Source organism: Bradyrhizobium sp. IC4060, assembly GCF_020193715.1.
Lineage (GTDB): Bacteria > Pseudomonadota > Alphaproteobacteria > Rhizobiales > Xanthobacteraceae > Bradyrhizobium > Bradyrhizobium yuanmingense.
Map to the genome: position 1 here is coordinate 113804 of NZ_JADYVJ010000004.1, position 57381 is coordinate 171184.

Below are 57381 nucleotides of genomic sequence, written 5' to 3' on the forward strand. Positions count from 1 at the left end.
TATGGCGCTCCACCATCCGCGCCCCGTCGGGGGCACGACCAGAGATATTCATGCGTTCTCGCTCGCTTTCGATCGCCGCCGCACTCGCCCTGCTCAATCTCGCAGGCTGCGGGACGGTCAACGAGAAGCTCTCCACCGGGATGGGCGACTACGTCCCGCAATGGGCCGGCGGCCTGCCCGCTGATGCGCCGCCGCGGCCCGGCACGCCGCAATACGATGCCTACATGAAGGAGCGCGAGCGCAAGCGGCTGATGCCGGCGACCGATCGCGAGAAGGAAGAACAGGCCCAGAAGGGCGCGACGGGGACGACGTCGGCCGGCGCGGGGCGCTGAGGAAGCGAATGGCGAACAGGGAGTAGCGTATAGGGCGCGCTCCCCCTCCACTCACCATTCGTCCCCCATTCGCTAATCCACGAACACAACGGTCTTGCGGCCGTTGAGGATGACGCGGTCGTCGAGATGGTAGCGGATGGCCCGGGCCAACACGCGGCGCTCGATGTCACGGCCTTTGCGGACCAGATCTTCCGGCGTGTCGCGATGGCTGATGCGCTCGACGTCCTGGTCGATGATCGGGCCCTCGTCGAGGTCGCGCGTGACGTAATGCGCGGTGGCGCCGATCAGTTTGACGCCGCGCTCATGGGCCTGGTGATAGGGCTTGGCACCCTTGAAGCCCGGCAGGAACGAGTGGTGGATGTTGATGCAGCGCCCCGACAGCTTTGCCGAGAGATCGTCGGACAGGATCTGCATGTAACGGGCGAGCACCACCAGATCGGTCTTCGTCTTGCCGACGAGGTCCATGATCTGTGTCTCCTGCTCGCGCTTGGTCTCCTTGGTGACGGGCAAATGGTGGAAGGGGATGCCGCCGAAATCGAGCCCGGCATAGACCTCGCGCGGGTGATTGGAGACGATCGCGGTCGGAATCATCGGCAATTCGCCGGTTCGCCAGCGATAGAGGATGTCGACCAGGCAGTGATCGGACTTCGAGACCAGCAGCATCACCTTGCGATGCGCAGCGCGGTCGCGCATCTGCCATTCCATGCCGAAACGCTCGGCGATCGCGGCGAAGCCGGTCTGCAGTGCCGCGAGTTCCACGGCAAGATCGGCCGCTGTGAACACCACCCGCATGAAGAACTTCTTGGTCTCGACGTCGTCGAACTGCTGGGCGTCGAGGATGTTCTGTCCGTTATGAGCGAGAAACGTCGAGACCGCCGAGACGATGCCTGGGCGATCCGGACAGGACAGGGTCAGGACGTATTGATGGTCGGGCAAGGCTCGGCTCTTGATGAAGGTTTGTGCAGCGGAACGATCCAGCGGATTGCGCCCTGCTCTAGCACCGACCCGCCCTTGCGCCAATCCCAACCGCGGAGTCAGGATGAACGGACAATTGCGAATTCTCAACGGAGCATACCCATGGCCGACCGCTTGAACGGCTACCGCATCCTGATCCTGGAAACGCGCGAGGAGGCGCAGTTTTCCAAGCTTCTGGCCGAGCAAGGCGCCGAGGTCGTGCAATGCCCGATGTTCACCATCCTTGATGCGCCGGATCCGGCTCCAGTCGAGGCCTGGATTCGCCGTGCCATCGACAAGCCTTTTGACGATCTCGTGCTGATGACCGGCGAAGGCCTGCGCCGCATCATGAAGCTCGCCCGCGCCCGCGGCCTCGACGCTGCCCTTGTCGCGGCGCTCGCCCAGGCGCGCAAGTTCACCCGAGGCCCGAAGCCGGGCAAGGCGCTGCGCGAGATCGGCCTCGAGACGCAGCAGACCACGGAGAAGCCGACCACCGAAGGCGTGATCGAGATGCTGGCCAGACTCGACCTGAAGGGGCGGCGCCTCGGTCTGCAGCTCTATCCCGACAAGGATCATAGCGCGCTGACCGGCGCGCTGGCCGCGCAAGGCGCCGACGTCGATACGGTGCTGCCCTACGTCTACGATTCCAAGGCTGCCGATGCCAACATCGTCGCCGCCATTGACGACATGGCAGAGGGACGCATCGACTCGATCGCCCTGACCAATCTCGGCCAGGTCCGCCGGCTGATCGAGGTTGCCAAGGCGCGCGGCAGCGAGACGAAGCTGCGCGCAGGTCTCGAACGCACGCTGATCGCATCGGTCGGCCCGGCCGTTTCCGGCGAGCTAGCAGCGCATGGCTTGCGCGCGGACGTCTCGCCCGCCGACGAAGCCTATTTCATGCGTCCTCTGATCTCGGCCATGGCAAGTGCGTTGGCCGACAGGAAAGCGGCCAGCGCGGCGAGGTAAGAGCCGAGCGCGGGGGCGGCCTGCGGCGATTGCGATTGACACCGGCATCGCCAGCGTTAGGTTGCGCCACAGCAAGAAGAAACAACAAGGTTAAGGAAATCGCCGTGACACGCGTCATCGCGTCGTGAGCGCCACTGCACGACCTTCGGCGCTCGCGCCATTCCGCATCCGCAACTACCGCTTCCAGTGGCCGTCCGATCTGCTCACCTCCTGGGCCTTCGAGGTCGAGACGCTGGTGCTCGGCTGGTACGTCATCGTCGAGACCGGCTCGGTGCTGCTGCTCACACTGCTGGCTTCACTCCAGTTCGTCGGAACATTGGTCGCGCCCGTGTTCGGCATGATCGGCGACCGGATCGGCCATCGCGATCTCCTGGTCGTCATGCGCCTTGCCTATACGGCGCTGTCGTCGACCATCATGGTCCTCGCGCTGAGCGGTCATCTGTCGCCGCTGAGCGTCATGATCATCGTCACGATCATGGGCTTGATCCGCCCCTCCGATCTCGGCGTTCGCGGCGCGCTGCTCGCCGATATCATGCCGGCCGAGCAGCTGGTGGGCGCCATCAGTGTTGCGCGCACGACCCAGGACAGCGCGCGCATTGCCGGAGCGTTGACGGGGGCCGGGCTGTTCGCCGTGCTCGGTATCGGCCTCGTTTATGTGGCGATCGCCTGCCTTTACTTCACGGCAGCGCTTCTCATGCTCTGCCTGACCCAGCCGAAAAGGACCGTCACCACGAGCGATCTTCCCGCAAGCAGCCACACCGTTTCGCGGCTGCTTGGCGACCTCAAAGAGGGGATCGTCTATGCCTGGAACGGGCCGGCAATGCGCGCGGCGCTGTGCGTCGCTTTTCTGGCGAATCTCACCGCATTTCCTTTCACGGGCGGATTGTTGCCCTACATCGCGCGGGAGATCTTTCACACTGATCAGACCGGCCTCGGATATCTCTCGGCGAGCTTCGCCGTCGGCTCGCTAATCGGCTCCATCACGCTCAGCCTGGTCAGTGGCGTACGCATTGCCCGGCTCCTGATCGGCGCAACGCTGGCCTGGTACGCAACGCTGCTGGTGTTCGTCGAGGTCAGGACGATGCCGGTGGCGATGGCCTGCCTCGTCCTCGCCGGTATCGCCCAGAGCATGTCGATGATCTCGGCTGCCGTCATCCTGATGCGCACCGCGAGCGCACATCTGCGCGGCCGTGTCATGGGCGTGCGCATGATGGTGATCTATGGATTGCCGATCGGACTGCTCGCGGCCGGCAGCCTGATCGACGTCATCGGCTATTCCGCGACGGGCTCGCTCTATGCCGGCGCAGGATTCGTCGCGATGCTGGCAATCGCGATCCGCTGGCGCGCCGATCTGTGGCCCGCGCACGCGCCGGCCAATGCGCGATGACGGCGTCGCCGTAACGACGTCAGACCTCCGCCGGTGGCGATCGCAGAGGAAGCAACGCCGCCACCCGCGAATCGCGCAAATAGAGACCGCCCCAGGCAAGACCAGCAAGATAGACGCCGAACAGCATATGGCTGAAGAGCGGGTTGCCGACCCGCAAGTGAACCGCCACCGTGCCGCCCATATAGGCGGTCAGCAGGATCGCACCGAGCACGGCTGTTCGCGGGAAGCCGTAGAGCGCGGTGCAGGCCAGCGCCACCACGCCCAGCGCGCGCGCCAGATCGGCCGAGGGGGGATAGCCGAGCTCGGCGGTCGCGTTGATCACGACGTCCAGCGGGACGAGCTTCATCCCGGCATCAAACAGCATGAAGGCAATCACGAGCCCGCTCATGACCCAGCCGGCCACATGTCTCGACTTGGAAATCGTCATCACCTACGACGCCTTCCCCTTGAGAAGGGCGACGATGGCCATCGCATGGCCGTGGCCAAGGCCGAACTCGTCCTTGAGCGCGGCCACGATGGCACCCGCTTTCACGCCGGCGGCCAATCCCGCCCCGGTCGAAAAACCCCGGTCCTTGCCCCATTTGCGAAACTGGTCCGGGCTCTTGCCGGTCTTGGCCTGGATATTGTCGAGATAGGCCTTAAAACTCACCGCAGCGCTCCTCCGATGTTTGCTCCACCAGCGCGGCCGGAGCGATCCAGGCATATTGCGATCAGGACGTAGTCGTCTTGTATGAAAACGACAATTGCGGCCGCTCGCGCGAGAGGCGCGCAGGCGTCATGCCGATCAGTTGCCTGACCGAGCGGGTAAGATGGGCCTGATCGAAATAGCCAGCGCCCGATGTCGCGTCCAGAACGGAGCTGCCGCTCACCAGCAAGGCCGCGGCGCGACGCGCCCGCTCGATCTGCTGATGGCTGCTGAACGTCATGCCCGTAACGCGGCGAAAGTGGCGCTGAACCGAACGCCGGCTCATCCAGTCGACGTCGCCGTCGATCGCAGCATCGGTCGCGTGGCTGCGTGCGATGACACCCGCGCGCGCCATGCGAGCGACGAGACTTTCCGCATCGTCATAGCCTGGAATGTCCCAGCTCAGACCCGAAAACAGAAAACGGCCGTTGGGCAGCACCGGCAACTGCATGTTTTGATGGTCGATCAGTGCGCTCGTCGGTATCTCCGGCAGGTAGGTTCCCGGCCGAAACCGGATCGCGAGCCATTCGCCGCTCGCGGGACATTCGACGAGTGTCCCGCGGGTGACCGGCCCTCGGAGCGTCACCGCCAGAAGCTCCGGGAGCCTGGTGACCACAAGCTCGATATTTCCCTCGGCCATCGACAGGAACGAGCCGCCACGCCGGCTCCGGCTGCGCCATACCCGCTCGACGTAAGGCGAGTCCGACGCGCGATGGTCGAACTCTATGAGCACGGAAGCACCGGGAATGCGCAGATCATCGCTCCTCCCCGTAGCTCCCGAGCCGCGCGATATCGAGGATCGTGACCCCGCCATATTCCAGCCGCAGCAGCCCCTCCTTCTCCAGCCGGTTCAGCGCGCGGTTGGCGTTCTGGCGGGACATGCCGGAGAGCGCGCCGATCTCCTCCTGGGTGATCTCCAGATGCGCGGTCGATTCCGGATAGAGGATCGGGTTGAACAGCGAGGCGATGCTGCGGGCGAGGCGCGCGGTGGCATCGAGCGTGCGGTTGACCTCGAGCATGCCGATGAACTGGCCCAGCCGCTCGTTGAGCTGGCGCACCAGGAAGCGGTTGAAGCCGACGCTGTTCTCGAACAGCCACATGAAGGCGCTGCGTTCCATCAGCGCGATGCGGCTGTCGCGCAGCGCGACCACGTCGTAGCGGCGCGGCTCGTTCTTGAGCACGCTGCCCTCGCCGAACCAGGCCCCTGCCGTCAGCCCGGCAAGGCTGGTCTCCTTGCCGTCGCGCGAGACCCCGCCCATACGGGCAAGGCCGCCCACCATGCCGGCCCAATAGGCAAAAATATCACCGCGCATGAACACGCTCTCGCCGGTGCCGTAGGACCGTTCCGTGATTCCGGCGCGCGCGACCTCGATCTCGGCTGGTGTGAGCTCACGCGACCAGGCGGCAATGCGCTTCAGATGATCCTCTGAAATCATGATCTCGAAGCCAGCCGCACCGTTCAGTCACCCCATGCTCCTGTTGCACTGCAACAGAATCGCTTCGGCCATCCATCCGACGAAAGATGAAGACCCGCTCGGCCCGACAACTTTGTCGCAGAATTGTCAGGCCGGAGACATTTCAAAATAGCGCTTTCCCCTATTGAGGACCACCTCGGGCGATGCGGCTTTTGATCCCTCACGGGAACGAAGGTGGCGCCGGTGCGGTCGAGACCAATAGCTGCATGGTCTGGCCGGCACGACCGTACTAGGATCGCCTGACAGGAACGGAAGAGCGCCAATCAAGCGCCATCACCGGGAGGGATTCGTTTGGTGGCTACCAGTCTCGAAGTGTGCGGCGTGTCCTTACGATTCGGCGGCGTCCGCGCGCTGACCGACGTCAGCTTCGCCATCAGGGAAGGCGAGCTGTTCTCGATCATCGGCCCCAACGGCGCCGGCAAGACCTCGATCGTGAACTGTATTTCCGGTCGCTACAAGCCGACCGAAGGCCAGCTGTTCTATCGGGACCGCGACATCACCGGCTTGACGCCGAATGCCCGCGCCTCACTCGGCATCGGCCGTACCTTCCAGAATCTCGCGCTATTCCACCACATGAGCGTGCTCGACAACATCATGGTCGGCCGCCATCACCTGCTGAGGAACAATTTCCTCACGGGCTCGCTGTACTGGCTCACCGGCGCGCGCAAGGAGGAGCTCGAGCACCGTCGCAAGGTGGAAGAGATCATCGACTTCCTCGATCTGCAGCCGGTGCGCAAGGCCACCGCCGGCACCCTCCCCTACGGCCTGCGCAAGCGCGTGGAGCTCGCCCGCGCCATGGCGCTGGAGCCGCGCCTGATCCTCCTCGACGAACCGATGGCCGGCATGAATTTCGAGGAGAAGGAAGACATGGCCCGCTACATCGTCGATCTCAACGAGGAGTTCGGGATGACGGTGGTGATGATCGAGCACGACATGGGCGTGGTGATGGATATCTCGCATCGCGTCATGGTGCTGGATTTCGGCAAGAAGATCGCCGAGGGCGATCCGGCGACAGTGCTCGCCGATCCGCACGTCAGGCGTGCCTATCTCGGCGAAGAGGACGAGGTGCTTGTCGATCCCGATGATGCCTCTCCGGCGCAGGAGAGCGCGGCATGATGGATTATGCGGGCCGCGTCGCGCAGGCCGACACCTATCCGAAGATGCTCCGGCTCAATGCCAGGGAGCACGGCAACGAGATCGCAATGCGCGAGAAGGATCTCGGGCTCTGGCGCATCTTCACCTGGAACGACTATCAGGCCCGCGTGCGCGATTTCGCGCTCGGCCTCATCGAGCTCGGCCTGGGCCGCGGTGATGTCATCGCCATCATCGGCGACAACCGGCCCGACTGGGTCGCGGCAGAAGTTGCGACCCATGCCATTGGCGGCCTCAGCCTCGGGCTCTATCGCGACGTCCTGGACGAGGAAGCTTCCTATCTCCTCAACTACGGCGAGGCGCAGCTGGTCTTTGCCGAGGACGAGGAGCAGGTCGACAAGCTGCTCATCCTTGCAGAGCGCGTGCCGAAGCTGAAGCACATCATCTATTCCGATCCGCGTGGGATGCGGAAATACGACGACCCGCGCCTGATGCCGGCGGAGAAGTTCGCCGAGCTCGGCCGCGCGCGGGCAGCACGCGAGCCGGAACTCTACGACAGATTGGTCGATGCCACCGAGGGCGAGGACGTCGCGATTCTCTGCACGACGTCGGGCACCACCTCGCATCCGAAGCTCGCGATGCTCGCCGCCGGACGCGTGCTCGGCCATTGCGCCACCTATCTCGCCTTCGACCCCAAGGGTCCCGATGACGAATACGTGTCGGTGCTGCCGCTGCCCTGGATCATGGAACAGGTCTACGTGCTCGGCAAAGGTCTGCTCTGCCGGATGAAGATCAACTTCGTCGAAGAGCCGGACACGATGATGAACGATCTGCGCGAGATCGCACCGACCTTCGTTCTGTTCGCGCCCCGCGTCTGGGAATCGATTGCCGCTGACGTCCGTGCCAAGGTGATGGACGCAACGCCCTTCAAGCAGCGCCTGTTCGACATCGGCATGAAGTCGGGCCTTGCCGCGCTCGAACAGGGCAAGCGCTCGGGCTTTGCCGACACGATCCTGTTCCGCGCACTGCGCGATCGCCTCGGCTTCACCCGGTTGCGCTCGGCCGCGACCGGCGGTGCGGCGCTCGGGCCTGACACCTTCAAGTTCTTCCAGGCCATGGGCGTGCCGCTGCGCACGCTCTACGGTCAGACCGAGCTGCTCGGGGCCTACACGCTGCATCCCGAGGGCAAGGTCGATCCTGATACCACCGGCGTACCGATGGCCGATAATGTCGAGATCCGTATCGACAATGCCGACGTCCACGGCGTCGGCGAGATCGTGGTGCGGCACCCCAACATGTTCCTCGGCTACTACAAGAACCCCGAGGCCAGCGTCGCCGATATCAAGGACGGCTGGATGTGCTCGGGCGACGCCGGCTATTTCAACGCCAACCACCAGCTCGTCGTGATCGACCGCATCAAGGATCTCGCCGAGACCTCCCGCGGCGAGCGCTTCTCGCCGCAATTCATCGAGAACAAGCTGAAATTCTCGCCCTATATCGCCGAAGCCGTGGTGCTTGGGGCCGGCCGTGACGCGCTCGCGGCAATGATCTGCATCCGCTACTCCATCATCTCGAAATGGGCGGAAAAGAACCGCCTCTCCTTCACGACCTACAGCGACCTCGCCTCACGGCCGGAGGTCTACGCGCTGCTGCAGAAGGAGGTCGAGACCGTCAACGCCACGCTGCCGCCGGCCCAGCGCATCTCGCGCTTCCTGCTGCTCTACAAGGAGCTCGACGCCGACGACGGCGAGCTCACCCGGACGCGAAAGGTGCGCCGCGGCGTCATCAACGAGAAATACGCCGGCATCATCGACGCCATCTACCGCGGCGATTCCGACATCCCCGTCGACACCGTGATCCGCTTCCAGGACGGCACCACGCAGCGGGTGCGAACGACGCTGCGCGTGGTGGACCTCGGCGGGCACGGGCACATGGCGGAGGCTGCGGAGTGATACAGATCCTCGTCATGCGCGGGCTTGACCCGCACATCCATCCTCTTCCGAACAGTCTTCCTTCCTCATCGATGGATTGCCGGGTCAAGCCCGGCAATGACGGGCTGAGTCACTCAACATGAACACCGCCTTCCTCATCCAGCTCCTGGTCAACGGCCTCGTGGTCGGCACGCTCTATGGCGTAGTCGCGATGTCGTTCGTGCTGATCTACAAGGCGACGCAGGTCGTCAACTTCGCGCAAGGTGAATTGCTGCTGGTCGGCGCCTGGGTGTGCTGGGCCTTGCTGGCGAAATACCAGGTGCCGTTCTGGATCGGCATGCCGATCACGCTGGTGTTCATGTTCGTGTTCGGCATCGCGGTGCAGGTGCTGATCCTGCGGCCGATGATCGGCGAGCCCATCATCTCGGTGATCATGGTGACGATCGGCCTCTCCACCGTGCTGCAGGCGACGCTGAAATGGATGTTCGGCGTCAATCCGCAGCCGTTCCCGCGCGTGTTCGAGAGCCAGTCGGTCGACCTGTTCGGACTGCAGATCCAGACCGTCTACGTCATGAGCCTCGTGGTGTCGGTCGCGATGATGATCGGCATGGCCTGGTTCTTCCGCGCGTCGAAGTACGGCCTTGCGATGCGCGCCACCGCGTTCAACCAGCAGGTGGCGCAGTCGCTCGGCATTTCCGTCAAGAGCGTGTTCGCGATGGCCTGGGCGATCTCGGCGACCGTCTCGGCGGTCGCCGGCGTCGTCGTCGCCGTCGTCAATGGCGTGTCCTCGGGCCTTGCTGCCTACGGCATCAAGGTGTTTCCGGCGGCGATCCTCGGCGGGCTCGATTCCGTCGGCGGCGCGGTGCTCGGCGGCATCATCATCGGGCTTTTGGAGAACGTCGCCCAATATGTCGACAGCGAGTATCTGCACTGGGGCAATCTCTACGAGATCGCGCCGTTCTACGTTCTCATCATCGTGCTGATGATCAAGCCCTACGGCCTGTTCGGCACCCACGACATCGAGCGGATCTGATCCATGGCCGGCCCTGCCCTCATTCCCGCTGGTGATTTCCGCACCACTTACGCCGCGGACACCACGATCTTCCCGACCACCACCAGCCGCAACTTCGCGATTCTGGGCGTCGCGCTGCTCTGCCTCGCGCCGCAACTCTTCAGCGGCTACTGGCTCAGCATCTTGATCCAGATCGGCATCTTCTCGATCGCGGCGCTCGGCCTCAACATCCTGGTCGGCTTCACCGGCCAGATCTCGATCGGACACGCGGCCTTCTTCCTGCTCGGCGCCTTCACCTCGGCCTACATCTCCAACAATGCGCCGATCCCGGTGTTCTTCGCGATCCCGCTCGCGGGGCTCGTGACGGCGCTGGTCGGACTGGTCTTCGGCATTCCCGCGGCGCGGCTGAAAGGACTCTACCTCGTCATCGCAACGCTGGCCGCTCAATACATCCTGCTCGACTTCTTCTCGCGCGCCGAGTGGTTCTCCGGCGGCTCGGTGCCGGCGAGCGCCGAGCCGTTCTCGATCTTCGGCTACACGCTGCGGGGCGACCGGCAATATTTCTACGTCGTGCTGGCCTATGTGCTCTTGAGCTACATCCTCGTCACCAACCTGATGCGCACGCGCGATGGCCGTGCGCTGGTGGCGATCCGCGACCATTATCTCTCCGCCGAGATCATGGGCATCAACCTCACCAGGTACCGCACGCTGTCGTTCGGTCTCGCCGCCTTCTTCGCCGGCATCGCGGGCGCGCTCTACGCGCACTATCAGCTCGTGGTCTCCCAGGAAGGCTTCGGCATCGAGCGCTCAATACTGTTCCTGGCCATGATCATCATCGGCGGCACCGGCTCGATCATGGGCACGCTGATGGGCACCGCCTTCGTGGTGCTGCTGCCCGAGGCGATGGAGTTCATCAGCCATCATTTGAAGGGCGGCGCGATCGACAAGGCGCTCTCGCTCAACACCAACATCACCTTTCTGCGCGAGATCGCGATCGGGGTGATCATCATCGCATTCCTGATGTTCGAGCCCGATGGGCTCGCGCATCGCTGGCGACAGATCAAGGCGTATTGGAAACTCTACCCGTTCTCGCATTGAGCACGGCTACTTCACTTAAACGATAACAGGAGGAACCAACCCATGAAGACCAAATCGCTTTTAAGCACCGCGTCGCTCGCGTTTGCGATCGCTGGTTTTGCGGCCAGTGCGCAGGCCCAGATCGCCGTCGGCCATCTCGCCGACTACTCCGGTGCGACGTCGGACGTTGGCACGCCCTACGGCCAGGCCGTCGCCGACACCTTTGCCTGGATCAACAAGAACGGCGGTATCGGCGGCAAGCAGGTCAACCTCGATACCAACGACTACGGCTATCAGGTGCCGCGCGCGATCGCGCTCTACAAGAAGTGGTCGGCGCCGGATGGCAAGGTTGCAACGATCATGGGCTGGGGTACCGCAGATACCGAAGCGCTGACCGGCTTTGTTGCGCAGGACAAGATTCCCTATATCTCAGCCTCCTACGCGGCGGCGCTGACCGATCCGGAAGGCGTGAGCGGCAAGGCCAAACCCGCGCCCTACAACTTCTTCTACGGCCCGAGCTATTCGGACGCGATGCGGGCATTGGTGACCTGGGCGGCGGAAGACTGGAAGGCCAAGGGCAAGAGCGGTAAGCCGAAATTCGTCCATATGGGCGGCAATCATCCGTACCCGAACGCGCCGAAGGCCGCCGGCGAGGCGATCGCCAATGAACTCGGCTTCGAAGTGCTGCCGCCGATCGTGTTCGCGCTGACGCCCGGCGATTACTCCGCGCAATGCCTCAGCCTGAAGAGCTCCGGCGCCAACTACGCCTATCTCGGCAACACCGCAGCCTCGAACATCTCCGTGCTCAAGGCCTGCAAGACCGCCGGCGTGGACGTGCAGTTCCTCGGCAATGTCTGGGGCATGGACGAGAACGCCGCCAAGACCGCGGCTGACGCCGCCGACGGCGTCGTCTTCCCGCTACGCACGGCCGTAACCTGGGGCGGCAACGCGCCAGGCATGAAGACGGTGATGGAAATCTCGAAAATATCGGATGCAAGCGGCAAGGCCTATCGACCGGTGCACTATATCGCAGGCGTCTGTAGCGCTCTCTACGCCAGGGAAGCGCTCGACTGGGCCGCCAAGAACGGAGGTGCCACCGGTGAGAACGTCGCCAAGGGCTTCTACCAGAAGAAGGACTGGGTGCCGGCCGGCATGGACGGCGTCTGCAATCCCTCGACCTGGACCAACAAGGACCATCGCGGCACCCTCAAGGTCGATCTCTATCGCACCAAGGTCTCCGGTTCGACCAATGCCGACCTGAACGACCTGATGGCCAACGGCACGATCAAGCTCGAGAAGGTCAAGACCGTCGAGCTGCCGCGCAAGCCGGAATGGCTGGGGTGGTGAGCCCGGCTTTCACCACGCGAACACTGTCATCCCTCGCGTTGTGCGCAATTGCGCACCCGAGCGGGGGATCCAGTACGCTGCGGCTTCTCGGTGAAACTCAGGCGCCTCTGGACTACTGGTCGCCCGGTCAAGCCGGGCGATGACAGCGGAGTTTTGAAGCATGACCGACACCCTCGAAGCATCCCGCGCCAAGCCAACCGCCGTGGAGTCCGCTCCCCTCCTCGCCGTGCGCAACATCGAGGTCGTCTATGACGATGTGATCCTGGTGCTGCGCGGCCTCAGCCTCGACGTGCCCAAGGGCGCGATCGTGGCGCTGCTCGGGGCCAACGGCGCCGGCAAGTCCACGACGCTCAAGGCGATCTCGGGGCTGCTCAAGACCGAGGACGGCGAGGTGACGCGCGGCGAGATCCTGTTCGAGGGCGAGCGGATCAACGGCATCGATCCCGACAAGATCGTCCGCCGCGGCATCTTCCAGGTGATGGAGGGCCGGCGCATCGTCGCCGACATGACCTCGCTCGAGAATCTCAAGCTCGGCGCCTTCACGCGCCGGGACCGCGAGGTCGACGCCGACCTCGACATGGTCTTCAGCTATTTCCCGCGCTTGAAGGAACGCACCGGCCTTGCCGGTTATCTCTCCGGCGGAGAGCAGCAGATGCTCGCAATCGGCCGCGCGCTGATGGCGCGCCCGAAAATGATCCTGATGGACGAGCCTTCGATGGGCCTCTCGCCGCTGCTGGTGAAAGAGGTGTTCTCGATCATCCAGAAGATCAACCGCGATCTCGGCGTCACCATCCTCCTGGTCGAGCAGAATGCGCGCGCGGCGCTCTCCGTGGCGAGCCACGGCTACATCATGGAGCAGGGCAAGGTCGTGCTCGACGGCAGCGCCGACGCATTGCGCGACAACGAGGACGTCAAGGAATTCTACCTCGGCGGCGCCGGCGACCAGCGCAAGAGCTTCAAGAACCTCAAGAGCTTCAAGCGGCGCAAGCGCTGGCTGTGATCCACAAGGAGCCTAGCCGAGCACCTGCTCGGCTTCCGTGACCGCGCAGAGAACATGATAGAACGACGACGCAGGAATGGTGTCGATCAGCGATTTGCCGTCGCGATCGAACTGGTCGTACCAGCCGCCCTTGACGGGATGGCTGAGATAATGCCGTTCGAGCCGCACCAGCGCCGCGCGCGCCTCGTCCGCCGCACCCGCCTCGCCGGATTCGGCCTGCGCGATCCACGCCTTCGCGATCTCGGTTTGCGGCCACAGCCGGCGCGTGCTGCGGCGGATGCTGCCGCTTGCATCGCCCTCGTCGACGAGGCAGCCCGTCGCCTCGTCACGATAGCGCAGCGAGGTCTCCAGCAATTCCGCACGCCGCTGGCTGGTCGGGCATCCCGTGATGCGTTCAAAATTCTTCAGCAGCCAGACCCATTCCGCCTGGTGACCCGGCTCGACGCTGACCGGCTCGATCTTCGACCAGTCCTCCTCGAAATATTCCGACAATACGTGCCTCTGCTTGTCATAGAGGTTGGCGAGGAACAATGCGAAGAATTCTCCGGCACGGTTCTGGAACGACAGATCGTGGGTCGCCTCGAAGCACGCGATCATCGCCTCGAACAGATGCATATGCGGGTTCTGCCGGCGCGGCAGCGAGACCGGAAGGCCTTCGTGAACGCCGCCATGCGGCGAGCGCAGGTGGCCGTCGAGGAAGGCGAGCAGCGCATCGATCTCGGCGCGGACCTGCGCATCCTGGTCGAGCGCATAGACGCTGGCGAGCGCAAACAGGATGAAGGCGTGGTCATAAGCATCACGCCGGGCATCCAGCACCGATCCGTCCGGCGTCAGCCGGTGCACATAGCCAGGCCGGCCATCGGGCGCCTTCGCTTTGGCCAGCAGGTGCTCCAGCCCCTTCAGCGCAATCGCGCGCCCCTCGGGATACCAGCCCATCTGTGCCGCCTTGGCGTAGCACCAGATCTGGCGGGCCTGCACGAACACGCGCCGGGGCGCGGCGGCATCCGCCGCACCGTCGCGGTGCAGCCGGTCGATGAAGCCGCCTGCGGCGTGATCCCAGCCGACCGTCGACCACAGCGGCAGCGCCTCGTCGATCATACGGCGCTTCAGGCGCGCAACGACGTTCGACGCCTTGTCCGCCGCAATGATTCCTTCGTCCGCCATCGGGTCCCTTTCAAGCCTCGCCACTGGCGGTCTGATAGCCATGCCAGTGGCGGCGCGCAACGGATGCCAACACGGAAAGAACAGCCATGACCGCCCATTACGACGCCCGCGAGACGCGTGAGCAAGCCGCGCGCGAGGCCGACCTGTTCGCCCGCCTCCCGGAGGTGCTGCGAGCCGCGATGGCCGCCCCGGCCTATGCCGAGCGGCTGAAAGGCTTCGATCCCGCCGCCGTGACCTCCAGGGCGGCTCTGGCGGATTTGCCGGTGTTGCGTAAGTCGGAACTGCCCGCCCTGCACAAGGCCTCCGCGCCCTTCGGAGGCTTCGTGGCGGCGGCGCCTGGCTCGTTCGCCCGCCTGTTCACCTCCCCCGGTCCAATCTTCGAGCCGGAAGGGCGACAAGCCGATCCCTGGCGCGGCGCAAGGGCGCTGTTCGCAGCCGGGTTCCGCCCCGACGACATCGTCCTCAATACCTTCAGCTACCATCTCACCCCCGGGGGATTCATCTTCGATGCGTCGGCGCGGGCGCTAGGGTGCGCGGTGATCCCCGCCGGCCCCGGCAACACAGAGCAGCAGTTCGAGCTGATCGAGGCCTACCGGCCGGTCGGCTACAGCGGCACGCCGGACTTCTTGAAGATCCTGCTCGATGCCGCCGCAAGCTCGGGGCGTGACATTTCCTCGATCAAGCGCGCGCTGGTCTCGGGCGCAGCGTTTCCGCCCTCGCTCCAGGCCGAGATCAAGGGGCGCGGCATCGATGCCTACCAGGCCTTCGGTACCGCCGATCTCGGCCTCATCGCCTTCGAGACCGAGGCCCGCGAAGGCATGGTCGTGAACGAGGACCTGATCCTGGAGATCGTCAAGCCCGGCACTGGCGATCCGGTCGCACCAGGTGACGTCGGCGAGATTGTCGTGACTTCGCTCGACCCGCACCATCCCTGGATCCGGCTCGCGCTCGGCGACCTCACCGCGGCCCTGCCCGGCACGAGCCCGTGCGGGCGCACCAACATGCGCATCAAGGGCTGGATGGGCCGCGCCGACCAGACCACCAAGATCAAGGGCATGTTCGTCCGTCCCGAGCAGATCGCCGAGATCGGCAAGCGCCACGCGGGGCTCGGAAGACTTCGCCTCATCGTCACGCGCCAAGGCGAGACCGACGCCATGACGTTGAGAGCGGAAGCTGCGCCCGCTAGCGACTCGCTACGCGACGACATCGCGGCCAGCTTGCGCGCGATAACGAAGCTCGGAGGAGCCGTCGAGCTGGTCGGTCCCGGCACGCTGCCGAATGACGGCAAGATCATCGTGGACGAGCGCTAACCTCAGCTCGATTTCGACAGCAGGTCATTGCCGGGGCTGAACATATCCCTCCGCGAATGCGGGAGCGCGGAACGAGCTTGCGGCGCGACGAAGATGACGAGCGTAGAGCCCGACCTTCGGGCCATGGCTGCGATGCCGCCGGGCGCAGGAACCTTGCATCGTCCGGGCTGCTCCCGTATTACCAGACCACGCTGCGATATGGCCGGAATCGGCCCTTTCTGGACCCCAAAACGTGCTTGACCGAACCCTCGTCACGATCGCCGAGACGGAGACCATTGAGGAAGCCTTCCGGCGCCTGAACGCGAACATGCTCGGCATCCTGTTCGCGCAAGACGCGAGCGGGCGAATCGTCGGCGCCGTAACGGACGGCGACATCCGCAGGCGCATGCTCACCGGTATCACGATCCAGGACCGGGTTGTGTCGTGCATCAACCGCAAATTCGTCTGGGCACCGACCGGCGGGCCACGCGAGCAGATCCTCAAGCTGCTCGACCAGCGCGTCCACGTCGTGCCGATCCTCGATGGCGAGGGACGGCTGGTCGACGTGTTCAGCCGCGAACTGTTCAACCTGTCGGAAGAGAGCGAGGTGTTCGCGCGCGCCCGCTCGCCGGTGCGGATCAGCTTCTCCGGCGGCGGCACCGACCTGACGCACTACTTCGTGGCGAATGACGGCGGCGCGGTCATCAGCGCCACGATCAAGATGTACGCTCACGCGACGCTGCGGCGCCGGAGCGATCCCGGCATCCGGATCTACTCGCACGACTTCCGCCGCACGGTCGAGGCCGACAATCTCACCGAGCTCGGAACGGGCGGAGATCTCGCACTGATCAAGTCGGTCGTGCGCCTGATCAAGCCGACTTACGGCTTCGAGCTCGAAGTGTCCGCCGACTTCCCGGTCGGTTCCGGCCTCGGCGGCTCCGCGGTGGTTTCGTCGGCGATCATCGGCTGCTTCAACGAATTTCGCAGCGACCAGTGGGACCGCCACGAGATCGCGGAGATGGCCTTCCAGGCCGAGCGGCTGATGCTCAACATCCCCGGCGGCTGGCAGGATCAGTACGCCACCGTGTTCGGCGGATTCAATCACATGGAATTCTTCTCCGACCAGAACACCATCGTGCCGCTTCGCCTCGATCCCAACATCATCGCCGAGCTCGAGGAGAGCCTGGTGCTCTGCTACGTCGGCTCGGGGCGCGATTCCGGCGCCATTCATCGCGACCAGAAGGCTCAGCACGAGACCAGCGACGCGGTGGCCGCAGCTGCCAAGCAGAAGGAAGTGACGCGCGACATCAGGCGGCATCTGCTGCGCGGTCAACTGCTGGAATGCGGCCGGCTGATCGACGAGGCCTGGCACGCCAAGCGGAAGCTGAGCTCCAAGATCTCGTCGGACGCGATCGACGCGATCTATGATTTTGCCAAGCAGCATGGCGCGGTCGGCGGCAAGTTGCTTGGCGCGGGCGGCGGCGGTTACTTCATGTTCTTCGTCCGCCCGTTCGAGCGCTATCAGCTGATCGCGGCGCTGGAACAGCAGGGGCACAGCTGTTCGCGCATCATGTTCGAGGAGAACGGGCTGCGGACGTGGAAGTCCCGTGTTCCCGCCCAGCTAGCATGACGCATATGAGACGAGAATGTTGATGACATCGCCCAAACAGCCTGCTCCGGTCCGCATCGGCAACCGTCTTCTGGGCGATGGCGAACCCTGCTACGTCATCGCCGAGATCGGCAACAACCATAATGGCGACTTCGACCGCGCCATTGCGCTGGTCGATGCCGCGGTCGCCGCCGGAGCTGATTGCGCCAAATTCCAGATGCGCAAGCTCGACGAGGTCTATCGCGCCTCGAGCCTGTCCGGGAAAGACGACGACCTCGCCGTCGAATATACGCTCGATCTTCTGCGCCGCTTCGAGCTGCCGACCGCACAGCAGAAGAAGATCGCCGAATATTGCGCAGCCAAGGGCATCGAGTACCTCTGCACGCCCTGGGACGCCAAGAGCGTCGCCGTGCTCGAAGGCTTCGGCGTGGAGGCCTACAAGGTCGCGTCCGCCGACCTCACCAATCTGCCGCTGCTCGCCCGCCTCACCGCCACCGGCAAGACGTTGATCGTCTCGACCGGCATGAGCACGACGGACGAGATCAAGGCCGCGGCGAAGTTCCTCGACGACCGGAATGCCAGCTACGTGCTGCTGCATTGCCAGAGCACCTACCCGGCCGCGCTCCACAACATTCATTTGCGTTTCATGGAAACGCTGCGCGAGATCCATCCGGTCGTCGGCTATTCCGGCCACGAGCGCGGCATTGCCGTTTCGACGGCCGCCGTCGCGCTCGGCGCCGTCGTCATCGAACGCCACATCACGCTCGATCGCGAGATGGAAGGTCCGGACCATGCCGCAAGTCTTGAGCCGGAGGAATTCAAGGCACTCGTCTCCGGCATTCGCGAGGTGGAAGCGGCCCGCGGCGAGAAGCTCGCCGAGCGCGCGCTGAGCCAGGGTGAGCTGATCAACCGCGAAAACCTCGCCAAGAGCCTGGTGGCCGCGCGCGACCTGTCGGCCGGCACCGTGATCTCCGAAAGCGACATCGCCGTGAAGAGCCCGGGACAGGGCCTGTCGCCGCTGAAGATGCCGGCGCTGCTCGGCCGCAAGCTGACGCGAACGATGGCGGCCGACGACTATTTCTTCCAGAGCGACCTCAATGAAGGCGCCGCGAAGGCGCGGCGCTACCGCTTCGACCGCCCCTGGGGCGTGCCGGTACGCTATCACGATACCGAACGCTTCTTGGAAATCTGCGAGCCCGACATCATCGAATTCCATCTCAGCTACAGCGACATGGAGCGCGATCCGGCGGCCTATCTGTCGGGCACCTATGATCTCGGTTTCGTGGTGCATGCGCCGGAGCTGTTTGCCGGCTCCAAGCTGATGGACCTCGCAACGCCCGACGAGGCGCTGCGGCGCTACTCGCTGGAGCAGACCCAGGCGGTGATCGACATCACCCGCGGCCTGAAGAAATTCTTCCCCAAGACCAAGCGTCCGCCCATCGTCGCCAATATCGGCGGCTTCACCATGGACGAGCCGCTGCCGCCGGAGGAGAAAGCCGAGCGCTACCGCATCTTTGCGCAGAGCTTGACCGAGCTCGACATGGAGGGTGTCGAGCTGACGCCGCAGACCATGGCGCCGTTTCCCTGGCATTTCGGCGGCCAGCGCCACCAGAACATCTTCATCTTCCCGGAGGAATCGGCCGCGTTCTGCGCCAAGCATGATTTGCGCATGTGCGTCGATATCTCCCACACCAAGCTCGCCGCCAATCATTTCGGCTTCGACTTCGCGCAGGGCCTCGCCCAGCTCGGGCCGCACACCGCGCATCTGCATTTCGGCGACGCCAAGGGCCTCGACGGCGAAGGTCTTCAGATCGGCGAAGGCGAGATCGATTTCGACGAGATCGGACAGGTGTTGCGCAAGCATGCACCGACGGCATCGTTCATTCCCGAAATATGGCAGGGTCACAAGAACATGGGCGAAGGCTTCTGGACCGCGCTCGAGCGTCTGGAGGGACACATCTGATGGCGCGCAAGACGCTGGCCGTGATCGCCGCGCGCGGCGGCTCCAAGGGCATCCCGCACAAGAACCTGCTCGATCTCTGCGGCAAGCCCCTGATCGCCTGGACGGTCGAACAGGCCCGCGCGGCGCGCGGCGTCGACGTGGTAGCCGTCTCGTCGGACAGCGAGGCGATCCTCGCCGCGGGCGAGACCGCCGGCGCGGTCGGCGTGCGGCGCCCGGACGACATTTCGGGCGACCTCGCCTCCTCCGAATCCGCCTGGCTGCATGCCCTCGATGCGACCGAGGCGCGACTGGGCCGGTTCGAGCGCGTGGTCGCGCTTCAGGCCACATCGCCGATCCGCGAGCCCGGCGACATCGAGAACGCACTTGAGACCTTCGATCGCGACCATCTCGACAGCCTGCTGTCGGTCTGCGAGGTCGAGGACTACTTCAACTGGCGGATCGGCGCGAACGGCCCGGAGCCGATCAATTACGACTATCGCAACCGCCGCATGCGCCAGCAGATCGAGAAGCGCTACCTCGAGAACGGCTCGTTCTACGTCCTGATCCCATCCCTCCTGCGCGAGCAGAACAATCGTCTCGGCGGCAAGATCGGCTTCCACGTCATGGATCGTCACAAGATGTTCCAGATCGACCGCCCCGAGGACGTCAAGCTTTGCGCCGCCATCATGCGCAGTTACGGCTATGCCTGATCTCAGCGCCTTCTCGCTCGCAGGCAAGATCGCGGTTGTCACCGGCGCCTCGCGCGGCATTGGCGCGGCGATCGCGAGCGGCCTCAAGGATGCCGGAGCCACCGTGTTCGGCCTCAGCCGGTCCGGAACCGCGCCGCAGGGCGTCACCGCCATGGCCTGCGACCTCTCCGATGACGGCGCGATCGAAGGCGCATTCCGCGCCATTGCGGCAAAAGGCAATCGCATCGACGCACTCGTGAACGCCGCAGGCATCAGTCTTCCGGCCGAAGGCGGCGAAAGCGAGCTCGCGCGCTTCCGCGCCACGGTCGCAACCGATCTCACCGGCGTCTACGCCACCATCCTCGCCGCCTATCCGCTCCTGAAGAACGCGGGCTCGGCGGCGATCGTCAACGTCACCAGCATCAATTCTGTGCGCGGCTTCCCCGGCAATCCCGGCTACGTCGCGGCAAAGGCGGGGCTTGCCGGGCTGACGCGCGCACTCGCCGCCGACTACGCACCGGACGGCATCCGCGTCAACGCACTTGCGCCGGGCTACGTCGCGACCGAGATGACCGCGAAGAGCTATGCCGACCCCGTCATGCACGAGGATCGGCGCCGCCACACCATGCTCGGCCGCTGGGGGCACCCCGCCGACATGGTGGGTGCCGCCGTCTTTCTCGCGTCGGAAGCCTCCGCCTATGTGACCGGCCAGGAGATCTTTGTCGACGGCGGCTGGATCGCCAAGGGCCTCGCCATCAGTTCGGATAGCACATCGTGACCGCAACGCTCGAACGCATCGGCTTCATGCAGGGACGCCTGTCGGCCCTGGTCGACGGCAAGATCCAGGCGTTCCCGTGGAACGAATGGCGCGAGGAATTTCCCCGCGCCAAGGCGCTCGGCCTGACGCGGATGGAATGGACCATCGACCAGGAGCGGCTGCGCGAGAACCCGCTGATGACCGAGTTGGGACAACAGGAGATTCTGACGCTGGCACGCGAAAATGGCGTGCGCATCCCGAGCCTGACCGGCGATTGCTTCATGCAAGCGCCGTTCTGGAAGGTCGATGCGGTCGTGCGCGATGCCCTCGTCAACGATCTCGATCTCCTGATTGCCGCCTGCAGCCGCATCGGCATCGCGTTCATCGTGGTCCCGCTGGTCGACAACGGCAAGATCGAGCGCGAGAGCGAGAGCGACACGCTCAAGCGGGTTCTGATCGCCCGCCGCGAGCAGCTCATAAGACAGAACGTCAAGATCGTCTTCGAGTCCGATCTGCCGCCGCGCGACCTCGCCCGCTTCATGGGGGCGTTTCCGGCGGAGGTCTTCGGCATCAACTACGACAGCGGCAACAGCGCCTCGCTGGGCTACGACAGCGCCGAGGAGATCGAGGCCTACGCGCCCCGCATTCTCAACGTCCATGTCAAGGACCGCGTGCGCGGCGGCACCACCGTGCCGCTCGGCACCGGCAACGCTGATCTCGCGAAGACGATCCGGCTGATCGAGCGCTCCGGCTATAGGGGACAATACATCCTGCAAACCGCGCGGGCCGGCGACGGCGATCACGCCGGCGCGCTGGCGACATATCGCGACATGACGGTTCGCTGGATCGAGGATGCCGCGCGATGAGGCTCGAGCTGGATGATCGCGTCGCGCTCGTCACCGGCGCCAGCCGCGGCATCGGGCTCGCGATCGCGACGACGCTCGCCGCAGAAGGCGCCAGAGTCGCGCTCGCGGCGCGCGGCGCAGATGCGCTCGATGCCGCGCGGGCTACGGTCGGCGGCAGCACGTCGGTTCACGTGGCCGATGTCACCGATCCGGCTGCCGCAGCGGGGCTGCTGAACGAGGTCGAACGGCAGTGGGGACGCCTCGACATTCTCGTTTGCAACGTCGGCAGCGGCGCTTCCGTGCCGCCGGGGCAGGAAAATGCGGCGGAATGGTCGCGGGTGATGGATCTCAATTTCTTCGCCACGACCAACATGATCGAGGCCGCACGGCCGCTGATGGCGCGCGGCAGCGGCGACCGGTCGATCGTCTGTATCTCCTCGATCGCCGGCATGGCGGCGCTGGGCGCACCCGTCACCTACTATGCCGCGAAGGCGGCGCTGAACGCCACCGTGCGCGGGCTGGCACGCCCGCTGGCGCTCGAGGGCATCCGCATCAATGCGGTCGCGCCCGGCAACATCCTCGCCGCCGACGGCACCTGGGCACGCAAGCTCGCCGAGAACAGGGCCGCGGTCGAGGACATGCTTGTGCGCGAGGTGGCGCTGCGCCGGCTCGGCAAGCCGGAAGAGGTCGCCGACCTCGTCGCATTCCTCGCCTCGCCGCGCGCGGCGTTCATTACCGGCAGCGTGATGGTCGCCGACGGCGGCCAATTGCGCGGCTGAACAGGAGCTCCCGATGGCAAGCCCGTCCTCACGCTATGACCTGACCGGCCGTACCGCTCTCGTGACCGGTGCAGGCGGCCTGCTCGGCCGGCAGCATGTCGCCGCGCTCTCCGAGGCGGGGGCGCGCGTCGTCGTGACCGACGTCGGGCTTGCGCAGGCCGAAGCCGCCGTTGCCGCGCTCAAGCAGAATGCGCCGTCCTCCGACCTGATCGCGCTTGCGATCGACGTCACCACACTCGATTCGGTGCGCGCTGCGCACGAGCAGCTTTCCGGCCGCGGCGTCTCCGTCGACATCCTCGTCAACAATGCGGCCATCGATCCTAAGGTGACCTCCGCACCCGGCGTGATGCATTCCTCCCGCTTCGAGGCGTTTCCGGTGCCGCAATGGCAGACCGAGATCGCCGTGGGCCTCACCGGCGCGATGCTGTGCGCGCAGGTGTTCGGCGGCGCGATGGCATCGCGGGGCCGCGGTGTGATCCTCAACATCGCCTCCGATCTCGGCGTGATCGCGCCGGACCAGCGGCTCTATCGCCAACCGCAGGTGACGCGCGAGGAGGAGCAGCCGGTGAAGCCGGTGACCTACTCCGTGATCAAGCACGGCTTGATCGGGCTGACGAAATATCTGGCGACGTACTGGGCCGATCACGGCGTCCGCGTCAACGCGATCTCGCCGGGCGGGGTCTTCAACAACCAGGATCCGGCCTTCGTCGAGCGACTGACGCGCCTGATCCCGATGGGCCGCATGGCCGAGGTCGACGAGTACCGCGCCGCGGTGCAGTTCCTGTGCTCGGATGCCTCGAGCTACATGACCGGGCAGAACCTGGTGATGGATGGCGGTCGAAGCGTGTGGTAGCCGCGGCGCGCCGCTCACGACGAGAGCGACACCGCTCTGCGCTGCTCGCCGGACGTAGCTCCTAAACTTTGGAAACCGCAGAGCGGCGAAACAAGCGAGTTTTGTCGGCGAGCACCCACGGGAGAACGGGACGGCCCAACATCTGCCAACGCTCCTCCAGAATGATCGCGGCGAACAGCGCGGCAATTTTGATCCAATATGTCGGCGTCGCCGCAAAGTTCAGCATGCCCCCGATGTACATGACGTAGAAGCCATACAGCACATAGAACGACAGCATTGCCGTCAGATATCGCCCGGCAACGATTGAGCGGATCATGATCGCGGAAATGAGCGCCGTGAGCCAGCCGGCTCCCAGCAGAAAGAACCAGCTCAAATAGGGACCAAACAGCTCGAAAAAGATTTCAGGAAATCCACCTGCGAATTGAAACCCGCCCGTGATGTGCTCCGTCGTCCGTGGCTCACCGATCGTTTCGGACATCAGGAACTGCGGTGTCGTGTTTCGTCCCGCAACGATGGGACGCCCGAACAGGGCATCGAAGGCACGGCGTGCATCCCAATCTCCGTTGACCAGAACACGCTGATAGGACGCCCATCCTATCTCTGACGGCTGCACGAGAGCGCGCTCCACGAAAGCGCCCCGCGCGGCCTCTCCTTCGTATCCTCTGACCCTGGTCAGATTCCAGTAGAGCGCGAATGCAATCATCGCGACCGTCGCCGCTATGATGCCGGTGCCCGCCAGCACGATGCGGCGATCGGCGATCCGAGGCAGCAAGCTTAACGAACGTCCGCCTGCAAAGCCTCGCGCCTGAACGAGCAAAGCCGCCGAGAACGGTATGATAAAGAATCCACAATATCGGTAGAAGGGCGAGAAGCGCCCACCTACGAGAAACATGTAGAAGATCATTGCAGCCAGCAAAACCAGAAAGCGATAATCGTATCGCCGCCGTCGCAACCACTCAGCGACGAACATGGTCCCCCACCAGAAGCAGACCATGTCGCCTCGCTCGATCACAAAGCGATGAAAAAAATTGGCCTGCTCGTTGAAGGTCCAACGCTCGATCTTGGCGAACAGTGGAATGACGCCCCCCTGGATCAGAGCGCCGAAAAGCAGGATCAAGAAAAGGACCGACACGTAGAATGTGACGTCCGACAGAGTCAGTTGAGATTGGCTCGGATGCGGCTCGGGAACTGGAGCCGACCGAGCCCAATCATCCAGCGCCTGCGCATTGAAGACCCAGAGGAAAGGAAGAAGCGTCAGAAAATAGGCGATCGACTGGAACACAGTCATGACGCCGGGACCAATGAACATCTGAAGCTGGGACGAAAGGATTGGCCCCGAGAGATCGATGTAGAACGAGGAGATCGTCCGCCACACGAAGGTAAACAAAAGAAAGGCGAGGCACAGGAAAATTGTCGATCTGAAGCGCAACAACCAAACGATGAAGAGCAGTATCGAGACACCAGCCAAAAGGGTCATGGCCAGCTCTACCCGACGCGGACCGATCGCTTCAGAAGGAAAGTCAAAAGGCCAATGAAAAGGACGATGCCCAAGCCCGCCAGAATGGCTCTTTGCACGAGATTGACCTCCCTGGGGCCTTCCATCACAGGAGATGATCCATCCTGCAGGCCTGTCATCCTCACGGTGCGCTCGCTATAGGTCAGTAACGCAATGCGCGTTTCGACGTTGAGAATTCCATCAACTGAGCCCCCGGGGCTCGACATCAAGGCCGTGCCATCCGGCCGAGCCGGCGTAACGTATATGTCGCCCTTCTTGAGCGAATCGCTCAGGCGCACCTTTGCATCTTGAAGGCTGTCGCGCACGGAACGCAACAATTCCATTCTGGGTTCAAGCAATTTCTGATGAACGGCCTGGATTGCGGCAACGGCCTGTTGAAGCAGGATCAGCGCCTCCTCCTTCGAGGCGGAACTTGCCTCCAGACGGATGATGGAATCGTCTATGACGATCCCGCGCAACGAAGCTCCGGCGAACGCCCCCCGGCGGTCGTGAAGTGCCTTGCGAGCATCGGCAAGTACACTGTCTTGGAACTGAATCCCTCCGATCCGTGTCACCAGCTCACGGGCACTCTCTACGCGCTCGACGGTCATCGCAGACCGGCCGAGAAGGCCGTCAAGGCTGGGCATTGTACCAAGTGCAATCGTCGCGCTTGCGGTCCAGGATTCCACCTTTCGGCCGACGTCCAGGGAACCGAGAGCAGCCAACAACATGGCTCCGATGGCGAGCGAAAGAACCCAATGCTTCCGTACTGTTCGGATAGCGACATCGGACCACCTCGCAAGCTGCGGACGAACTGAAGCTTGGGGCGCACGCTCGATCATGGGCATGTACTCTTGTCCCGGACACAATATGAACGGAAAGCTCCATACCGTGAATGGGGCGCCCGGTCGACATCATACTAAGCAATCTATGGTTGATTAATCGGCTCCTTTGCCAAATTCTCGAGGAACCATTGTGGCCCTGGCCGCCCTCGGTCCGTCCTGCCGTCTGATCCACCAAAGGTGACCCGCGACTTTCGTCAGGCTCAAGCCTTGGTCGCCCAAGCGGCCGCTGGACATGAGGGCGCTCTTGCTACCGGAACGAGTGCCGCCATCTCTGTGCTCCAGTCCTTGCATTGGGGCTGCGGCTCCCGTATGACCGAAACTAGCTATGTGAGTTGGTATCTGCCTCAAACAGGCAGAACATCGGCCTTTCTTGGACCTGCACCGTGCTTCAACGACCGCTCGTCAGCATCACTCCGATCGTGGCCATTCCGGCGAGGAAATGCTGACGTGCGCTGGCAAACAAAGGCGCGGGCGTTCTCCGTATTGTCGAACATTCCCTGGGGCGAAGACCTGCATTACGCCCTGCAGCGCTACGTCACACGACGGCTGCCGCGCCCCGAACGACAGGTCAGGTCCATCTATACGCTTGCGCAGCGGCTGCTGGGCGTCCACGACAGGTACAGCATCCGACCGTTACGGGATTCGACTTTTTACGAGTTCGGCGCCGGGCGGGATCTGATCATTCCTCTCGCCTTCAGTGCACATGGGGCGCGACGTTTCATCACCGTCGACATCGAGCGCTTGGCCAAGCTGGAACTGATCCGCGCCAACGCAGCCGTGATTTCTCGACTGAGCGGGACCGACCACCCCGACTTGAAGTCCGTAGAGGACCTCGAACGTTACTGGCACATCGACTACCGCGCACCGGCCGATGCGCGAACGACAGGCCTGCCAGCCGGTTCGATCGACTGCGCGGTCTCGGTCGAAACGCTCGAGCACATTCCCAAGAGCGACATCGCGGCGATCCTGAAGGAGTTGCGACGCATCATGCGCCCTGACGGGCTTATCCTCATGCAAATCGACTACGGCGACCACTTCAAAGGCTTCGATCCGTCCATCAGCTCATTCAATTTCCTGACCTATTCCGACGAGGATTGGGCGCCCTTCCAGTCTCGCTTCCAATACGTCAATCGTTTGCGCCATAGCGAATATCTGCAGCTGTTCAGAGAGGCCGGGTTTGAACTTCTCAGCGACCAACCAGACCGCCGGCCACCTGAGCAGCAGATCCTGGAACGGTTGGCACCGCGCTTTCGAAATTTCTCTCCGGAGGATCTGTTCACGCTAGGCTCCCTGATCGTTGGCCGCCCGACTGACCTGCCGAAAGGAAATTGAAGATCGCCAATTCTCGGCTGCTGCGACGGGCCCCATCCAAGAGATCTCGCGATGTGGACGATCACATTTGTCCTGACCTTGCTGTTCTTCCTGATCCAGCTCGGCACAGTTGGCTCCGCCAGAACCTACATCCTCTCGGACCCGTATACGATCGGCATCGTCCGGGCGACCAACGGCGCGCCGGCCGCCCATCTGTTCTCCAGTCTGGACACCGTGAACGAAATGATCGCAACAGGTGCAAAATCGGTCGTACGCACGACTCTGCAGCCGGCCGAAGGAGATCAGCGGCTTGCAGATACTTGCAGCCTGATCGCCCCTCTGATGCGCGTCGTGTTGCATCACTCATGCCATCGGAGGGACAAATCATGCTGAGACAAGCCGTCATCCTCGTCGGTGGGCTCGGCACCCGCCTTGGCGAACGCACCAAATCCGTGCCGAAGCCGATGCTCGAGATCGGCGGCCGGCCGTTTCTCGACACGCTGATCGATGAACTCGCCCGCTATCAGGCCTTCGATGAGATCCTGTTGCTTGCCGGCCACAAGGCCGACATCGTCGAGAGCCACTACGCCGGAGCGGCGCGGGGCCGGGCAAAGATCGTCGTGTCGCGCGAAACCGAGCCGCTCGGTACCGGCGGCGCGCTCGTGAACGCGCGCGATCTGCTGCACGACCGTTTCCTGCTGCTCAACGGCGACTCGCTGTTCGACTTCAACCTGCTTGATCTGATCGCGCGTGCGCGGGACGGTCGGATTCACATGGCATTGCGCGACGGCGTCGTCGGGGACCGCTACGGGCGCGTCGCGCTCGAGGGCAGCGTGGTGCGCGATTTCATCGCCCCGGGTGCGGGCGCCACGGGGCCGGTCAATGCCGGGATCTACGTCGTCAACAAGTCCGTTCTCGCCGATATCGCGAAGCTTCCCGCCTCCCTCGAACAGGACGTGTTTCCCGGCCTTGCCGCGCGCGGCGAGCTGCGCGGCACCGCCTATCGCGGCTATTTCATCGACATCGGCATCCCCGACGATTTCGCGCGCGCCGACCGCGAGCTGCGCGAGAAGCTGCGGCGTCCCGCCGTGTTCTTCGACCGTGACGGCGTGCTCAACCATGATTCCGGCTACACATTCGAGACGCACAAGCTCGAATGGATCGACGGGGCACGCGAGGCCGTGAAGGTCGTCAACGACGCCGGCCATTTCGCCTTCGTCATCACCAATCAATCCGGCGTCGCGCGCGGCTATTACGAGGAGCATCACGTCGTCACTCTGCACCGCTGGATGGCGGACCAGATGGCACTCGTCGGCGCGCATATCGACGCCTTCGAATATTGCCCCGATCATCCCGAGGGAACCGTGGCCCGCTATTGCCGCGTCAGCGACCGTCGCAAGCCGGCGCCGGGCATGATCGCCGACCTGGCGCAGCGTTTCCCCATCGACATGGCGCGCAGCATGGTGATCGGCGACAAGCCGAGCGACCTCGAGGCCGCGCAGGCTGCCGGACTTCCCGGCCATTTGTTCCAGGGCGGCAATCTCGAGGCGTTCGTAAGAGCGCGCCTGAACGCGGCCGGCAACACTTAGATGGCGCGTCAAAAACTGCTGCATTCCCGGGCATTTGTTAGCTTTCGCACCGCTGCTATGTTGCGCGCGACCGCCAGTATGCTATAGCGCCATCTTGTTGCGAAGACTGGCTTAATCGCCTTTTGGGGTCCGGCATGGCAGATCTGAGGGACGCCCGCGTCCTCGTTACCGGCAGCGACGGCTTCATCGGTTCGCATGTCGTCGAGGAGCTGGTGAAAGCCGGGGCCCGCGTCAAGGCGATCGTCTGCTACAACTCCTTCAACTCCTGGGGCTGGCTGGACACCGTTCCCGCCGACATCATGAAGTCCGTGGAGGTGGTCGCCGGCGACATCCGCGATCCGCATTTCATGATCGCAGCCGCCAGCGGCTGCACCGACGTGCTGCACCTGGCGGCGCTGATCGCGATTCCCTTCTCCTATGTCGCGCCCGATTCCTATATCGAGACCAATGTGCGCGGCACCGTGAACGTGCTCCAGGCCGCGCGCATGGCCGGCGTGCGGCGCTTCGTGCAGACCTCGACCAGCGAGGTCTATGGCACGGCGCAGACCGTTCCGATCAAGGAGAGCCATCCGCTGGTCGGCCAGTCGCCCTACTCGGCCTCGAAGATTGCCTCCGATCAGATGGCGCTATCGTTCCACGCCTCGTTCGACATGCCGGTCGTCGTGATCAGGCCGTTCAACACCTATGGACCGCGGCAATCGGCACGTGCGGTGATCCCCACGATCATCAGCCAGATCGCGACCGGCAAGCGCAGGATTCGTCTCGGCGCCGTCAGCCCGACCCGTGACTTCTCCTTCGTCACCGACACCGCGCGCGGCCTGATCGCAGGACTCACCGCTCCGGCCGAGCAGACCGTCGGCCAGACCATCAATCTCGGCAGCGGCTTCGAGATCTCGGTCGGCGCCACCGCGCAGATGATCGCCGACGTCATGGGGACCACGATCGAGATCGAGACCGACGAGGCGCGGCTGCGTCCCGCCAATAGCGAGGTCGAGCGCCTCTGGGCCGACAATTCCAAGGCGCGCCAGCAGCTCGGCTGGGCCCCGGAATTCGGTGGGATCGAAGGCATGCGCCAAGGCATCGTGAAGACGGTGAACTGGTTCACCAATCCCGTCAATCTCGGCCGCTACAAGGCGGACGTCTACAATGTCTGAGGCTATTGTGGAAACGGCCGCGACCAGATCCGACGTCTCTACGCGCACCTTCGATCCGAAGGCCGTGGTCGATGCCGTCCGGCGCGCCGCAGGTACGCCCAACGGCATCCTCGGCCTGCACGAGCCGGTGTTTGCCGGCAACGAGGTCGCCTATCTCGAAGAATGCATCAAGAGCACTTTCGTCTCCTCGGTCGGCCCGTTCGTCGACCGCTTCGAGCGGATGCTGGAGGAGGTGACGGGCGCCAAACGCGCGGTCGCCGTCGTCAACGGCACGGCGGCATTGCACGCCTGCTTCCGCCTCGCCGGCGTCGAGCCTGGCGACGAGGTCATCTCGCCGGCGCTGACCTTCATCGCGACCACGAACGCGATCGCCTATTGCGGGGCGGTGCCGCATTTCGTCGACAGCTCCTTCGCCACGCTCGGCATGGACCCGCGCGCCCTCGCCGCGCGGCTCGAGAGGATTGCCGAGCGAACGCCAAAGGGCGCGGTCAATCGCGAGACCGGACACCGCATAGCTGCGATCTCGCCGATGCACACGTTCGGGCATCCCGTCGAGCTCGACGAGATCGCCGCGATCGCCCGCGACTGGGGCATCGCACTGGTGGAGGACGCCGCGGAATCCTTGGGCTCGACCTACAAGGGTCACGCCGTCGGATCGCAGGCGCGGCTCGCGGCGCTGAGTTTCAACGGCAACAAGATCGTCACCACAGGCGGCGGCGGCGCCATCCTCACCAACGACGAGGAGCTCGGACGCCGCGCCAAGCATCTCACCACCACCGCGAAGCTGCCGCACAAATGGGCCTTCGTGCACGACGAGATCGGCTTCAACTACCGCCTGCCCAACCTGAACGCCGCGCTCGGCTGCGCCCAGCTCGAGCAGCTCGACGGTTTCCTGGCGAGCAAGCGCCGGCTGGCGGCAGCCTATGAGCGCGTCTTTGCGGACGTTCCTGGCGTGAGCTTCTCGCGCGAGCCCGAGGGCACCACGAGCAATTACTGGCTGAACGCGATCCTTCTCGACGAGGCCCATGCCGGACGGCGGGACGACCTGCTGACGGCGCTGAACGAAGCCGGCTTCGGCGCGCGACCGGCCTGGACCCTGATGCACCGCCTGCCGATGTTCTCGGACAGCCCGCGCGGCGATCTCGCCACCGCCGAGTCGATCGAGCGCCGCCTGATCAACCTGCCGAGCAGCGCCAGCATCAGAGCCCGCGATGAATAGCGGCACGCGAAAGATCTGCTTCGTCACCGGCAGCCGGGCCGATTTCGGGCTGCTGGTCTGGCCGATGCGCGCGATCCGCGAGACGTCAGGCTTGAGGCTCCAGCTCATCGCCACCGGTATGCATCTCGCGCCCGAGTTCGGCTATACCTTCAACGCCATCCGCGACGAGGGCTTCGAGGTCGACGAGCGCGTCGAGACGCTGCTTGCCAGCGACACCGGCGCGGGCGTTGCAAAATCGGTCGGGCTCGGCGTGATCGGCTTTGCCGACGCGTTCACGCGGCTGCAACCGGATCTCGTCGTCGTGCTCGGCGACCGCTTCGAGATGTTCGCGGCCGCACAGGCCGCGATGTTCATGCGGCTGCCGATGGCGCATCTGTTCGGCGGCGACGTCACCGAAGGCGCGGTCGACGAATCCGTCCGCCACGCCATCAGCAAGATGTCGCATCTGCATTTCACCAGCAATCAGGACTCGACGCGGCGCTTGATGCAGCTTGGCGAGCACCCAACCCGTGTCCACACCATCGGCTCGGTCGGCATCGACGCCATCAAGCATCTCGATCTGATGAACCGCGACGACATCGGCAACGCGATCGGGATGCCGCTGGGCGAGCGCAATGCGCTCGTGACGTTCCATCCGGTGACGGTCGAGGCCGGACGCTCGGTGGCCGAGCTGGATGAGCTGTTCGCGGCGCTGTCGAGGCTCGATCCCGGCTTTCGCCTCATCTTCACGCTCGCCAATGCCGATGCCGAAGGGCGCGCGCTGAACGACCGGACCAAGGCCTTCGCGGCCGGCCGGCCGAACACGATCGCGGTCGCCTCGCTCGGGCAGCTCCGCTATCTCAGCCTGATGAGCCAGGTGGACGTCGTGATCGGCAATTCGTCGAGCGGCATCCTCGAAGCGCCGTCATTCGGTGTTCCGACGGTGGACATCGGCGACCGTCAGAAGGGGCGCGAGCGCGCCGACTCGGTATTTCACGCCACGCCCGAGCGCGGCGCGATCGCCGCGGCGATCTCGCAAGCGCTTGAGCGGGGCCGCAAGGACACCGTCAATCCCTATGGCGACGGCGATTCCAGCCGGCGCTTTGCCGACATCATCGCGGCCATCCCGGATTTCGGCCAGCTCCTGAAGAAGGGCTTCTACGAAGCTCCCGCAAACGGAGCGCGGCCATGACGAGACACACGCTGATCATCGCGGAGGCCGGCGTCAATCACGACGGCAGCCTGGACAAGGCACTGGCCCTCGTCGATACTGCGGCCGATGCCGGTGCCGACATCGTCAAGTTCCAGACCTTCAATGCAAAGGCGCTGGCGGGCGGAGCGGCGAAGAAGGCCGGCTACCAGCAGCGCACGACGGACGCCGCCGAGAGCCAGCTCGCCATGCTGGAACGTCTCGAGCTGCCGCAGGCTGCACATCACACGCTGATCGCGCGCGCCGAGGAGCGCGGCATCGCGTTCCTGTCGACACCGTTCGACGACGCTTCGCTGGCCTTTCTGCTGTCGCTCGAACTGCCGCGCATCAAGATCGGATCGGGCGATCTCACCAATGCCCCGCTGCTGCACGCTGCAGCGAGGGCCGGTGCGACGCTGATCCTCTCGACCGGCATGGCGACGCTCAGCGAGATCGAGGAAGCCCTCGGCGTATTGGCGCACGGCTACGCGCAGCGCAACGATGCTGCGGGCCTCGCATCTTTCCACGCGGCGTGGCGCGATCCGGCAGCGCGCGCCGCGCTGGCGCGGCACGTCAGCCTGCTCCATTGCACGACCGAATATCCCTGCCCCATCGCCGATGTGAACCTCGCTGCGATGGCGACGATGCGGTCGGCGTTCCAGCTTCCGGTCGGCTATTCCGATCACACTGACGGTTTCGAGGTTTCGGTCGCTGCGGTCGCGCTCGGCGCGGCGGTCATCGAGAAGCACCTGACGCTGGATCGCAGCGCGCCCGGTCCCGACCACGCGGCCTCGCTCGAACCCGATGATTTCAAGCGGATGGTCGGCGCCATCCGCAATGTCGAGGCCGCGCTCGGCGACGGCGTTAAGGCACCGAGGGAGTCCGAGGTCGGGAATGTGCCGGTGGCGCGCAAGAGCATCGTGGCGGCACGCGCACTGAAGGCCGGCGAGATTATCGGCCCGGCCGACATCACCACCAAGCGGCCGGGCACGGGGCGGTCGCCGATCGAGTACTGGTCCCTGATCGGAACCGCGGCACCGCGGGCGCTCGAGCCGGATGATCCGGTCTAGCGGCGAGGCTTGGCAGGAACCCCGCGCAGCACCGAGCCGGACGGCCATGAGCCGGTGACGACAGAGCCCATCGCGACCAGCGTATCGTTGCCGATGGAAATGTGATCGCGGACACGGCTGCCGAGCCCGACGAAGCAATTGTCGCCGATCTCGGCGCCGCCGCCGACCACCGTTGCCGGCGAGAGATGGGTGTAGTGTCCAATGCGCACGTCGTGCTCGACGACCGCGCCCGAATTGATGATGCAGTGATGGCCGATCATGCTTCGCGCATTGACGATCGCGCCCGGCATGATGACGCAGCCCAGACCGATCGTTGCCGACGGCGAGACGAACGCGCGCGGATGGATCACCGACGCCCAGCGCGTCAGCTGCAGCCGGTCGATCATCTGCCGGCGCGCGGGCCCCGCCTGCATCGTTCCGACCCCGACCACGAAGGCGGCATCGGGATAGTTCGGCGCAACATCATCGGTTCCGAGATAGCGCGCATCGCCCAACGTTCCCGGCTGGCGATCGAGGAAACCGATGACGTTGAACTGGCCCGACAGAAGCGCTGCCTCGTAGACCATGAAGGCATGTTCGCCGCCGCCGATAATGATCAGATCGTCCATCGCGATTCCCCTGAGCTGCACCGATCTTAGCGGCCGGGCCCGGGCGCTTCAAACCGACCGATTGCGCCTGAAAACGCTTGAATTAACAAGGACAAGCCCGGGTCCCCTGACGGGGTTGACGCCGCCTCTCGCAGCCGCGATATAGCAGGCTCAGCCGTGGGCTGCCCACAAATCCGGCGTGTACGAGGCAGAATTGCCATGAAATCCTGGCGCAAGGCCATCGTCGGTACCCAGGCCAGTGTGGGCGAGGCCATTGCCGCGATCGAGAGCGGAAGCATCCAGATTGCGCTGGTGCTCGACGACCAGAACCGGCTGCTCGGCGTGGTCACCGACGGCGACGTCAGACGCGGACTGCTGCGCGGCATCGCCCTCACCGGGCTTGCGACCGACATCATGAACCGGACGCCGGTGTCGGCCCCTGCGACCTTGCCCCGTGAGGATCGCCTGCATTTGATGCGGCAGAGGTCGATCAAGCAGCTCCCGCTCGTCGACGAGGGCGGCCATCTCGTCGTGGTCGAGACGCTCGATGAGCTGCTCGAGCCGCGCCAGTATCAGAATCCGGTGCTGATCATGGCCGGCGGCCTCGGCGAGCGCCTGGGTGCGCTGACGCGCGACGTTCCGAAGCCGATGCTCAATGTCGGCGGCCGCCCGCTGCTCGAGACGATCGTCCGCAACGTCGTCCAGCAAGGCTTCGGCAACATCTTCATTTCGGTGAATTACAAGGCCCAGACGATCAAGGATTACTTTGCCGATGGCGTCGCCTTTGGCGCTAACATCCAGTACGTGCACGAGACCGAGCGCCTCGGCACTGCCGGTGCGCTCGGGCTGTTTGCAACACCGCCGGATCTGCCGATGATCGTCACCAACGGCGACATCCTCACCACGATCAACTACGGAGCGCTTCTCGACTTCCACAACGGAGCGCCGGCAGAAGCGACGATGGCTGTCCGCGAGCACAAGGTGCACGTCCCCTATGGGGTGGTGTCCACCACGGACGGATTTCTCCAGACCATTCGCGAGAAGCCGACCGAGAGCTGGTTCGTCAGTGCGGGCATCTATGTGATCGGCAGGTCGGTCTTCCGCCACGTCACGCGGGGCGTCAGCATCGATATGCCGACCGTGCTCGAGCGCGTGATCGCCGACAAGGGACGCGTCGCGGTCTATCCAATTCGCGAGTACTGGCTCGACATCGGCCGGCTGGAGGATTTCGAGCAGGCGCATGCGGAGTTTCACGAGGTCTTCCCGTGATCTCGACAACAGCCGTCGTGGTTGGCCTCGGCTCGATCGGCACAAGGCATGCGCGCGTCCTGCGCGAGCTCGGCCTTCGGGTCGCAACGGTCAGCCGGCGCGAAGGTGGCGACTACGGTTCGATCGCGCAGGCCGTCGCGGCGGCGCATCCGGACTACGTGGTGATTGCCACCGAGACGGCGCGCCATGCGGACCATCTGGAAGAGCTGGCGCAAACCGGCTTCCATGGCAAAGTCCTCGTCGAAAAGCCGCTTTTCGCAACGCCGGCACCGCCCCCGAAATATCCGTTTGCCCATGTCAGCGTCGGATACAATCTGCGCTTTCACCCAGTGATGACGGCGCTGGCGGACACGCTGCGCGGACGCGACGTGATCACGGTCGGCGCCTATGTCGGCCAGGACATCAGGGACTGGCGACCGGACCGCGATCACCGCACAACCGCCTCCGCCACGGCTGATGCCGGGGGCGGCGTGCTGCGGGATCTCAGCCACGAGCTGGACTATCTGCTCTGGCTGTTCGGGCCATGGCATCGCGTCGCTGCGCTTGGCGGCGCCTCCGGTGCGCGCGACATCGACGTCGACGACCACCTTGACCTGCTGCTCGATATGCAGCGGGCGCCGTCCGTCCACGTCCACATGGACTATCTCGACCGTCAGGGCGTCCGCCGCATTCGCGTCAATGTCGAGGACGACACCATCGAGGCCGATCTCGTCGGCGGCCGCCTCGCCGTCAACGGCAAGGCAAGGGAGATTCCCAGCGAGCGCGACCAGACCTACCGCGACATGCATGTCGCCGCGATGCAAGGCGCCAGTCCGGCCTGCTCCCTGCCGGAGGCCCTCGGCGTCATGCATCTGATCGACGCCAGCGAGCGCGCGTTGCGCAGCAAGACCTGGGTGTCGCCATGAGCCTTGTCTGTACCATCTGCGCGCGAGGCGGCTCGAAAGGTGTCGTCGGCAAGAACGCGCGCGATCTCCTGGGTAGGCCCGTGCTCGCGTGGAGCATCGAGCAGGCGCGCGAGACCGGCCTGTTCGACGCGATCGCCTTCAGCAGCGATTCGGACGCCTTGCTCGATGCGGCGGTGAAGGCCGGCGCCGATATCGCGGTCAAACGCCCCGACGAGATGGCGACCGACACCGCGCCGAAGCTGCCGGCGATCCGGCACTGCCTCGAGCAGGCCATAGCGCAAATGGGTCGGACGCCGGAAATTTTCGTCGATCTCGACGTCACTTCCCCGCTCAGGCTGGCCTCGGACATCACCGGTGCAGTGGCGTTGCTGCGCGAGAGCGGCGCGCGCAATGTCATCACCGGTGCGCCGGCGCGGCGCTCGCCGTATTTCAACCTCGTCGAGCAGCGCACCGACGGCAGCGTCGGCCTCTCGAAATCCGCCAATCCGCCCATCACCCGACGGCAGGACGCCCCGCGCTGCTTCGACATGAACGCGTCGATCTATGTCTGGCGGGTCGCACCGTTCCTGGAGCACCCCGCGGTGTTCTATCCGGATACGCGCCTGTTCGAGATGCCGGAAGAGCGTTCGATCGACATCGATTCGGATCTCGATTTTGCATTGGTGGAACTATTGCTCCGCCAGCGGCTGCCGGCCTGAGGAGGCGCAAGCGATGACCGCGAGCTTCAAGGCTCTGTTCGATCTGACTGGGCGGACGGCCGTCGTCACCGGCGGCTGCGGCATTCTCGGACGTCGATTTGCCGAGGGGCTTGCCGAGTTCGGCGCCAATGTCGCGATCGTGGATCTCGATCAGGCTGCGACCGACGCGGCGGCGGCCGACGTCGCCTCACGCCATGCCGTCCGGGCCAAGGGCTACGGTTGCGACATCACCAATCCCGATGCGGTGCGCAAGACGGCCGATGCAATCGAATCCGACCTCGGAGTGGTCTCGATCCTGCTCAACAACGCCGCCAGCAAGACCCGCGATGTGGACGCCTTCTTCGCCCCGGTCGAGACGTTCTCGCAGGATACCTGGCGCGAGATCATGTCGGTCAATCTCGACGGTATGTTCACCGTCGCGCAGGTGCTCGGCGGCCGGATGGCCGAGCGCGGCTATGGTGCGATCGTGCAGACCGCCTCGATCTACGGCCTGATGGCACCCGACCAGCGCATCTACGACGGCTCCGAATATCTCGGCCGCGCCATCAACACGCCGGCGGTCTATACGGCGTCCAAAGCCGGCGTCATCGGCCTGACCAAGCACCTCGCGACTTACTGGGCTGCGAAGGGCGTTCGGGTCAACACGCTCACCCCGGGCGGGGTGGAGAGCGGCCAGAACGAGACCTTCAAGGCGCGCTACGGTGCTCGCGTCCCGCTTGGCCGCATGGCGCGGGCGGATGAGATGGTGGGGACAATGCTGTTCCTGGTGTCCGACGCGGCCTCCTATGTGACCGGGCAGAACATCGCCGTCGATGGCGGATTGAGCGCCTGGTAACCAAACACCGATGATCAAGCGCCTAATCCAGAACACGGTGATTTCGGCGTTTGCCTTCGGCGTGGCCGCCTTGCTGGGCCTCGCAGTCATTCCGCTGATCATCGGTACCTGGGGGGTGACCGAGTTCGGCCTCATCGTCATCTCGCGACTGCTGCTTCCCAGTGGCATGATGGCGGTGCTGGACCTCGGCCTGTCCGAAGTCGCCACCCAGGTCGTCGCGCGCGCGCGCGAGCACCGTAACTGGACCCAGGCCAGCCGCCAGATCGCCTTCCTGGCCGCGGCCTCCATCGCTCTTGCCTTGATCCTCAGCGCCGCGATCTGGCTCGCGACGCCGCTGTTCGTCATCGCGATGAAAGTTGACGCCGCACACCTCGATACGTTCGCCCGCATCATGCATTACACGGCCCTCGCGAATCTGATCTTCGTTCCGGCGCTGGTGTGGGAAGGCATTGTCAAAGGCTTCGAGCGCTACAACCTGCTCCGCGCCGCCGAGGTCACGTCGACGGCGGCCTATGTCGGCCTGACATTCGCAGCATCGTGGGCGGCGGCAGGCTTCGAGGTGGTCGCCTACATCTATCTCGCCACCCTGGTGGCCCGCGCCGTCGTCATCGGTATTGCCGCCTTCGTCGCCCTGCGGCACAAGCACGTGCGATTGCTGCCCTGGACCCGGGACATCCGAAAGGACATTCTGCATCGTTGCCTGCTGCTGCTGCAAGGCAAGCTGATGGGCGGCATTTCCGGACCGTTTCAACCGTTCCTGATCGGATTGCTGTTCGGCCCCAGGGCCGTCGGCACCTACGACGCGCTGGTACGATTGTCGCGGCTCTCCAAGGTTGTGGTCAGTCTCCTGACTTCCGCTCTGCTTCCGGTTGCCAGTCGGCTCGACGAGCGCGGCAGCGCCGCGTCGTTCCAGCGCCTCGGCGACCTCGGCGTCGTCATGATGCCGATGTTCGTCGTACCGCCGCTCGCCAGCACCGCTATCCTTTCGCCTCAAATCATGGAGATCTGGATCGGCCCGCTTCTTGCGCCCTACGCGTTCTGGATGGGCCTCAGCTTCCTGGTTCCGATCTGCGCGCAATATGTGGCAACCGGCAGCCTGATCTTCCTGACGCGGCCCGAGGTGCAGGCCAAGCTCAACCGGCTGGTGGCCGTTCAGCTTCTGATCTGGGCGGCGATCTCCGCCGCGACACTGCATTTGTTCGCGGAACGCGCCCTGATACTTGGCCAGGTCATCGGCAGTATCGCCGTGCTTCCCTTGCAGTTGAGAGAGTTGCGCAGTGCACTCGAGCTCGATCGCAATCAGTTCGCGAAGATGATCGGAACCCAGTTCGCAATCCTCCTCCTGGCAAGCGTTTTTCTAGCAACAATTGCAGGTTACATTCGGTTCGACAGCGTGCTAAAGCTCGCGCTCGGTTCCATGGTTTTCTGTCTGGTGACCTGGGTGCTCCAATACTTCCTGGTGCTGGAGAAGCGGCACCGGAGTGTATTTCCCGCCGTCGGGCAATTGATGGGACTGACATCCAAAAGCAGTTGAATGAACATCCACGCGACAGATACGAAAGCGGTCACTCCAGGGTTCGCTCCGGCGTCTTTGTCGGACAAGGCCATGAGCTATGCTATCGACGCAGCAAGGAGCATTGGCCGTCTTGCCTTGCGCCGCGTGAAGCGCACGGCCGACATCGTCGATTCCGAGTATAATCTGACGCATTGGCAGCGGATGCTGTCAGAAAAGAAATGGACCAAGGCTGCCAACGTCGACGAGTTCCTGATACAGAAGAACCCCGCGCTGGGTCTTCGCAAGGTGGACAATCAGATTTGCAGGACCGCGGCTGACGACTACTATCGCTATCGCGCCAGAGCCCTCGCCGACCTGCTGGCACGGCATACTGGTGGCGCCACGGAGGTCATCGAACTCGGCGCGGGCTGCGGCATCAATCTGCTGTCGCTTCACCTCAGTCATCCCGACTGGAGGCTCCGCGGGTTCGACATCGCGCCGAACGGCATTGCTGCGGGCCGGGAGATCGCAGCACATTTTGGCCTTTCGGACCGGATATCGCTCGACAAAATCGACCTGACCGACAGCAACGACCCGAACTATTCCGCCATCAAGGATCAGGTCGTCTTCACGTACTTCTGCATCGAGCAAATCCCTTATGACGTGCGCAAGGTGGTGGACAACATCATTGCTGCGAGGCCAAAGCGCGTCATCAACATCGAGCCGACGACGGAGCTACTGAATCTCTCGAGCCCCCGAGATATCGTCAGCTTCCTCTACATCCGTTCGGTCGACTACCAGACGCAGCTGTTCTCGACGCTCGACGATTACGAGCGGCAGGGCCGCCTCCGCGTCCTGGCGCGCGAACGAATGCCGTTCGCGCCGACGATCCACAATGATGGTTTTTTGTATTGCTGGGAGCCCACATGACAGCCATCGACACGACGACTGATCGGCCCGCCCCGAGCAAGCCAAAGGTCAGCCAATTCCGTCGCCTCCTGTGGCATGTCAATCGCACTGATCTTGGATGGGCGATAAAGGCAGCTCTGACCACCTTGCAGTTGCCAGCGCGCGCCAAACGCATCGAGCTCCTCAATCGGCTTCCCTCGAAGCCCGAATGGTCCGAGGCGAGCCGCAAGCTGGCGGCGGACGGGTATGTCGACGTGTCCGAGCTCGTGGACCGCAGCCTCGCTGAAGCGGTCGCTGCGGTGGGCGAGGCCAAGGTGAGCCGGCTGAACGAACTTACCGGCAAGCAGCAGCTCGGGCATAAGTCCTTCTGGGTCAGTCTGCTGGACGAAGACCTCGTCAACGGCGCATTCGCGACCGACCATCCTTTCGTGCGCTACGCCCTACAACCGGCTGCACTGCGCATCATCGGCGACTTCATGCACGATCTGCCACAATTGTCGGACGTATTGCTGACGCTGTCGCAACCCACTCCGAACCAAGCACTGAGTTACTCTCAGCTGTGGCATCTGGATCACGACGACAAGCGCGTGTGCAAGCTCTTCATCTATCTCACCGATGTAAGGGACACGGCCGACGGTCCGTTCACGTTCATCCCGGCCGGCCCGTCGAGGCCTTTCCGCAACACGCTGAAGAGCCACATGAGCGACGCACAGGTGTTCGCCAAGACCGGTCCTGACGCGGTCAAGGAAATGATCGCGCCGCGCCTGTCTTCCTTCATTGTGAACACGGCCCGCTGCCTGCACATGGGAAGCCGAATTCAGTCGGATCACAACCGCCTCCTCTACACGGCAACCTACATCCAACAGCCGCGCATCTTCCCCGAGCCGCCGCCGCGCTTCCGAGCGGCCGGCGCGCTGACGGAGCTCGAGCGCGCAGTAATGCGGCTCTGACGCGGCCGGCCGGGAGTCACATCTTGCGCATAGGCCTGGTGGTCGATCACCCCAAGCGTGACTTGCCGGGGGCGGTCATGCTCGGTTATCAACTCGCGCGACGCGGGGTCTCGGTCGTGCTGGTGCCGATGTACGAGCAGGCCGTCGATGTCCCACGGCTCGGGCTGGACGCACTGGTCGTCAACTACGCGCGTGCCGTCAATCTCGACCTGATGCGCAGCTTCGCCAAGGCGGGCCTCGCGCTTTACGTGCTCGATACCGAGGGCGGCGTGCTCGCCGAGAAAGGCGGCAATTCGCCACCGGCTATGGCGGCCCACATCAAGGGCAGCGGCTACGCGGACATCCTGACGGGCTATTTCTTCTGGGGCAGCCGGCTGCACGACGCCTTTCTCGCCGCCGAAACGATGAAGCCGGAGCAGCTTCACCTCACCGGATGCCCGCGCTTCGACTTTGCAGCCCCACGCTGGCGCACGCTGCTCGACGGCGAGCCGCGCGGCTACCTGCTCGTCAACGCCAACTTTCCGCTGGTCAATTCACGCTTCACCGGCAGGCCGGGCGGCGAGCGCGAAGCGATGGTGCGGGCCGGCTGGGACGGCACCTATGTCGATCGCTTCATCGCGGACCTGAAGCAGGTCTTCGCGAGCTATCTCGGCGAGATCGACCGGCTTGCCGCAGCGCGCCCCGACCGCAACATTCTCGTGCGACCGCACCCCTTCGAGAGCGAAGACGTCTACCGCAGCGCGCTCTCGCGCCACGCCAACGTCCTGATCGACGGCACCGGCAGCGTGCTCGACCGCATCCGCAATGCGGCCGCCGTCATTCATCTCAATTGTGGAACGGCCGTGGAATCGGTCCTGCTCGGCAAGCTCCCGCTCCAGCTCGAATACCTGAACACGCCAACGACCGCCGGCCATGCCGCGCTGCCCGCACGCGTGAGCCGGCCGGTCGCCTCGTTCGACGAGCTGCTTAGCGCCATCGACCATATCGAGCGCGAGACCGAGGCCTTCGATTTCGCCCGCGTTCACGCCGCCGATATCGAGGCATTCTTTCACCTGAACGACGGGCAAGCCGCCGAACGCGTCGCCGACGTCCTGACGCGCGCGCTGAACGCGCGCCGGCCCTACGTATCGCTGCTTGCCACCATGAAGGGCACGCGCGACAAGCCGAGCATCGGCCAGATCATCAAGGGCGCCGCCAGCGCCGCGCTCGGCTCGGCCGTCACCGAGCGGCTTCGCAGCCAATTCAATCCGGCCCGTCGCGACAAGCGGATCGCACCGTCCATCGTCCAGCCCCTGCTTCAGCGCATTGCCGCGCACGATCAGGCGAGCCCGTCGCAATATACGGCAAGGCGCGCACATTGCGCGATGACGGGCTTGCCGCTCGCGAGCATTGCGATCGAACACGCCCAATAGAGCCATGACAGCATCTGCGAAGACCATTCTCATCACCACGCTTGCCGAATACCAGACGCGGTTCTGGATTCCGGTGGCGCAACGCTTGCGCGCGGCAGGCCATGACGTGGAGCTGCTTGCCTTCGACGATCGCAGTGCCGAGATGTCGGTAGCCGAGGGCGTGCCGGTCACAAACATGTATCGCGAAGGCCTCAAGGCCGGCCCGTCGCCCGACGATCGCGGCGCCTTCGATACGCGCGTCGCATCTTACGGGTTGGACGGAACGAACTTCCTGTTCAGCCATGAGCGCTTCACTTTCGGGATCCGCGATAGCGCCGCCTTGCGCCGCCGCTTCATGATCTACTCCAACGCGATGGAGACGGTGCTCGACCGGCTGGAGCGGCAAGGCAAGCACTCGGAGCTGGTGCAGGAGCTCGGCGGCTTTCTCTCGGTGATCGCGAGCTTCTACGCCGCAAGGCGCCGCAACATCCGCAACTGGTTCATCGAGCCGTCGTTCTTTCGCGGCCGCATGTATTTCACGCCCGACACGCTCGGCGCGCCCGACGTGATGCCGACGCCGGCGGACACGGTGTCATCCGAGGTCCGCGCCTATCTCGACGATACGCTGACGCAGCGCGCGATCGTCATTCCCAAGAAGGACCAGCATCATTATTCGGCGGCCTTCAAGAAGGTCGTCAATTTGCGCAACGCCAATCGTCTCGTCGAAAAGCTCTGGGACCAGTTCGCGCTCGGCAAGCACCAGGAATTCGGGCACAATCTGCGTCACGCTCAGGTGCATGCCGCGATGGCGCTTAACGCGACGCGGTTGCGCAAGCTCTACCAGCCGCTTCCCCAAACGCCCTTCGTCTACTATCCGTTCCACGTTCCGGCAGATATGGCGCTGACGCTTCGCTCGCCGGACTATCTCGACCAGGTTGCGACCGTCGACTTCCTGCTGCGCACGATCCCGGATTCGCATGTGCTGGTGGTGAAGGAGCATCCTGCCCAGATCGGGGCAATCTCGGCCGCCCGCCTGTTCGAGCTCGCGCGCCGGTTCGACAATTTCGTGCTGTTGCCGCCGCAGACCAACAATTACACTGTGCTCGATCGCGCCGCTGCCGTCGTCTCCGTCAACAGCAAGTCGGGCGCCGAAGCGCTGCTGCTCGGCAAGCCGGTGGTGGTGATGGGCGACGCATTCTACCGCTCCTGTCCGCTGGTCTATGCGGTCGATCGTCTGGCCGACGTACCCGCACGGTTGCGCGCGGCGCTCGCCGCCGGGCCGTTCGATCCCGCCAAAGGCGCGCCCTATTTCGAGTCGGCCTGGCGACGGTCTTATCCGGGCGAGCTCTATGTCAGCGACACCAAGCTGCTCGACACCTTTGCGGCCTCCTTGCGTACCGCAATCGCCGCGCCTGACCGCGCGAACTGAACGGACCCGTCATGCCGCTCGTTTCGATCATCACTCCATCCTGGAACGTCGAAGGCCTGATCGAGGAGACGATCCGCTCGGTGCAGAGCCAGACATTCACAGATTGGGAGCTCTTGATCGCCGACGACTGCTCGACGGACAAGACCCCGCAAATCATCGCCGGCATCGGCGAGCGCGATCCGCGCGTCAAGCTGATCCGGCAGGCGAAGAATGGCGGCCCGGCGCTGGCGCGACAGGCCGCGATCGACCAGGCGAAGGGCCGCTATCTCGCCTTCCTCGACAGCGACGATCTGTGGCTGCCCGAGAAGCTCGAGCGGCAGCTCGCCTTCGCAAAGGCAAAGCAGGCCGCACTCAGCTACACCGCCTTTCGCCGCATCAACGACACCAACACGGTGACTGGCCGGCTGATCGAGGTGCCGGCCTCGCTCGCCTATGGGCAGCTCCTGAAGAACACTGCGATCGCGACGCTGACCGCGATGGTCGACCGCGAGATCGCAGGTCCCGTCGCGATGAAGAACGAGGGCTACGACGATTTCTGCCTGTGGCTCTCGATCCTCAAGCGCGGCCATACCGCACACGGCCTCAACGAGGATCTGGCCCGTTACCGGGTCAGAGGCTCCTCGGTCTCCAGTCGTCCGCTGCGCTCGGCCAAATGGGTCTGGCAAATCTATCGCAACGTCGAGCAGCTCTCCTTGCCCCGGTCCGCCTGGTGCTTTGCCCATTGGGGGGCGCGGGCCTGGCTGAAACGGCGGGAATTCTAAAGGTATGGCGGGACCCGGCTGGAAAGAAATGCCAAAACAACCCCATGCACAGTAGGGGTACTATAACACCTCCATCCAAACCCATTTGGCTATTGGCGAGTCCGGCCGTTGCCGATACCACTCAGCCTGCTCCCCGCGGACAATCTGGAACCGATCATGCCGTTTGAAAACTACAGGAACAGCCGCATCCTCGTGACCGGGGGCGCCGGGTTCATCGGTTCGCACCTCTGCGAGCGGCTGCTGGATGCCGGCGCCGAGGTGGTGTCCGCGGACAATTATTTCACCGGCAGCCGACGCAACATCGCCCATCTGATCGCAAATCCGCTGTTCGAGGCGGTCCGGCACGACGTCACCTTCCCGCTCTACATCGAGGTCGATGCGATCTTCAACCTGGCCTGTCCGGCCTCACCGATCCACTACCAGCGCGATCCCGTGCAGACCACCAAGACCTCGGTGCACGGCGCCATCAACATGCTGGGACTCGCCAAGCGGCTCAAGGCGCGCATCTTCCAGGCTTCGACCAGCGAGGTCTATGGCGATCCGCTGATCCACCCGCAGACCGAGGATTACTGGGGCAACGTCAACCCGATCGGCATCCGTTCCTGCTACGACGAGGGCAAGCGCTGCGCCGAAACGCTGTTCTTCGACTACTGGCGCCAGCACAGCCTGCCGATCAAGGTCGCGCGCATCTTCAACACCTACGGCCCGCGCATGCAGCCAAATGACGGTCGCGTGGTCTCGTCCTTCATCGTCCAGGCGCTGAAGGGCGAGCCGATCAGCGTGTTCGGTGACGGCGGCCAGACCCGCTCGTTCTGCTATGTCGACGATCTCGTCGAGGCCATCATGCGGTTGATGGTGACTGGGGAAGACGTCACCGGCCCGATCAATCTCGGCAACAATTCCGAGTTCACGATTCGCGAGCTCGCCGAAAAGGTCATCGAGCTCACCGGCTCGCGCTCCAAGCTCGAGTTCAAGCCGCTGCCGCAGGACGACCCGCGTCAGCGCCAGCCCGACCTCGCCAAGGCGAAGGCCGTGCTGAACTGGGAGCCGAAGGTTGCGCTCGAAGACGGGCTGAAGGAGACGATCGCTTACTTCAAGCACTCGCTCGAAATCGCCTGATCCCGCTCGCGGGCCATTCCCGTCACTGCGGATAGCTGCAATTTAGTAGCCAGGATGGGACATCGGCGAACCAAGACAGAGATGTTTGCCGGAGAAGCCTCGCGGAAACGACATCGCCTTCAGGTCAGCTGGAAATCGAAATCGTGACGGGCCTGGAGAAAGTCGGCCAGAATGTCGATTGCAGCCGTGCCGTGACTGTCCGCCGGTGGAGTCCACTGATCCGACGCGGTCCACGGATCGGCTGGTGCCGGGATAAAGTCCGGCGGCTCGGATGGAGCAGTCAGCGACGCCCCGCTTTGGGTGAAATCGAACGCGAAACCATCACCGGACGTCGGCGCAGCGCCCACCGTGCCGTCGCCGTTGAGGTCCTGCTGGAGCGTCGGCTCCAACGCTTTCAGAGACGGATCGGACCCGAGCACTTCCGGAGCCGCGGCAAGGGTGGTCAGGAAGTTGCCGTTCGCGTCCGTGCTCCAGACGGAATAATGGGCGTTCGCCGAGTTCTTCCAGACCACGTCGTAGCCACCGCCCGACACCTTCTCGGCGCCGATCACCGACCAGGTGCCCCAGTTCGCTGTGATCACCGCAGAGCCTGCATACTTCAAGGTCGGCCCGGTACCCGTCGCGATGCTCTCGAGATGGTAGTTGCCGGTGGATGAAACAACGCGCGTCGATCCAAACGCCTCGATCGTGGTGCTGACGGCAGCAGCGACGCCGATCGTCCCGTCACCGTTCAGATCTTGCTGCAGCGTCGGCTCCAGCGTCATCAGCGATGGATCGGTTCCCAGCATTTGGGGGGCCGAACCCAGCGTGGTCAGGAAGTTGCCGTTGCTGTCCGTGCTCCAGACGGAATATTGCCCGCCTGCCGAATCCTTCCAGACCACGTCATAGCTGCCGCCCGACACCTGCTCGGCGCCGATCACCGACCAGGTGCCCCAGTTCGCTGCGATTACCGCAGAGCCGGCATATTTCAAGGTCGGCCCCGTACCCGTGGCGATGCTCTCGAGATGGTAGTTGCCGCCGGATGAAACCAGACGCGTCGATCCAAGCGCCTCGATTGTGGCGGTGACGGCAGCAGGGACGCCGATCAGACCGTCACCGTTCAGATCTTGCTGCAGCGACGGCTCAAGTGTCTTCAGGGACGGATCGGTTCCCGACATTTGGGGGGCCGAACCCAGCGTGGTCAGGAAGTTGCCGTTGCTGTCCGTGCTCCACACGGAATATTGCCCGCTCGCTGAATCCTTCCAGACCACGTCATAGCCGCCGCCCGACACCTGCTCGGCGCCGATCACCGACCAGGTGCCCCAGTTCGCTGCGATCACCGCAGCGCCCGCATATTTCAAGGTCGGCCCCGTACCCGTCGCGATGCTCTCGAGATGGTAGTTGCCGCCGGATGAAACGAGGCGCGTCGATCCAAGCGCCTCGATCGTGACGGCAACAGGGAAGCCGATCAGACCGTCACCGTTCAGATCTTGCTGCAGCGTCGGCTCGAGCGCCTTCAGGGATGGATCGGTACCCAGCATTTGGGAGGCCGAACCCAGCGTGGTCACGAAGTTGCCGTTGCTGTCCGTGCTCCACACGGAGTATTGCCCGGTGGCCCCTTCCTTCCAGACCACGTCATAGCCGCCGCCTGACACCTTCTCGGCGCCGATCACGGACCAGGTACCCCAATTCGCTGCGATCACCGCAGAGCCCGCATATTTCAAGGTCGGTCCGGTACCCGTCGCGATGCTCTCGAGATGATAGTTGCCGCCGGAGAGAACGAGACGCGTCGATCCAAGCGCCTCGATCGTGGTTGTCACCAAGCCGGAACTTGCGAAGGTACCATCGGTGAATTGGAAGTACTCCACACCCACGGCAGTGTCGGTGCCGTCGGGCAAGCCGGAACGTTGATCGACGATCGTGAATGTCTGCGTCGCCACGTCGTACGAAATCAGGTAGTTGGCCCGGCTGCCCGAATATACCGCCGTGTCCGTGCCGGTGCCGCCATTGATACTATCGTTGCCCGCACCGCCCGTGATGGTGTCGTTGCCGCCAGCGCCGTTCAGCGTGTTGGCGACGACGTTGCCGATGATCGCGTCGTTGCCGGACCCGCCGATGGAGTTGTCGATGTAGGAGCGCGCGTCGCCGTTGTAGAGATAGGCGTTGTAGACGTTGCCCGATGCATAATGGCCATTGCCGAGATAGGCCAGCTGCACGGAGGAGAACACCGACGAGGCGCCGGGATTGAGGTTGATGCTCAGGTTGGTCGTGTAGTTGGACAGGTCGTAGGTATCGACGCCGCCGCCGTCCCAGACGGTCTCGTAGATGCGATTGGCCGAGCCGCCGACGCCGCCGCCCGGCGCGAGCTGCCCGACGCCATTGATGAACTGCTGCCCCGTGGTCGGATTCCAGGTGTAGACGGTGTTGCTGCTCTGCGTCGTGTAATCGGCGCCGTACATCGTCTGGAGCGCGAGGATATCGTTCGCCATGTAGGTCTGCGAATATCCGTAGGCTTCGTTGGTGTAGCCGCCCGTGGTCGAAGCGCCGACATAGCTGCGATAGCTCATGACGGTGTATTCGCTGCTGTCATGCGCGCTCGGCACCGCAACGTTACCGGGGCCGCCGGCCTCCTGGCTGTGCTTGAGGCCGATCGCGTGTCCGAGCTCGTGCAGCGCAGTGGTGAAGTAGTAATTGCCGAGCTTGGCCAGCGAGAAATTGTATTGAGTCCCGAACCAGATGTCGCCGCCGGGTGCATAATTGCCGGGATAGTAGGCGTAGGCGGTCGGATTGGCGGCCGACGACTGCGCGATCATGAGGTCGGCGCCGTTGGTGCCCGCATATTGGATGTTGGCGTTGGTGTAGCTCAGGATCAATCCGACGGCGTAGTTGATCGCCGCCTGGATCTGCGTGGGCACCGAGGCAAAGCCCGAGGTGGTTGGCTCGCCGCTGCCGCCGGAATAAGGATTCGAATAGTCGCTCGGCGCGTCAGGAAAGCTGTAGGTGATCGTGCCCGACCATTTGACGCCGGACAGCAGGCCGTCAATCTCGGCATTGTTGGTGGCACTGACATAAACGGCGGTGGCCAATGGACTCTCCAAACAACGCGTCGTGTGATTCGCCGCGGGGGCACATGATTCTAGCTAGAGAGTTAAACGTTTGGTTTAAATGGGGCAGCGGCGTTTGCGCTGCTCCCATAATGCCGTGTTAGCCATTAAATCCCGTAGTCATACGGAACGGCAGCATAGAGTTTCGTTCCCGGAACACCGTGGTTTGCAGGGTTTCATGAAACGACGCACACTCCCGGCCAGCCTGTTTGGCGCCTTGATTGCGCTTGCTGGACTGTCCCAACAACCTCTCGGAGGACTGCCCGTGATGGTGGAGAAGGCCAAGGCAGACGACAGCAGCAAGCGAGGGCGCGCGCCCTCCATGCCGATGGCGCGAGATCCTGCCGCTGCGGTGGCAGAGGAATATGAAGCTGCCCGCCGGAAGGGAACGCGGGAGGCCCTTGAACTCTTCATTGCGCGCCATGGCGATGATCCCCTTGCCGCGCAGGCGCGGGCCGAATTGAAGCGCCTGTCGCGCTGATCTCGCAGACAGCGCCTCAGGCAAGGCATTTCAGCAGGCGGCATCGGCGCCGGCCCGGCTTGTCGCGTGATCTCTGGGCACTATGGTAGGCGCCCAATCTGTCCCGGAGCCTTTCACGATGCCCTTCCCGCATGCCTCGGAAGCCCTGTCGCGCTTCACCGTGCTCGATCTGACCCGTGTCCGCTCCGGGCCGACCTGCGTGCGGCAGCTCGCCGACTGGGGCGCCAACGTCGTCAAGATCGACGCGCTGACCGAGGATGCCGGCGGCGAGCAGCCGGGCGGGCCGCGGCGCGGTTCCGACTTTCAGAATTTGCACCGCAACAAGCGGGCAATGACGCTGAACCTGAAGGACGAGCGCGGGCTCGCGGTGTTCAAGCGCCTCGCCGTCAAGGCCGACGTCGTGGTCGAGAATTTCCGGCCCGACGTGAAGAAGAAGCTCGGCATCGACTACGACAGCCTCGCCGCGATCAACCCGCGCATCGTCTATGGCAGCATCTCCGGCTTCGGCCAGGACGGCCCCTACCACAAGCGGCCGGGCTTCGATCAGATCGCGCAAGGCATGGGCGGGCTGATGTCGATCACCGGCGCGCCGGGCGAAGGCCCGATGCGGGTCGGCATCCCCGTCGCCGACCTCAGTGCCGGTCTGTTTTGCGCGATGGGCATCCTCACCGCCCTGCTCGAGCGCGAGGTCTCGGGCAAGGGCCAGTGGGTGCAGACCTCGCTGCTGCAGGCCCAGATCTTCATGCTCGACTTCCAGGCCGCGCGCTGGCTGATGGAGAAGGAGGTCGCCAAGCAGGCCGGCAACAACCATCCGACCAGCATTCCGACCGGCGTGTTCAAGACCTCCGACGGCTACATCAACATCGCCACCACGGGCGGGCGGATCTGGGAGCGCTGTGCGCAGGCGATCGGCGCGCCGGAGCTCTACACTCATCCCGACTATGCGACGGCTCCCGCCCGCTCCAGGAATCGCGATGCGCTCAACGCCGAGATCGAGAAGCGCACCGTGACGAAGTCGACCGAGACCTGGGTCCGCGAGCTCAACGAGGCCGGCGTGCCCTGCGGGCCGATCTACGCCATCGACCAGATGTTCGAGGACGCGCAGGTCAGGCATCTCGGCATTGCGCAGGACGTGCCGAACGATGAAGGCCGGGATATCCGCCTGGTCGGCCAGCCCGTGACGCTGTCGCGCACGCCGAGCAGGATGGTGGCGCGGCCGCCGGAATTCGGCGAGCAGACCGACGAAGTGCTGAAGGAGTTCGGCTTCGGCGCGGACGAGATCGCAGGGCTCAGAGACGCGAAGGTGGTGTGAATCTCGCGCGCCCCGTCTGCAACGACAAAGCCCGGCGCGAGCCGGGCTTTGCTTCTTATTGACGCCTTCTTGATCTCAGTACTTCGCTTAGTACTTCGCGACCACCGGGCCACCAAATTGATAGTTGATGCCGGCGCGCAGGATGTGGTCGGTGAAGCGGGAGGAAGCACTGGCCGCAATCGTGGGCAACGGCGCCAGCGAGAACGGACCTGACGAGAACCGGCCGAGATCCACATAGAGATATTCGAGCTTGGCGCTCCAGTTCTGAGTGATCTTGCCTTCCACACCCGCACCCACGGTCCAGCCGACGCGGGTATCCGACGAAGAGCTGGTCGAGGCGACCGCGACACCAGCCGGCGTGAAGCCGGAGATGGTGCCCGTGGTCTTGATCTCGCCGAAGGCCACGCCGCCGGTGCCATAGAACAGCACTTTCGGTGTCGCCAGAAAGCCGACGCGGCCGCGCACCGTGCCGAACCATTGCAGATGCTGGTCGAGCGTCAGAGTGGTGCCGACAGCAGCGCCGGGGGGCAGAAAGGTCAGGCCCGGAAGACAGGCGCCGCCTGCAATGCTGGTGGGGGCGCAGTTGAAGCCGGCGCGGCCCTTCTCGTCCGACCAATTCAGGTCGCCCTCGATGCCGAACACCCAATTCGTGCTCTGCCAGTTGTAGCCGGCCTGGCCACCGGCGACGGCACCGTTCATGTCGAACGAGGCGCTGGTGACGGATCCGGCCGGCGGCACGATCACCGCACCGGTCGCCGTGTTGGTGTAGGTGACGTCGGTGCGCGAACGGCCCCAGCTGTAGCCGCCGTTGGCGCCGACATAGAAGCCCGTCCAGCTCCAGACCGGATCGACGATAGGCGCCTTGACATACGGCTTTGCCGCGAGATCGGCGGCCAGCGCGCCCGTGGCAAACAGCGACATCGCAGCCGCCATTCCAATCACTATCCGCTTCATGGAGAATTCCCCCTTGCACGATCTTGTGATCGAAATATACGCGCATCCTCACCCAAGAGCTGTGCCGCCGCGGCAACATTCGGAAACAATCGGAGGTCGCGCTGGCATCCCGACTAGAAAGCCACCTTCGACATAAGCTATTGATTTGATAGAATATTTCTCCACCATCCTAAGGCGATGTCGCCCTGGTCCCATGCGTCAACCCGACACGGGCGAGGAGATTGTCGATCACCGGCCAGAACAGCAGCAGAATCGCCAGGGTCGTGATCGAGCCGACCAGGCCGTTCGACCAGAACACCTTCAGGGTGCCGCCGGAGCCGATCATCGACAGGCGGAAGGCATCCTCGGCACGGTTGCCGAGCACGAGCGCCAGGGTGAACGGCGCCAGCGGAATGCCGATCTTCTTGAAGACGTAACCGACCACGCCGAAGCCCAGCATCAGCCAGATGTCGAACATCGCGTTCTGGATGGCATAGGCGCCGATCGCGCAGGACACCACGATCATCGGCGCCACCGCCGCGAACGGCACGCGCAGGATCGAGGCGAAGATCGGCACCGTCGTCAGCACCAGCACGAGGCCGACGACGTTGCCGAGATACATCGAGGCGATCAGGCCCCAGACGAAATCCTTGTGCTCGACGAACAGCAGCGGCCCCGGATTGAGACCCCACACCATCAGCCCGCCGAGCAGAATCGCGGCCGTGCCCGAGCCGGGAATGCCGAGCGCCAGCATCGGCAGCAGCGCCGAGGTGCCGGAGGCATGCGCCGCCGTCTCCGGCGCGAACACGCCTTCGATGCGGCCCTTGCCGAAGCCCTCGGGCTCCTTGGCGAAGCGCTTTGCCAGATTGTAGCCCATGAAGGAGGCCGCGATCGCACCGCCAGGGGTGATGCCGAGCCAGCAACCGATGAAAGAGGAGCGCAGCAGCGTCACCCAGTATTTCGGCAGATCCTTCCAGACGCCGAGGACGACGCGCAGCGAGATGCTAGCCGCATGCCCGCGCAGCGCAAGGCGCTCCTCCATCGTCAGCAGGATCTCGCTGATGCCGAACAGGCCGATGACGGCGACCAGGAAGTTGATGCCGCGCAAGAGCTCCGGCGAGCCGAAGGTCATGCGCAGACTGCCGGACACCGTATCCATGCCGATGCCGGCCAGCAGCAGGCCCAGCGACATCGAGATGACGGTCTTGTGCTTGGCTTCGCGCCCGAGGCCGACGAAGGAGCAGAAGGTGAGGAGATACACCGCGAAGAACTCGGGCGGGCCGAATTTCAGCGCAAAGGACGAGATCATCGGCGCGAGGAAGGTGATCAGGAGCACCGCGACCAGCGAGCCGACGAAGGAGGAGGTGAACGCCGCAGTCAGCGCCTCCGCCGCCCTGCCCTGCTGCGCCATCGGATAGCCGTCGAAAGTGGTCGCGACCGACCAGGCTTCGCCCGGGATGTTGAACAGGATCGAGGTGATGGCACCGCCGAACAACGCGCCCCAATAGATGCAGGACAGCATCACGATGGCCGAGGTCGGGTCCATCGTGAAGGTCAGCGGCAACAGGATCGCAACGCCGTTGGGACCGCCGAGCCCGGGCAGCACGCCGACGAAGATGCCGAGCACCAGCCCGACCATCATGAGCACGAGCGTCTTCCACGTCAGCAGGACGGCAAAGCCGTGGAGCAGGAGACCGAGAGCTTCCATCGCGCGGGGGCTCCGCCTAGCGGCCGAGGGCCGCTTCGAGCGGTCCCTTCGGCATGATGACGTCGAAAGCGACATCGAAGGTGACGAACATGATGGCCGTGAACGCGAACGCGGTGAGCAGCGACTTCCACAACGCGATCCGTCCGACGAGCCGCATGAAGCCCGCGATCAGGAGAAAGCTCGCGACATAGAGGCCGAGGAACTGCGTCGCCAGGCAGAACAGCGACGTCGGCACGAACACAGCCAGCACGCGGCGGCCTTGCGCGCGCGTGACGAAGGTTCCGGACGAGGCGCGCCGCGCAAGCAGCGTGGCGATCAGGCCGTAGAGGCTGCCGCCGGCGAGAATGACGGAGAGATAGAACGGGAAATAGCCGGGCTCCGGCCCGGTCGCATCCCAGGACGCGCCGGTGCGCCAATTGTCGTAGCCGAGCGTGACCGCGAGCGCGAGCAGCAGCAGGCAGACGACGATTTCGATCGTGCCGGAAGAGACGACGGAAGGGGAATCGTCTTCGGGCGCGGTGGGATCCTCGACGACGATTTCGATATCGGTTTGGGACATGCTCTGTTAGGGACGGAGTGCGTTCAATTCCCCCTCTCCCCGCTTGCGGGGAGAGGGTCGGGGTGAGGGGGAGTCTCCGCAGGGACGGTGAGAGTCGAACTCACGGAGAGAGCCCCTCACCCCAACCCTCTCCCCGTAAGAACGGGGAGAGGGAGAAAAAAGGGACAGCTACTTCGCGACGAAGCCGGCTTCCGTCATCAGCGACTTGTTCAGCGCATCGTCCTCCTCGAGGAACTGCACCATGTCCTTGCCGGAGAGGAAGATCGGCTTCAAGGCCTGCTTCTCCATGTAGTCCTTGTACTCCGCGGTCTGCGTCACCTTGTGGAACAGATCGACGTAGAACGCCTGCTGCTCCGGCGTGACCTTGCCGGGCAGAAACATCGCGCGCAGCATCAGATATTGCACGTCGACGCCCTCCTCCTTGCAGGTCGGGATGTCGGCCCAGGACTGGGTGTCGGTCACCTTGGTCGTATAGGCAATGCGCTCCCTGTCGAACACGCAGAGCGGACGCACCTGGCCGGCGCGCCAGACCTCGAGATTTTCGGATGGGTTGTTGACGTTGGCTTCGGTGTGGTTGCCGACCAGCTGGGTCGCGGCCTCGCCGCCGGATTTGTAGGGCAGATAGGAGAATTTCGCGCCGGTCTTCTGCTCCAGGAACACGGTGAGCACGTGGTCCTCGCGCTTGGAGCCGGTGCCGCCCATCTTGAACGGCGCGCTCGCAGCCTTCGCCGCCGCCACGAAGTCCTTCAACGTCTTGGGGCCTGCGCTGTTGTCCCACAGCACGAACTGGTCGAGCGCGACCACGGAGACCGGCGTCAGCTCGCGCCAGTTGAACGGGATCTTCGCCGACAGCGGCAGCATGTAGATCAGCGAATATGCGATCAGCACCTTATTGGGGTCGCCCTCGCTGGACTTCATGTACATCAGCGCTTCCGCGCCGGAGGCGCCGCCCTTGAGCGAGACCACCATCGGCTGCTTCATCAGATTGTTCTTCTGGATCGCGGCCTGCATCATCCGGGCCATCTGGTCGGAGGCACCACCCGCGCCCGCCGCCACCACGATCTCCACCGGTTTCGTCGGCTCCCAGGCCGCAACGGCCGGCGTGCTCAACAACAGCGCCATCGCGGCGCCGAGGGCTTTCACTGGAATTCGCACGAGTTTCGTCCCCTGATGTTTTTTGAGTTGTAGTTGCGGAAAATTCTATCCCTGCATAGTGCGGATTAATCCTGTAGAGTTCAAGCAGACGGGCAATTGCGCGCATATGACTTTCGACTGACGGAGCCGAAAGCCCGTGAGACTTATTTGCCCTTCCAGACCGGCGCCCGCTTGTTGAGGAAGGCGTCCATGCCCTCGCGGAAATCCTCGCTCATATAGGCTTTCAGGATCAGGTCCTCGCCTTCCTCGCGCGAGAGCGTGCGGCGGATGCGGCGCACCGCTTCCTTGGTCGCTTCCAGCGTCAGCGGCGCGTGGCTGGCGACGAGCTTTGCAGTCTCGTCGGCACGGCGCTGCAGCGTCTCCACGTCAGGCACGACCTCGTTGAGCAGGCCGAGCGCCAGCGCCTCCGGCGCCTCGACCAGGCGCGCCTTGAAGATCATATCCTTGGTGCGGGCGGGACCGACCAGCGCGACGACGCGGCTGATGTTGGACATCGACAGGCAGTTGCCGAGCGTGCGTGCGATTGGAAAGCCCATCCGCGTCGTCTCGGTGCCGATGCGAAGATCGCAGCAGGCCGCGATCCCCGCGCCGCCGCCGGTGCAGGCGCCGGCGATCGCCGCGATCACCGGCACGCGGCACTGCTCGAGCGTGCCGAGCACGCGATCGATGCGCGCCTCGTAGTCGAGCGCATCCTGCGCGGTCTTGAAGGCGCGGAATTGCGAGATGTCCGTGCCGGAGGCGAACGCCTTGTCGCCCGCGCCGGTCAGGATCAGCGCCTTGATCGAACGGTCGGCGTTGATCTCCTCGCAGATCTCCGCCATGCGGTCATACATGGCGAAGGTCATGGCGTTGCGCGCCTGCGGGCGGTTGAAGGTGATCCGCGCGATGCCGTCCGTGACGGAGTAGAGCAGGTCTTCGTTGGTAGTCGTCGGTGCGTTCATCGCGCGCTCACTTCTTCACTACAGTTCAGGCAGGCCACCCTCAGGCAACCTGAGCCTCAGGCAACCTGGGCCTTGGTCATCGGCACAACGTCGCGTCCCTTCAGGACGTCCATGGCCGCCAATACGCCGCCGCTCCGGTGCGGGATCTTTGCGAGGTCGAGGCCCATCTCGACGCCGGCGAGCGTGCCCATCAGCATCAGATCGTTGAAATGGCCGATATGGCCGATGCGGAACACCTTGCCCTTGACCTTGTTCAGGCCGGTGCCGAGCGACATGTCGAAGTTCTCCAGCACCACCTTGCGGAAGGCGTCGGCATCAAAGCCCTCGGGCACGCGCACGCCGGTCAGCGCCGGCGAATGCGCGGCGGGATCGGCACATTGCGTCTCGAGGCCCCAGACCTTGACCGCAGCACGCGTCGCGGCGCTGTGGCGCTTGTGGCGGGTCCAGACGTTCTCCAGCCCCTCCTCCTCCAGCATCTTCACCGCCTCGCGCAGGCCGTAGAGCAGGTTCGTTGCGGGCGTGTAGGGGAAGGTGCCGAGCTTGTTGAAGCTGATCACCTCCTGCCAGTCCCAGTAGGAGCGCATGCCGGGGTTGGCTTTGGCGACCGCGAGCGCCTTCTCCGAGACGGCGTTGAAGCCGAGGCCCGGCGGCAGCATCAGGCCCTTCTGGGAGCCGGCGACCGAAACGTCGATGCCCCAGGCGTCGTGCTCATATTCCATCGAGCCGAGCCCGGAGATGGTGTCGACCATCAGCAGCGCCGGATGCTTGGTGCGGTCGAGGATCTTGCGCACCTCCAGCGGCGGCGTCACGCAGCCGGTCGAGGTCTCGTTGTGCACGACGCAGACCGCCTTGATGGCGTGCTGCTTGTCGGCGGCAAGGCGCTTCTCGATCTCCGCAAGATCGGCACCATGGCGCCAGTCGCTCGGGATGAAGTCGACATCGAGCTTGAACTTGTCGGCGATGCCGCGCCACAGCACGGCGAACTGGCCGGTCTCGCACATCAAGACCTTGTCGCCGGGCGCGAACACGTTGACCATCGCCGCTTCCCAGGCGCCGGTACCGGACGAGGGGAAGATGATCACGGGCTGCTTGGTGCGGAATACGCGCTGCATTGCGGCAAGCACGGCAAAACCGAGCTCGGCGAACTCCGGACCGCGATGGTCCAAAGTCGGCATATCCATCGCCCGCAGCACCCGATCGGGCACGTTGGTCGGTCCTGGAATCTGTAAGAAATGCCTTCCAGTATGCACGGTCATCGGCGTCCTTCCCGGTCTTGCCTTGGTTTGGTGGGCGCCGAATAGCACCATTTGACCGGCTTGTCCTCTCCTCCAAAGGGCCCCTCGCGCATAGCGGGCCGGCCTGCCCTCAGCCGCTCCGTCGCGACCATCTTCGCGGGCCGACCTTTACGTGCCGACGATCTTCAGATGCGGCGCGGCATTGCCCTGAGGGCGCTGCTCCAGCAGCTTCATCGCGACGTCCACGCCGCCGGCGCGGTGCGGCACGCCGGCCACCGACAGGCCCATCTCGATGCCGGTGAGCGCGCCGAGCAGCGTCAGCGCGTTGCATTCGCCGAGATGGCCGATGCGGAAGACCTTTCCGGCGACCTTCGACAGGCCCGAGCCGAGCGACATGTTGTAATTGTCGAGCACGACTTTCCGGAACTGATCGGCATCATGGCCCGGAGGCATCAGCACAGCAGTGAGCACCGGCGAGAACTCCGAAGGCTCCTGGCACAGCACTTCGAGACCCCAATGGTTGACCGCGGCCCGCGTCGCGGCCGCCAAGCGCTGATGCCGCGCAAAAACATTGTCGAGCCCCTCCTCGA

The 57381-nt window shown here is 64.3% G+C and carries 54 protein-coding genes (1 of these 54 running past the window's edge); 37 read left to right on the forward strand and 17 right to left on the reverse strand.

Annotation, left to right across the window (positions count from 1 at the left end; all coding sequences use genetic code 11):
- Window positions 1-50: 50 nt before the first annotated feature.
- Window positions 51-332 (forward strand): hypothetical protein, encoded by a 282-nt coding sequence (locus I6F16_RS16510; RefSeq protein ID WP_225111899.1) that lies wholly within the window; start codon window positions 51-53, stop codon window positions 330-332.
- Window positions 333-404: 72 nt separating this feature from the next.
- Here the strand turns inward: I6F16_RS16510 and purU are convergent, their stop codons facing one another.
- Window positions 405-1268, reverse strand: coding sequence for a formyltetrahydrofolate deformylase (gene purU / locus I6F16_RS16515; RefSeq protein WP_036015720.1), 864 nt, complete (start codon window positions 1266-1268; stop codon window positions 405-407).
- Window positions 1269-1409: 141 nt separating this feature from the next.
- On the opposite strand from purU, the gene I6F16_RS16520 reads away from it, so the two are divergent.
- Together I6F16_RS16520 and I6F16_RS16525 are read left to right on the forward strand one after the other, a co-directional pair.
- Window positions 1410-2252 (forward strand): uroporphyrinogen-III synthase, encoded by an 843-nt coding sequence (locus I6F16_RS16520; protein ID WP_225111900.1) that lies wholly within the window; start codon window positions 1410-1412, stop codon window positions 2250-2252.
- Window positions 2253-2376: 124 nt separating this feature from the next.
- Complete coding sequence (locus I6F16_RS16525) at window positions 2377-3639, forward strand: MFS transporter (protein WP_225111901.1); 1263 nt, start codon at window positions 2377-2379, stop codon at window positions 3637-3639.
- Between the two features lie 19 nt (window positions 3640-3658).
- Here I6F16_RS16525 and I6F16_RS16530 read toward each other — a convergent pair whose 3' ends face one another.
- From I6F16_RS16530 to I6F16_RS16545, 4 genes are all read right to left on the reverse strand, one after another.
- Window positions 3659-4066, reverse strand: a complete 408-nt coding sequence (locus I6F16_RS16530) for a DoxX family protein (protein ID WP_225112033.1) — start codon at window positions 4064-4066, stop codon at window positions 3659-3661.
- A gap of 3 nt (window positions 4067-4069) precedes the next feature.
- Complete coding sequence (locus I6F16_RS16535) at window positions 4070-4288, reverse strand: DUF4287 domain-containing protein (RefSeq protein ID WP_036015710.1); 219 nt, start codon at window positions 4286-4288, stop codon at window positions 4070-4072.
- A 61-nt stretch (window positions 4289-4349) separates the two neighbouring features.
- Window positions 4350-4964, reverse strand: a complete 615-nt coding sequence (locus I6F16_RS16540) for a helix-turn-helix domain-containing protein (RefSeq protein ID WP_225111902.1) — start codon at window positions 4962-4964, stop codon at window positions 4350-4352.
- Window positions 4965-5079: 115 nt separating this feature from the next.
- Window positions 5080-5760: a Crp/Fnr family transcriptional regulator gene (locus tag I6F16_RS16545; protein ID WP_036015705.1), complete on the reverse strand. Its 681-nt coding sequence runs from the start codon at window positions 5758-5760 to the stop codon at window positions 5080-5082.
- A 333-nt stretch (window positions 5761-6093) separates the two neighbouring features.
- Between I6F16_RS16545 and I6F16_RS16550 the strand changes: the two genes are divergently transcribed.
- The 6 genes from I6F16_RS16550 to I6F16_RS16575 all read left to right on the forward strand — a co-directional run bounded on the left by I6F16_RS16550 (window position 6094) and on the right by I6F16_RS16575 (window position 13258).
- A complete protein-coding gene (locus tag I6F16_RS16550; RefSeq protein WP_225111903.1) occupies window positions 6094-6915 on the forward strand; it encodes an ABC transporter ATP-binding protein in 822 nt (273 codons plus the stop codon).
- On the forward strand, window positions 6912-8843 hold the full coding sequence (locus I6F16_RS16555) for a long-chain fatty acid--CoA ligase (protein ID WP_225111904.1): 1932 nt from the start codon (window positions 6912-6914) through the stop codon (window positions 8841-8843). The genes I6F16_RS16550 and I6F16_RS16555 overlap by 4 nt, the downstream gene beginning before the upstream one ends.
- A gap of 118 nt (window positions 8844-8961) precedes the next feature.
- Complete coding sequence (locus I6F16_RS16560) at window positions 8962-9855, forward strand: branched-chain amino acid ABC transporter permease (protein ID WP_036029874.1); 894 nt, start codon at window positions 8962-8964, stop codon at window positions 9853-9855.
- Between the two features lie 3 nt (window positions 9856-9858).
- Window positions 9859-10932: a branched-chain amino acid ABC transporter permease gene (locus tag I6F16_RS16565; RefSeq protein WP_057028716.1), complete on the forward strand. Its 1074-nt coding sequence runs from the start codon at window positions 9859-9861 to the stop codon at window positions 10930-10932.
- Window positions 10933-10974: 42 nt separating this feature from the next.
- Window positions 10975-12258, forward strand: a complete 1284-nt coding sequence (locus tag I6F16_RS16570) for an ABC transporter substrate-binding protein (protein ID WP_036015698.1) — start codon at window positions 10975-10977, stop codon at window positions 12256-12258.
- Between the two features lie 160 nt (window positions 12259-12418).
- Complete coding sequence (locus I6F16_RS16575) at window positions 12419-13258, forward strand: ABC transporter ATP-binding protein (RefSeq protein ID WP_225111905.1); 840 nt, start codon at window positions 12419-12421, stop codon at window positions 13256-13258.
- Between the two features lie 12 nt (window positions 13259-13270).
- Here I6F16_RS16575 and I6F16_RS16580 read toward each other — a convergent pair whose 3' ends face one another.
- A complete protein-coding gene (locus I6F16_RS16580) occupies window positions 13271-14422 on the reverse strand; it encodes an AGE family epimerase/isomerase (protein ID WP_225111906.1) in 1152 nt (383 codons plus the stop codon).
- Window positions 14423-14508: 86 nt separating this feature from the next.
- Between I6F16_RS16580 and I6F16_RS16585 the strand changes: the two genes are divergently transcribed.
- The 8 genes from I6F16_RS16585 to I6F16_RS16620 all read left to right on the forward strand — a co-directional run bounded on the left by I6F16_RS16585 (window position 14509) and on the right by I6F16_RS16620 (window position 23185).
- The gene (locus I6F16_RS16585; RefSeq protein ID WP_225111907.1) at window positions 14509-15732 is read left to right on the forward strand and encodes an AMP-binding protein; all 1224 of its coding nucleotides are present in this window, start codon (window positions 14509-14511) and stop codon (window positions 15730-15732) included.
- A 232-nt stretch (window positions 15733-15964) separates the two neighbouring features.
- Window positions 15965-17341, forward strand: coding sequence for a CBS domain-containing protein (locus tag I6F16_RS16590; protein ID WP_051056915.1), 1377 nt, complete (start codon window positions 15965-15967; stop codon window positions 17339-17341).
- 22 nt (window positions 17342-17363) lie between these two features.
- Complete coding sequence (locus tag I6F16_RS16595) at window positions 17364-19283, forward strand: N-acetylneuraminate synthase family protein (protein ID WP_225111908.1); 1920 nt, start codon at window positions 17364-17366, stop codon at window positions 19281-19283.
- Window positions 19283-19972, forward strand: a complete 690-nt coding sequence (locus tag I6F16_RS16600; protein ID WP_225111909.1) for an acylneuraminate cytidylyltransferase family protein — start codon at window positions 19283-19285, stop codon at window positions 19970-19972. The genes I6F16_RS16595 and I6F16_RS16600 overlap by 1 nt, the downstream gene beginning before the upstream one ends.
- A complete protein-coding gene (locus I6F16_RS16605; RefSeq protein ID WP_225111910.1) occupies window positions 19965-20729 on the forward strand; it encodes an SDR family oxidoreductase in 765 nt (254 codons plus the stop codon). The genes I6F16_RS16600 and I6F16_RS16605 overlap by 8 nt, the downstream gene beginning before the upstream one ends.
- Window positions 20726-21574, forward strand: coding sequence for a TIM barrel protein (locus I6F16_RS16610; protein WP_225111911.1), 849 nt, complete (start codon window positions 20726-20728; stop codon window positions 21572-21574). The genes I6F16_RS16605 and I6F16_RS16610 overlap by 4 nt, the downstream gene beginning before the upstream one ends.
- Window positions 21571-22332 carry an SDR family NAD(P)-dependent oxidoreductase gene (locus I6F16_RS16615; RefSeq protein ID WP_036029860.1) on the forward strand — a complete coding sequence of 254 codons (762 nt, stop codon included), beginning with the start codon at window positions 21571-21573 and terminating at the stop codon, window positions 22330-22332. The genes I6F16_RS16610 and I6F16_RS16615 overlap by 4 nt, the downstream gene beginning before the upstream one ends.
- Before the next feature lie 13 nt (window positions 22333-22345).
- Entirely contained in the window at window positions 22346-23185 is an 840-nt protein-coding gene (locus I6F16_RS16620) for an SDR family oxidoreductase (protein ID WP_225111912.1), read from the forward strand.
- 61 nt (window positions 23186-23246) lie between these two features.
- Here the strand turns inward: I6F16_RS16620 and I6F16_RS16625 are convergent, their stop codons facing one another.
- Both I6F16_RS16625 and I6F16_RS16630 read right to left on the reverse strand, forming a co-directional pair.
- Window positions 23247-24662: a DUF6418 domain-containing protein gene (locus tag I6F16_RS16625; protein WP_225111913.1), complete on the reverse strand. Its 1416-nt coding sequence runs from the start codon at window positions 24660-24662 to the stop codon at window positions 23247-23249.
- Between the two features lie 8 nt (window positions 24663-24670).
- Complete coding sequence (locus I6F16_RS16630; RefSeq protein ID WP_157784013.1) at window positions 24671-25528, reverse strand: hypothetical protein; 858 nt, start codon at window positions 25526-25528, stop codon at window positions 24671-24673.
- Window positions 25529-25972: 444 nt separating this feature from the next.
- Between I6F16_RS16630 and I6F16_RS16635 the strand changes: the two genes are divergently transcribed.
- The 7 genes from I6F16_RS16635 to neuB all read left to right on the forward strand — a co-directional run bounded on the left by I6F16_RS16635 (window position 25973) and on the right by neuB (window position 33036).
- Complete coding sequence (locus tag I6F16_RS16635; protein WP_057028706.1) at window positions 25973-26857, forward strand: class I SAM-dependent methyltransferase; 885 nt, start codon at window positions 25973-25975, stop codon at window positions 26855-26857.
- 51 nt (window positions 26858-26908) lie between these two features.
- Window positions 26909-27229: a hypothetical protein gene (locus I6F16_RS16640; protein ID WP_036029851.1), complete on the forward strand. Its 321-nt coding sequence runs from the start codon at window positions 26909-26911 to the stop codon at window positions 27227-27229.
- On the forward strand, window positions 27223-28425 hold the full coding sequence (locus I6F16_RS16645) for an HAD-IIIA family hydrolase (protein WP_225111914.1): 1203 nt from the start codon (window positions 27223-27225) through the stop codon (window positions 28423-28425). Before I6F16_RS16640 ends, I6F16_RS16645 begins: the two co-directional genes overlap by 7 nt.
- 134 nt (window positions 28426-28559) lie before the next feature.
- A complete protein-coding gene (locus I6F16_RS16650) occupies window positions 28560-29579 on the forward strand; it encodes an NAD-dependent 4,6-dehydratase LegB (protein ID WP_225111915.1) in 1020 nt (339 codons plus the stop codon).
- Window positions 29572-30798, forward strand: a complete 1227-nt coding sequence (locus tag I6F16_RS16655; RefSeq protein ID WP_225111916.1) for a LegC family aminotransferase — start codon at window positions 29572-29574, stop codon at window positions 30796-30798. Before I6F16_RS16650 ends, I6F16_RS16655 begins: the two co-directional genes overlap by 8 nt.
- On the forward strand, window positions 30791-31969 hold the full coding sequence (neuC, locus tag I6F16_RS16660) for a UDP-N-acetylglucosamine 2-epimerase (protein WP_036029841.1): 1179 nt from the start codon (window positions 30791-30793) through the stop codon (window positions 31967-31969). Before I6F16_RS16655 ends, neuC begins: the two co-directional genes overlap by 8 nt.
- Window positions 31966-33036 carry an N-acetylneuraminate synthase gene (gene neuB, locus I6F16_RS16665; protein WP_225173868.1) on the forward strand — a complete coding sequence of 357 codons (1071 nt, stop codon included), beginning with the start codon at window positions 31966-31968 and terminating at the stop codon, window positions 33034-33036. Before neuC ends, neuB begins: the two co-directional genes overlap by 4 nt.
- On the opposite strand, the gene I6F16_RS16670 is transcribed toward neuB, so the two are convergent.
- Window positions 33033-33644: an acetyltransferase gene (locus tag I6F16_RS16670; RefSeq protein ID WP_225111918.1), complete on the reverse strand. Its 612-nt coding sequence runs from the start codon at window positions 33642-33644 to the stop codon at window positions 33033-33035. The genes neuB and I6F16_RS16670 overlap by 4 nt on opposite strands.
- 198 nt (window positions 33645-33842) lie before the next feature.
- Here I6F16_RS16670 and I6F16_RS16675 point away from each other — a divergent pair, with 198 nt between their 5' ends.
- The 11 genes from I6F16_RS16675 to I6F16_RS16725 all read left to right on the forward strand — a co-directional run bounded on the left by I6F16_RS16675 (window position 33843) and on the right by I6F16_RS16725 (window position 45384).
- Window positions 33843-34892, forward strand: coding sequence for a nucleotidyltransferase family protein (locus I6F16_RS16675; protein ID WP_036007417.1), 1050 nt, complete (start codon window positions 33843-33845; stop codon window positions 34890-34892).
- Window positions 34889-35797, forward strand: a complete 909-nt coding sequence (locus I6F16_RS16680) for a Gfo/Idh/MocA family oxidoreductase (protein WP_225173869.1) — start codon at window positions 34889-34891, stop codon at window positions 35795-35797. Before I6F16_RS16675 ends, I6F16_RS16680 begins: the two co-directional genes overlap by 4 nt.
- Window positions 35794-36495, forward strand: coding sequence for an acylneuraminate cytidylyltransferase family protein (locus I6F16_RS16685; RefSeq protein ID WP_036007421.1), 702 nt, complete (start codon window positions 35794-35796; stop codon window positions 36493-36495). The genes I6F16_RS16680 and I6F16_RS16685 overlap by 4 nt, the downstream gene beginning before the upstream one ends.
- A 13-nt stretch (window positions 36496-36508) precedes the next feature.
- Window positions 36509-37330 carry an SDR family oxidoreductase gene (locus I6F16_RS16690; RefSeq protein WP_036029832.1) on the forward strand — a complete coding sequence of 274 codons (822 nt, stop codon included), beginning with the start codon at window positions 36509-36511 and terminating at the stop codon, window positions 37328-37330.
- 10 nt (window positions 37331-37340) lie between these two features.
- Complete coding sequence (locus I6F16_RS16695; protein WP_036029831.1) at window positions 37341-38864, forward strand: hypothetical protein; 1524 nt, start codon at window positions 37341-37343, stop codon at window positions 38862-38864.
- Window positions 38865-39755: a class I SAM-dependent methyltransferase gene (locus I6F16_RS16700; RefSeq protein WP_036029829.1), complete on the forward strand. Its 891-nt coding sequence runs from the start codon at window positions 38865-38867 to the stop codon at window positions 39753-39755. It abuts the gene before it with no gap.
- Complete coding sequence (locus I6F16_RS16705; RefSeq protein ID WP_050996163.1) at window positions 39752-40684, forward strand: hypothetical protein; 933 nt, start codon at window positions 39752-39754, stop codon at window positions 40682-40684. The genes I6F16_RS16700 and I6F16_RS16705 overlap by 4 nt, the downstream gene beginning before the upstream one ends.
- Window positions 40685-40707: 23 nt before the next feature.
- Complete coding sequence (locus I6F16_RS16710) at window positions 40708-42096, forward strand: surface carbohydrate biosynthesis protein (RefSeq protein ID WP_225111919.1); 1389 nt, start codon at window positions 40708-40710, stop codon at window positions 42094-42096.
- 4 nt (window positions 42097-42100) lie between these two features.
- Window positions 42101-43504, forward strand: coding sequence for a capsule biosynthesis protein (locus tag I6F16_RS16715; protein ID WP_036007430.1), 1404 nt, complete (start codon window positions 42101-42103; stop codon window positions 43502-43504).
- 11 nt (window positions 43505-43515) lie between these two features.
- On the forward strand, window positions 43516-44265 hold the full coding sequence (locus I6F16_RS16720; protein WP_036007432.1) for a glycosyltransferase family 2 protein: 750 nt from the start codon (window positions 43516-43518) through the stop codon (window positions 44263-44265).
- 156 nt (window positions 44266-44421) lie between these two features.
- The gene (locus I6F16_RS16725) at window positions 44422-45384 is read left to right on the forward strand and encodes a UDP-glucuronic acid decarboxylase family protein (RefSeq protein WP_036007439.1); all 963 of its coding nucleotides are present in this window, start codon (window positions 44422-44424) and stop codon (window positions 45382-45384) included.
- 119 nt (window positions 45385-45503) lie between these two features.
- On the opposite strand, the gene I6F16_RS16730 is transcribed toward I6F16_RS16725, so the two are convergent.
- Window positions 45504-48449 (reverse strand): M10 family metallopeptidase C-terminal domain-containing protein, encoded by a 2946-nt coding sequence (locus I6F16_RS16730; RefSeq protein WP_225173870.1) that lies wholly within the window; start codon window positions 48447-48449, stop codon window positions 45504-45506.
- 286 nt (window positions 48450-48735) lie between these two features.
- On the opposite strand from I6F16_RS16730, the gene I6F16_RS16735 reads away from it, so the two are divergent.
- Window positions 48736-48948, forward strand: coding sequence for a hypothetical protein (locus tag I6F16_RS16735; RefSeq protein ID WP_306469137.1), 213 nt, complete (start codon window positions 48736-48738; stop codon window positions 48946-48948).
- 118 nt (window positions 48949-49066) lie between these two features.
- On the forward strand, window positions 49067-50260 hold the full coding sequence (locus I6F16_RS16740; RefSeq protein WP_225152443.1) for a CoA transferase: 1194 nt from the start codon (window positions 49067-49069) through the stop codon (window positions 50258-50260).
- An 87-nt stretch (window positions 50261-50347) separates the two neighbouring features.
- Here the strand turns inward: I6F16_RS16740 and I6F16_RS16745 are convergent, their stop codons facing one another.
- The 7 genes from I6F16_RS16745 to I6F16_RS16775 all read right to left on the reverse strand — a co-directional run.
- Entirely contained in the window at window positions 50348-51214 is an 867-nt protein-coding gene (locus I6F16_RS16745) for an outer membrane protein (RefSeq protein WP_225173871.1), read from the reverse strand.
- Between the two features lie 169 nt (window positions 51215-51383).
- Window positions 51384-52901, reverse strand: a complete 1518-nt coding sequence (locus I6F16_RS16750) for a tripartite tricarboxylate transporter permease (protein ID WP_036007455.1) — start codon at window positions 52899-52901, stop codon at window positions 51384-51386.
- 16 nt (window positions 52902-52917) lie between these two features.
- Window positions 52918-53460, reverse strand: coding sequence for a tripartite tricarboxylate transporter TctB family protein (locus I6F16_RS16755; RefSeq protein WP_225173872.1), 543 nt, complete (start codon window positions 53458-53460; stop codon window positions 52918-52920).
- 168 nt (window positions 53461-53628) lie between these two features.
- Window positions 53629-54582: a tripartite tricarboxylate transporter substrate-binding protein gene (locus I6F16_RS16760; protein ID WP_162130872.1), complete on the reverse strand. Its 954-nt coding sequence runs from the start codon at window positions 54580-54582 to the stop codon at window positions 53629-53631.
- A 176-nt stretch (window positions 54583-54758) separates the two neighbouring features.
- Window positions 54759-55556, reverse strand: a complete 798-nt coding sequence (locus I6F16_RS16765; RefSeq protein WP_225173873.1) for an enoyl-CoA hydratase/isomerase family protein — start codon at window positions 55554-55556, stop codon at window positions 54759-54761.
- Window positions 55557-55612: 56 nt separating this feature from the next.
- Window positions 55613-56812, reverse strand: a complete 1200-nt coding sequence (locus tag I6F16_RS16770) for an aminotransferase class V-fold PLP-dependent enzyme (RefSeq protein ID WP_036029042.1) — start codon at window positions 56810-56812, stop codon at window positions 55613-55615.
- Window positions 56813-56959: 147 nt separating this feature from the next.
- Window positions 56960-57381, reverse strand: the 3' end of a protein-coding gene (locus I6F16_RS16775) for an alanine--glyoxylate aminotransferase family protein (RefSeq protein WP_225173874.1). Its footprint extends 781 nt past the window's final position; the window shows 422 of its 1203 coding nt (coding positions 782-1203); the start codon falls outside the window, past its right edge; the stop codon is at window positions 56960-56962.

Excerpts from the sequence above, each read along its gene's own strand:
- I6F16_RS16655 (WP_225111916.1), top strand. The coding sequence starts at position 29,572 with ATGTCTGAGGCTATTGTGGAAACGGCCGCGACCAGATCCGACGTCTCT.
- I6F16_RS16565 (WP_057028716.1), top strand. The coding sequence starts at position 9,859 with ATGGCCGGCCCTGCCCTCATTCCCGCTGGTGATTTCCGCACCACTTAC.
- I6F16_RS16510 (WP_225111899.1), top strand. The coding sequence starts at position 51 with ATGCGTTCTCGCTCGCTTTCGATCGCCGCCGCACTCGCCCTGCTCAAT.
- I6F16_RS16765 (WP_225173873.1), bottom strand. The coding sequence starts at position 55,556 with ATGAACGCACCGACGACTACCAACGAAGACCTGCTCTACTCCGTCACG.
- I6F16_RS16555 (WP_225111904.1), top strand. The coding sequence starts at position 6,912 with ATGATGGATTATGCGGGCCGCGTCGCGCAGGCCGACACCTATCCGAAG.
- I6F16_RS16685 (WP_036007421.1), top strand. The coding sequence starts at position 35,794 with ATGAGCCTTGTCTGTACCATCTGCGCGCGAGGCGGCTCGAAAGGTGTC.
- I6F16_RS16750 (WP_036007455.1), bottom strand. The coding sequence starts at position 52,901 with ATGGAAGCTCTCGGTCTCCTGCTCCACGGCTTTGCCGTCCTGCTGACG.
- I6F16_RS16640 (WP_036029851.1), top strand. The coding sequence starts at position 26,909 with ATGTGGACGATCACATTTGTCCTGACCTTGCTGTTCTTCCTGATCCAG.
- neuB (WP_225173868.1), top strand. The coding sequence starts at position 31,966 with ATGACGAGACACACGCTGATCATCGCGGAGGCCGGCGTCAATCACGAC.
- I6F16_RS16575 (WP_225111905.1), top strand. The coding sequence starts at position 12,419 with ATGACCGACACCCTCGAAGCATCCCGCGCCAAGCCAACCGCCGTGGAG.
- I6F16_RS16725 (WP_036007439.1), top strand. The coding sequence starts at position 44,422 with ATGCCGTTTGAAAACTACAGGAACAGCCGCATCCTCGTGACCGGGGGC.
- I6F16_RS16600 (WP_225111909.1), top strand. The coding sequence starts at position 19,283 with ATGGCGCGCAAGACGCTGGCCGTGATCGCCGCGCGCGGCGGCTCCAAG.
- I6F16_RS16615 (WP_036029860.1), top strand. The coding sequence starts at position 21,571 with ATGAGGCTCGAGCTGGATGATCGCGTCGCGCTCGTCACCGGCGCCAGC.
- I6F16_RS16630 (WP_157784013.1), bottom strand. The coding sequence starts at position 25,528 with ATGCCCATGATCGAGCGTGCGCCCCAAGCTTCAGTTCGTCCGCAGCTT.
- I6F16_RS16540 (WP_225111902.1), bottom strand. The coding sequence starts at position 4,964 with ATGGCCGAGGGAAATATCGAGCTTGTGGTCACCAGGCTCCCGGAGCTT.
- I6F16_RS16520 (WP_225111900.1), top strand. The coding sequence starts at position 1,410 with ATGGCCGACCGCTTGAACGGCTACCGCATCCTGATCCTGGAAACGCGC.
- I6F16_RS16690 (WP_036029832.1), top strand. The coding sequence starts at position 36,509 with ATGACCGCGAGCTTCAAGGCTCTGTTCGATCTGACTGGGCGGACGGCC.
- neuC (WP_036029841.1), top strand. The coding sequence starts at position 30,791 with ATGAATAGCGGCACGCGAAAGATCTGCTTCGTCACCGGCAGCCGGGCC.
- I6F16_RS16595 (WP_225111908.1), top strand. The coding sequence starts at position 17,364 with ATGACATCGCCCAAACAGCCTGCTCCGGTCCGCATCGGCAACCGTCTT.
- I6F16_RS16620 (WP_225111912.1), top strand. The coding sequence starts at position 22,346 with ATGGCAAGCCCGTCCTCACGCTATGACCTGACCGGCCGTACCGCTCTC.
- I6F16_RS16650 (WP_225111915.1), top strand. The coding sequence starts at position 28,560 with ATGGCAGATCTGAGGGACGCCCGCGTCCTCGTTACCGGCAGCGACGGC.
- I6F16_RS16740 (WP_225152443.1), top strand. The coding sequence starts at position 49,067 with ATGCCCTTCCCGCATGCCTCGGAAGCCCTGTCGCGCTTCACCGTGCTC.
- I6F16_RS16675 (WP_036007417.1), top strand. The coding sequence starts at position 33,843 with ATGAAATCCTGGCGCAAGGCCATCGTCGGTACCCAGGCCAGTGTGGGC.
- I6F16_RS16720 (WP_036007432.1), top strand. The coding sequence starts at position 43,516 with ATGCCGCTCGTTTCGATCATCACTCCATCCTGGAACGTCGAAGGCCTG.
- I6F16_RS16700 (WP_036029829.1), top strand. The coding sequence starts at position 38,865 with ATGAACATCCACGCGACAGATACGAAAGCGGTCACTCCAGGGTTCGCT.
- I6F16_RS16735 (WP_306469137.1), top strand. The coding sequence starts at position 48,736 with ATGGTGGAGAAGGCCAAGGCAGACGACAGCAGCAAGCGAGGGCGCGCG.
- I6F16_RS16570 (WP_036015698.1), top strand. The coding sequence starts at position 10,975 with ATGAAGACCAAATCGCTTTTAAGCACCGCGTCGCTCGCGTTTGCGATC.
- I6F16_RS16770 (WP_036029042.1), bottom strand. The coding sequence starts at position 56,812 with ATGACCGTGCATACTGGAAGGCATTTCTTACAGATTCCAGGACCGACC.
- I6F16_RS16705 (WP_050996163.1), top strand. The coding sequence starts at position 39,752 with ATGACAGCCATCGACACGACGACTGATCGGCCCGCCCCGAGCAAGCCA.
- I6F16_RS16745 (WP_225173871.1), bottom strand. The coding sequence starts at position 51,214 with ATGAAGCGGATAGTGATTGGAATGGCGGCTGCGATGTCGCTGTTTGCC.
- I6F16_RS16580 (WP_225111906.1), bottom strand. The coding sequence starts at position 14,422 with ATGGCGGACGAAGGAATCATTGCGGCGGACAAGGCGTCGAACGTCGTT.
- I6F16_RS16625 (WP_225111913.1), bottom strand. The coding sequence starts at position 24,662 with ATGACCCTTTTGGCTGGTGTCTCGATACTGCTCTTCATCGTTTGGTTG.
- I6F16_RS16755 (WP_225173872.1), bottom strand. The coding sequence starts at position 53,460 with ATGTCCCAAACCGATATCGAAATCGTCGTCGAGGATCCCACCGCGCCC.
- I6F16_RS16545 (WP_036015705.1), bottom strand. The coding sequence starts at position 5,760 with ATGATTTCAGAGGATCATCTGAAGCGCATTGCCGCCTGGTCGCGTGAG.
- I6F16_RS16645 (WP_225111914.1), top strand. The coding sequence starts at position 27,223 with ATGCTGAGACAAGCCGTCATCCTCGTCGGTGGGCTCGGCACCCGCCTT.
- I6F16_RS16605 (WP_225111910.1), top strand. The coding sequence starts at position 19,965 with ATGCCTGATCTCAGCGCCTTCTCGCTCGCAGGCAAGATCGCGGTTGTC.
- I6F16_RS16695 (WP_036029831.1), top strand. The coding sequence starts at position 37,341 with ATGATCAAGCGCCTAATCCAGAACACGGTGATTTCGGCGTTTGCCTTC.
- I6F16_RS16715 (WP_036007430.1), top strand. The coding sequence starts at position 42,101 with ATGACAGCATCTGCGAAGACCATTCTCATCACCACGCTTGCCGAATAC.
- I6F16_RS16760 (WP_162130872.1), bottom strand. The coding sequence starts at position 54,582 with ATGGCGCTGTTGTTGAGCACGCCGGCCGTTGCGGCCTGGGAGCCGACG.
- I6F16_RS16530 (WP_225112033.1), bottom strand. The coding sequence starts at position 4,066 with ATGACGATTTCCAAGTCGAGACATGTGGCCGGCTGGGTCATGAGCGGG.
- I6F16_RS16670 (WP_225111918.1), bottom strand. The coding sequence starts at position 33,644 with ATGGACGATCTGATCATTATCGGCGGCGGCGAACATGCCTTCATGGTC.
- I6F16_RS16560 (WP_036029874.1), top strand. The coding sequence starts at position 8,962 with ATGAACACCGCCTTCCTCATCCAGCTCCTGGTCAACGGCCTCGTGGTC.
- I6F16_RS16585 (WP_225111907.1), top strand. The coding sequence starts at position 14,509 with ATGACCGCCCATTACGACGCCCGCGAGACGCGTGAGCAAGCCGCGCGC.